The 40,715-nt window shown below is 73.5% G+C and carries 37 protein-coding genes and 1 riboswitch; of the genes, 12 read left to right on the top strand and 25 right to left on the bottom strand.

Going from position 1 to position 40,715, the window contains the following annotated elements:
• Window positions 1-231: 231 nt before the first annotated feature.
• A complete protein-coding gene (locus AB0D66_RS26020) occupies window positions 232-606 on the bottom strand; it encodes a VOC family protein (protein WP_362308147.1) in 375 nt (124 codons plus the stop codon).
• A gap of 90 nt (window positions 607-696) precedes the next feature.
• Here AB0D66_RS26020 and AB0D66_RS26015 point away from each other — a divergent pair, with 90 nt between their 5' ends.
• The 4 genes from AB0D66_RS26015 (at window position 697) to AB0D66_RS26000 (ending at window position 3,202) form a co-directional block, all read left to right on the top strand.
• Window positions 697-1,431: a hotdog fold domain-containing protein gene (locus AB0D66_RS26015; protein ID WP_362308144.1), complete on the top strand. Its 735-nt coding sequence runs from the start codon at window positions 697-699 to the stop codon at window positions 1,429-1,431.
• A 167-nt stretch (window positions 1,432-1,598) separates the two neighbouring features.
• Window positions 1,599-2,003, top strand: a complete 405-nt coding sequence (locus AB0D66_RS26010) for a hypothetical protein (protein ID WP_362308141.1) — start codon at window positions 1,599-1,601, stop codon at window positions 2,001-2,003.
• 3 nt (window positions 2,004-2,006) lie between these two features.
• A complete protein-coding gene (locus AB0D66_RS26005) occupies window positions 2,007-2,435 on the top strand; it encodes a DCC1-like thiol-disulfide oxidoreductase family protein (RefSeq protein WP_362308138.1) in 429 nt (142 codons plus the stop codon).
• Between the two features lie 11 nt (window positions 2,436-2,446).
• Window positions 2,447-3,202, top strand: coding sequence for a TetR family transcriptional regulator (locus tag AB0D66_RS26000; protein WP_362308135.1), 756 nt, complete (start codon window positions 2,447-2,449; stop codon window positions 3,200-3,202).
• 122 nt (window positions 3,203-3,324) lie between these two features.
• Here the strand turns inward: AB0D66_RS26000 and AB0D66_RS25995 are convergent, their stop codons facing one another.
• Together AB0D66_RS25995 and AB0D66_RS25990 are read right to left on the bottom strand one after the other, a co-directional pair.
• Window positions 3,325-4,638: a metallophosphoesterase gene (locus tag AB0D66_RS25995; protein WP_362308132.1), complete on the bottom strand. Its 1,314-nt coding sequence runs from the start codon at window positions 4,636-4,638 to the stop codon at window positions 3,325-3,327.
• Window positions 4,635-4,895, bottom strand: coding sequence for a hypothetical protein (locus tag AB0D66_RS25990; RefSeq protein ID WP_362308129.1), 261 nt, complete (start codon window positions 4,893-4,895; stop codon window positions 4,635-4,637). Before AB0D66_RS25990 ends, AB0D66_RS25995 begins: the two co-directional genes overlap by 4 nt.
• 121 nt (window positions 4,896-5,016) lie before the next feature.
• Here AB0D66_RS25990 and AB0D66_RS25985 point away from each other — a divergent pair, with 121 nt between their 5' ends.
• Window positions 5,017-6,288: a D-alanyl-D-alanine carboxypeptidase gene (locus AB0D66_RS25985; RefSeq protein ID WP_362308126.1), complete on the top strand. Its 1,272-nt coding sequence runs from the start codon at window positions 5,017-5,019 to the stop codon at window positions 6,286-6,288.
• Between the two features lie 66 nt (window positions 6,289-6,354).
• Here the strand turns inward: AB0D66_RS25985 and AB0D66_RS25980 are convergent, their stop codons facing one another.
• From AB0D66_RS25980 to glyA, 5 genes are all read right to left on the bottom strand, one after another.
• Window positions 6,355-6,801, bottom strand: a complete 447-nt coding sequence (locus AB0D66_RS25980; protein WP_362308123.1) for a hypothetical protein — start codon at window positions 6,799-6,801, stop codon at window positions 6,355-6,357.
• Between the two features lie 125 nt (window positions 6,802-6,926).
• Window positions 6,927-7,853 (bottom strand): YihY/virulence factor BrkB family protein, encoded by a 927-nt coding sequence (locus tag AB0D66_RS25975; RefSeq protein WP_362308120.1) that lies wholly within the window; start codon window positions 7,851-7,853, stop codon window positions 6,927-6,929.
• Between the two features lie 166 nt (window positions 7,854-8,019).
• A complete protein-coding gene (locus AB0D66_RS25970) occupies window positions 8,020-8,616 on the bottom strand; it encodes a 2'-5' RNA ligase family protein (RefSeq protein WP_362308117.1) in 597 nt (198 codons plus the stop codon).
• Window positions 8,617-8,711: 95 nt separating this feature from the next.
• Window positions 8,712-9,725, bottom strand: a complete 1,014-nt coding sequence (trpS, locus tag AB0D66_RS25965; protein ID WP_362308114.1) for a tryptophan--tRNA ligase — start codon at window positions 9,723-9,725, stop codon at window positions 8,712-8,714.
• 748 nt (window positions 9,726-10,473) lie between these two features.
• Window positions 10,474-11,742: a serine hydroxymethyltransferase gene (gene glyA / locus AB0D66_RS25960; protein ID WP_362308112.1), complete on the bottom strand. Its 1,269-nt coding sequence runs from the start codon at window positions 11,740-11,742 to the stop codon at window positions 10,474-10,476.
• Window positions 11,743-11,776: 34 nt separating this feature from the next.
• Window positions 11,777-11,867, bottom strand: a riboswitch (ZMP/ZTP riboswitch).
• A 109-nt stretch (window positions 11,868-11,976) separates the two neighbouring features.
• On the opposite strand from glyA, the gene rocD reads away from it, so the two are divergent.
• Window positions 11,977-13,182: an ornithine--oxo-acid transaminase gene (gene rocD / locus AB0D66_RS25955; RefSeq protein ID WP_362308109.1), complete on the top strand. Its 1,206-nt coding sequence runs from the start codon at window positions 11,977-11,979 to the stop codon at window positions 13,180-13,182.
• A gap of 39 nt (window positions 13,183-13,221) precedes the next feature.
• Here rocD and AB0D66_RS25950 read toward each other — a convergent pair whose 3' ends face one another.
• Both AB0D66_RS25950 and AB0D66_RS25945 read right to left on the bottom strand, forming a co-directional pair.
• The gene (locus AB0D66_RS25950) at window positions 13,222-14,412 is read right to left on the bottom strand and encodes a glutathionylspermidine synthase family protein (protein ID WP_362308107.1); all 1,191 of its coding nucleotides are present in this window, start codon (window positions 14,410-14,412) and stop codon (window positions 13,222-13,224) included.
• Window positions 14,413-14,426: 14 nt separating this feature from the next.
• Complete coding sequence (locus tag AB0D66_RS25945; protein ID WP_362308104.1) at window positions 14,427-14,729, bottom strand: hypothetical protein; 303 nt, start codon at window positions 14,727-14,729, stop codon at window positions 14,427-14,429.
• 116 nt (window positions 14,730-14,845) lie between these two features.
• On the opposite strand from AB0D66_RS25945, the gene AB0D66_RS25940 reads away from it, so the two are divergent.
• Window positions 14,846-15,676: a hypothetical protein gene (locus tag AB0D66_RS25940; protein WP_362308101.1), complete on the top strand. Its 831-nt coding sequence runs from the start codon at window positions 14,846-14,848 to the stop codon at window positions 15,674-15,676.
• 97 nt (window positions 15,677-15,773) lie between these two features.
• Here AB0D66_RS25940 and AB0D66_RS25935 read toward each other — a convergent pair whose 3' ends face one another.
• Window positions 15,774-17,168, bottom strand: coding sequence for a PLP-dependent aminotransferase family protein (locus tag AB0D66_RS25935; protein ID WP_362308098.1), 1,395 nt, complete (start codon window positions 17,166-17,168; stop codon window positions 15,774-15,776).
• A gap of 47 nt (window positions 17,169-17,215) precedes the next feature.
• Between AB0D66_RS25935 and AB0D66_RS25930 the strand changes: the two genes are divergently transcribed.
• Entirely contained in the window at window positions 17,216-17,725 is a 510-nt protein-coding gene (locus AB0D66_RS25930; protein ID WP_362308096.1) for a carboxymuconolactone decarboxylase family protein, read from the top strand.
• A gap of 34 nt (window positions 17,726-17,759) precedes the next feature.
• On the opposite strand, the gene AB0D66_RS25925 is transcribed toward AB0D66_RS25930, so the two are convergent.
• The 6 genes from AB0D66_RS25925 to AB0D66_RS25900 form a co-directional block, all read right to left on the bottom strand.
• Window positions 17,760-18,299, bottom strand: a complete 540-nt coding sequence (locus AB0D66_RS25925; RefSeq protein WP_362308093.1) for a hypothetical protein — start codon at window positions 18,297-18,299, stop codon at window positions 17,760-17,762.
• A 614-nt stretch (window positions 18,300-18,913) separates the two neighbouring features.
• A complete protein-coding gene (locus AB0D66_RS25920; RefSeq protein WP_362308090.1) occupies window positions 18,914-19,306 on the bottom strand; it encodes a hypothetical protein in 393 nt (130 codons plus the stop codon).
• Window positions 19,287-21,053 (bottom strand): hypothetical protein, encoded by a 1,767-nt coding sequence (locus AB0D66_RS25915; protein WP_362308088.1) that lies wholly within the window; start codon window positions 21,051-21,053, stop codon window positions 19,287-19,289. The genes AB0D66_RS25920 and AB0D66_RS25915 overlap by 20 nt, the downstream gene beginning before the upstream one ends.
• 123 nt (window positions 21,054-21,176) lie before the next feature.
• Complete coding sequence (locus AB0D66_RS25910; protein WP_362308085.1) at window positions 21,177-22,166, bottom strand: malate dehydrogenase; 990 nt, start codon at window positions 22,164-22,166, stop codon at window positions 21,177-21,179.
• Window positions 22,167-22,336: 170 nt separating this feature from the next.
• On the bottom strand, window positions 22,337-22,771 hold the full coding sequence (locus AB0D66_RS25905) for a DUF3017 domain-containing protein (RefSeq protein WP_362308083.1): 435 nt from the start codon (window positions 22,769-22,771) through the stop codon (window positions 22,337-22,339).
• A complete protein-coding gene (locus AB0D66_RS25900) occupies window positions 22,761-23,621 on the bottom strand; it encodes a bifunctional methylenetetrahydrofolate dehydrogenase/methenyltetrahydrofolate cyclohydrolase (RefSeq protein WP_362308080.1) in 861 nt (286 codons plus the stop codon). The genes AB0D66_RS25905 and AB0D66_RS25900 overlap by 11 nt, the downstream gene beginning before the upstream one ends.
• A gap of 251 nt (window positions 23,622-23,872) precedes the next feature.
• Here AB0D66_RS25900 and AB0D66_RS25895 point away from each other — a divergent pair, with 251 nt between their 5' ends.
• Complete coding sequence (locus AB0D66_RS25895; protein ID WP_362308078.1) at window positions 23,873-24,487, top strand: hypothetical protein; 615 nt, start codon at window positions 23,873-23,875, stop codon at window positions 24,485-24,487.
• 83 nt (window positions 24,488-24,570) lie between these two features.
• Here the strand turns inward: AB0D66_RS25895 and purH are convergent, their stop codons facing one another.
• A complete protein-coding gene (purH, locus tag AB0D66_RS25890; protein WP_362308075.1) occupies window positions 24,571-26,163 on the bottom strand; it encodes a bifunctional phosphoribosylaminoimidazolecarboxamide formyltransferase/IMP cyclohydrolase in 1,593 nt (530 codons plus the stop codon).
• The gene (purN, locus tag AB0D66_RS25885; RefSeq protein WP_362308072.1) at window positions 26,160-26,783 is read right to left on the bottom strand and encodes a phosphoribosylglycinamide formyltransferase; all 624 of its coding nucleotides are present in this window, start codon (window positions 26,781-26,783) and stop codon (window positions 26,160-26,162) included. The genes purH and purN overlap by 4 nt, the downstream gene beginning before the upstream one ends.
• A 254-nt stretch (window positions 26,784-27,037) precedes the next feature.
• On the opposite strand from purN, the gene AB0D66_RS25880 reads away from it, so the two are divergent.
• On the top strand, window positions 27,038-27,658 hold the full coding sequence (locus AB0D66_RS25880; RefSeq protein ID WP_362308069.1) for a hypothetical protein: 621 nt from the start codon (window positions 27,038-27,040) through the stop codon (window positions 27,656-27,658).
• 429 nt (window positions 27,659-28,087) lie between these two features.
• Here AB0D66_RS25880 and AB0D66_RS25875 read toward each other — a convergent pair whose 3' ends face one another.
• Window positions 28,088-29,815, bottom strand: a complete 1,728-nt coding sequence (locus tag AB0D66_RS25875) for a DUF6350 family protein (protein ID WP_362308066.1) — start codon at window positions 29,813-29,815, stop codon at window positions 28,088-28,090.
• Window positions 29,816-29,934: 119 nt separating this feature from the next.
• On the opposite strand from AB0D66_RS25875, the gene AB0D66_RS25870 reads away from it, so the two are divergent.
• Entirely contained in the window at window positions 29,935-31,425 is a 1,491-nt protein-coding gene (locus tag AB0D66_RS25870) for a helix-turn-helix domain-containing protein (RefSeq protein WP_362308064.1), read from the top strand.
• A 90-nt stretch (window positions 31,426-31,515) separates the two neighbouring features.
• Here AB0D66_RS25870 and sucD read toward each other — a convergent pair whose 3' ends face one another.
• From sucD to AB0D66_RS25845, 5 genes are all read right to left on the bottom strand, one after another.
• On the bottom strand, window positions 31,516-32,406 hold the full coding sequence (gene sucD, locus AB0D66_RS25865) for a succinate--CoA ligase subunit alpha (RefSeq protein WP_030710487.1): 891 nt from the start codon (window positions 32,404-32,406) through the stop codon (window positions 31,516-31,518).
• A 21-nt stretch (window positions 32,407-32,427) separates the two neighbouring features.
• Entirely contained in the window at window positions 32,428-33,606 is a 1,179-nt protein-coding gene (gene sucC / locus AB0D66_RS25860) for an ADP-forming succinate--CoA ligase subunit beta (protein ID WP_362308060.1), read from the bottom strand.
• A 279-nt stretch (window positions 33,607-33,885) separates the two neighbouring features.
• Entirely contained in the window at window positions 33,886-35,007 is a 1,122-nt protein-coding gene (locus AB0D66_RS25855) for a VWA domain-containing protein (protein ID WP_362308253.1), read from the bottom strand.
• Window positions 35,008-35,426: 419 nt separating this feature from the next.
• A complete protein-coding gene (locus tag AB0D66_RS25850; protein WP_362308057.1) occupies window positions 35,427-37,694 on the bottom strand; it encodes a DUF5682 family protein in 2,268 nt (755 codons plus the stop codon).
• Window positions 37,691-38,797, bottom strand: coding sequence for an AAA family ATPase (locus AB0D66_RS25845; protein ID WP_362308054.1), 1,107 nt, complete (start codon window positions 38,795-38,797; stop codon window positions 37,691-37,693). The genes AB0D66_RS25850 and AB0D66_RS25845 overlap by 4 nt, the downstream gene beginning before the upstream one ends.
• Before the next feature lie 134 nt (window positions 38,798-38,931).
• Between AB0D66_RS25845 and AB0D66_RS25840 the strand changes: the two genes are divergently transcribed.
• Window positions 38,932-40,275 (top strand): SWIM zinc finger family protein, encoded by a 1,344-nt coding sequence (locus tag AB0D66_RS25840; RefSeq protein WP_362308051.1) that lies wholly within the window; start codon window positions 38,932-38,934, stop codon window positions 40,273-40,275.
• Window positions 40,276-40,715 lie beyond the last annotated feature (440 nt).

The raw sequence follows: 40,715 nt of genomic DNA, 5'->3' as shown, positions 1-40,715 counted from the left end.
CGCACCCCGGCGGCACGACCCGCACCAGCGCCTCCAACCTCAACTTCACCGCAGGGCAGACCATCCCCAACCTGGTCGTCGTCCCCGTCGTGAACGGAAAGGTCAGCTTCTACAACAACGCCGGAACCGTCGACCTCATCGCCGACATCGCCGGCTACTACACGGCGTAGCTTCGGCGAAACGAGCCTGCGCCGGTCGGCTTCCGGCCGGCGCAGGCCCGTTTCGGGCCGGTCACTTCCCCCGCTCGGCCGCGCCGCGTTCCACGCAGAACTCGTTGCCCTCCGGGTCGGCCATCGTCACCCAGCCCGTGCCGTCGGGGTTGCGGTGGTCGCCGACGACGGTGGCGCCCAGGGCGAGGATGCGCTCCACCTCCTCGTCACGCGTGCGGTCCTGCGGCTGGAGGTCCACGTGCACCCGGTTCTTCACGGTCTTGGCATCCGGCACCGTCACGAACAGCAGCGCCGAACCGGGCGCCGTGACCAGCGCCTCCGGGTCGCCGGGGAAGTCCTCGTCGGAGATCTTGCCGTCCAGCACGCCGGCCCAGAACTGCCCCAGGGCGTAGGCGTCGGAGCAGTCGAAGGTGAGGTGTCGTACGAGAGAAGTCATACGGCGGACTATCGGACAGGGCCGCCGGCCCTGTCCACCGAGTTCGGGGGGACCCGGGGCGCGGGAGCGGGCCTGTGATGGAGTGGGGCCATGACCGACTTCGAGACGATCACGGTTCCGGACCACCTCTGCGGGTACCCGGGCGTCGCCTTCGGCGGCTACGTGGCGGGGGTGCTCGCCGGGCGGGCCGCTGCGAAGACCGTACGGGTGGACTTCCGCCGGCCGGTGCCGACCGGGGCTCCGGTCCTGCTGGCCGGGACGGCCGACGGGGGCGCCGAACTCAGCGCCGGTGAGCTGCTGCTGGCGGCCGCGACGCCCGACGACCTGCGTACGGACGTTCCCGAAGCGCCGTCCTGGGCGGCGGCCTCGACCGCGGCCGAGGCCTACCGGGCGGCGCCGCCGGACGGCTCGACGGACTGCTTCGGATGCGGTCTGGACCGTACGCCGGCCACGGGACTGCGCCAGCACTGCGGGCTGGTGCCGGGCGGGGACCCCGGCCTGGTCGCCACCGCGTGGACTCCGTCGCCCGAGCTCGGCGGTCCCGACGGCCTGTTGCCGCCGGAGCTGGTGTGGGGCTCGCTGGACTGTCCGGGGAACGCGGCCGGACGCCTGCTGGGCGGCCGCCCGGCGGGCGCCGTCACGGCCGCGCTGACCGCGCGGCTGCTGCGGCCGGTCCCGGTCGGCGAAGGCCTCGTCACGTACTCCTGGCTGCTCGGCTCCGAGGGCCGCAAGTACACGGTCGGCACGGCCCTGGCCACGGCGGCGGGCGACCTGTGCGCCTTCGCCGAGGCCCTGTGGGTTCAGCCGCGGCAGATGCACGCCTAGGCCGCCTCGGGCGTCTCGGCCGTCTCCGAGGCAGGTACGCGAACGGGCCCCCGGTACTCCCGGGGGCCCGTTCGGCGTTTGGTGGCGACATTCGCTTGAACCTGTTCAAAAAAAGGCCTACAGTCATGCCTGTCAGCAAGTTGAACACGTTCAAGGGGGCTGGGGCAATGGACCTCACCGTGGTCGCGTACGTCATCTACCTGCTCATCAGCATCGGGCTCACCGTCTGGGTCGCCCGTACGCTCAGCCGTAACGGCCGCGTCTTCATCGGCGACGTCCTCCAGGGGAACGAGAAGCTCGCCGACGCCGTCAACCAGCTCCTGGTGGTCGGCTTCTACCTCGTGAACATCGGCTTCGTGACCCTCTACCTCCGCTCGGGCGAGGAGATAGTCCAGGCCCGCGACCTCTTCGAGGCGCTCTCGGTCAAACTCGGCGTCGTCCTGCTGGTCCTCGGGGTCATGCACCTCGGCAACGTCTGGGTCCTGAACAAGATGCGCCGCCGGGGCATCATGGAGCGCCAGCAGACCCCGCCGGTCACCCCGCAGGGGTGGACCGCACCGGCCGGGGCCTGACCGGTGGCCGCGCCCGGGTCGGCGGTGCGCCACCTGACGGTGCTCTACGACGCGAACTGCCCGCTCTGCGTGCACATCAGGCACTGGCTGCTCGCACAGCGCTGGCTCGTACCGCTGCGGCTCGTCCCCGCCGCATCCTTCGAGGCGCGGCGCCGGTTCCCGCAGCTCGACCACGAGTCGACGCTCAAGGAGATCACCGTGATCGGGGACTGCGGGCAGGTGTGGACCGGGACCGACGCCTTCATCGTGTGCCTGTGGGCGCTGGCCGAGCACCGGCCGAAGGCCAACTGGCTCGCCACGCCCGCCGGGCGGCCCTTCGCCCGGGCCGCCATGCACACCGCGTCGAAGTGGCGGGCGGCGGTGCGGACCGAGGGGCACCCGCAGGGGGCGCAGGACCCGGCCTGTGACGACCAGTGCTCCGCCCCCCGATAGGCTCGTGCACCGTGACTGATCAGAAGGCTCCCAAGAGCGAGCAGACCCGCACGCTCATCCTCGAAACCGCGCTCCGTCTCTTCCAGGAGCGCGGCTTCGACAAGACGACGATGCGGGGTATCGCGAAGGAGGCCGGTGTCTCGGTCGGCAACGCCTATTACTACTTCGAGTCGAAGGAACACCTGGTCCAGGGGTTCTACGACCGGATCGGCGCCGCGCACCAGGCGGCGGTCCGGCCCATCCTGGACAGCGAGACCGATCTGCAGAAGCGGCTCGCGGGCGTGCTGACGAGCTGGATGGACATCGCGGCCCCGTACCACGAGTTCGCCTCGCAGTTCTTCAAGAACGCGGCGGACCCGGAAAGCCCGCTCAGCCCGTTCTCGCCGGAGTCCGAGGACGCGCGGCAGGCGGCGATCGACATCCACCGCGAGGTGCTCGCGGGGGCGAAGACCAAGGTGCCGGCCGAGCTGGCCGACGTCCTGCCGGAGCTGATGTGGCTCTCGCAGATGGGCCTGGTCCTCTACTGGGTCTTCGACCGGTCGCCGAACAGCGAGAAGACGCGCCGGCTCGCCGAGCGCGGCGCGCAGCTGACGACGCGGGGCATCGTGCTGGCCCGGTTCCGGGTGCTGCGGCCGCTGGTGCGCGAAGTGCACGAACTGTTCGCGGACTTCCTGCCCGGCATGGCGCAGACGGCCACGGCGGGGGCCCGCAAGCGGGCCTCGGACCCGGACCCGGAGCCGGGCCCCGCGGACCCGAAGGCCCCGTAGCAGACCTCGCCCGCCGGCTTGGAGCGGTCGAGCACGGCGGCCGGCCACGGCCTGGCGGACGGCGAGGGGGCAGTGGCCTCCGGAAGGCTGGTTCGCAGCGGTGCACCACCGGTTCGAGGCGGTCAGGCCTGATATGAGGCGAGTTCGACGACCGTGATGTCGGACGGCGCGCCCACCCGGACCGGCGGCCCCCAGGCACCGGCTCCGCGCGACACCCACAGCTGCGTGTCGCCGTACCGCTCCAGGCCCTCGACGGTCGGGTTGGCGAGCTCGGCGAGGTAGTTGCCGGGCCAGAGCTGGCCGCCGTGGGTGTGGCCGGAGAGCTGGAGGTCGACGCCGTGCCGGACGGCGTCGTGGATCACGACGGGCTGGTGGGCGAGGAGCACGGCGGTACGGGTGCGGTCGCGGTCGCCGAGCGCCGCCCCGAAGTCGGGGCCCTGGCCCTCGCTCTCGCCCGCGATGTCGTTCACCCCGGCGAGGTCGAAGTACGGGAGGGCGCGGCGGGCGTTCTCCAGCGGGTTCAGGCCGAGCTCGCGGACGTGGTCCACCCACTGCCGGGCGCCGGAGAAGTACTCGTGGTTCCCGGTCACGAAGTACGCGCCGTGGCGGGCGGCGAGCCCGCGCAGCGGCTCGGCGGCCGGCCCGAGGTCCTGGACGTCGCCGTCGACGAGGTCGCCGACGATGGCGATGAGGTCGGGCTGGGTCCGGTTGACGGTGTCCACGATGCGCTGGGTGTGGGCCCGGCCGAGGATCGGGCCGAGGTGGACGTCGCTGACGACCGCGATGCGGAAGCCGTGCGCGGCCCGCGGCAGCTTGGCCAGGGGGACCTGCACCCGGCGGACACCGGGCCCGCGCAGGACGCCGTGCGTGCCGTACATCCCGTTCGCCACGGTTCCGAGGGCCACGGCGGCGGCCGCGCCGCCGAGGGTGCGCGCGACGAACCGACGGCGGGTCGGCTCGTCCGCGGAGGACGCGGAGGACCCGGAGGACCCGGCGGGCTCGACGGGAGCGACGGGTACGACGGGCGGGGCGACGGCAGTGGCCGTGGCGGCCGTGCCGGCGCCGTCCTGGCGGGCCTCGCCGGGGGCCGCGTCCGCCACCCGGGAGGGGATCCGGTGGGCCACTCGGCGGAGCAACAGCGCGCGGATCGGCTCCGCGACCAGCATCGTCAGGGTCAGGTACAGGAGTACCGCGAGCCAGAGGAACCCGGGCCAGGACACGGCCTGCTGGAGCGGGAAGGGAACGCCCGCGCGGCCCGCGGTCAGCGCGGCCACGGAGAGGAGGGGCAGGGCGATGGCCAAGGCGGTGCCGATGCGGCGGGGCAGGCCGCGGGGGGCCGTGGTGTCGCGGACCAGGCGGATCCACAGCCAGCGGTGGACCACCACCAGGAGGGCGATGACCGCGAGCGCGACCAGCGCGAAGAGGGCGGTTCTCATGCGTCCTGCTCCTTACGTGATGCACGCCGCAGCGCCCGGACCCCGCGCAACCCGATCACCCCGACGGCCGTCCCCAGGAGAAAGGACGACACCGCGAGCGTCAGGTGCACCCAGAAGTAGGCCGTGGGGTCGCCCGCCGCATCAAATGCCTGGCCGCTGCCGTTCTTCCACAGGTTCCGGACGAAAGACACCCAGATGAACCAGCTCCACACGCCGAAGGCGAGCAGGAACCAGGAGGCGGTACGGCTGAGTTTCATGGCCCCAGTATCGGATCGGTCCCCGGGACGGACGCGCCGGGGTGGGCTGTCCCGGCAGTGGTTGTACCGAATGGGCCGGTCAGCGCCGCCGTGCAGTCGATCGGGAGGTACTTTCACCTGCGTGTCTGTAAAGAAGACCGCGCTGACGGTCCTTTCCGCCGCGCTGCTGGTGCCCGCGATGCTCGCGGCCCCCGCGCATGCCGCGCCGACCCCGCCGACCGCACCGGCCGACGGGAAGGGGCGGCCTCCGAAGGTCGCGAACGGCCCGAAGGCGGCGAAGGCCGCGCCCGCGCCCCCGGTGTCGATGTCCACGGTCGGAGGGGCCCTGCTCGGCCAGCCGGGGACCCAGGTCAACCTGCTGCCCGGCGCGCCCGCCCTGCCCTCGAACCTGACGGGGCGCTCCTGGATCGTGGCGGACGCCGAGTCCGGCGAGGTGCTGGCCGCGCACAACGCGCACTGGCGGCTCCCCCCGGCCTCCACCATGAAGATGCTCTTCGCGGACACCGTGCTGCCCGGCCTCCCCAAGGACCAGGTCCACAAGGTCACCGACCAGGACATGGAGGGCGTGGGCCCGGGCAGCAGCCTGGTCGGGGTCAAGGAGGACCACGAGTACAGCGTCCACGACCTGTGGCTCGGGGTGTTCCTGCGGTCGGGGAACGACGCCGTGCACGTGCTGTCGGCCATGAACGGCGGCATCGAGAAGACCGTCAAGGACATGCAGGCGCACGCGGAGGAGCTCCAGGCGCTGGACACCCACGTGGTGTCGCCCGACGGCTACGACGCCCCCGAGCAGGTGTCGAGCGCGTACGACCTCACGCTGATCGCCCGCTCCGGACTGCAGAAGCAGGACTTCCGGGAGTACTGCGGCACGGTCGAGGCCAAGTTCCCCGGACTTCAGGAGCCCGGGAAGCCGCGGGACTCCTTCGAGATCCAGAACACCAACCGGCTGATGACGGGCGTGGGCGGCATCTCCCCGTACAAGGGGATCGCCGGGGTGAAGAACGGCAACACGACGATGGCCGGCTCCACCTTCACCGGCGCGGCGCAGCACGGCGAGCGCAAGCTGCTGGTCACGGTGATGAACCCGGGCGCGGGCGGGGCGAACTCGGTGTACGAGGAGACCGCCGCGCTCTTCGACTGGGGGTTCGCGGCGGCCGGGAAGGTCAAGCCGGTGGGCGAGCTGGTGCCGCCGAAGAGCGAGGACACCTCCTCGCACGGCTCCCCGGCCCAGTCCCACGAGAACAACCCCTCGGCGGGCGGTGTGGGCTCGGGCGGGATCGGTACCGCGCTCGGTGTCGCGGGCGGTGCGCTGGCCGTGCTGGCGGGCGGCGCGTTCGTGGTCAACCGGCGCTGGCCGCGCGGCCGCCGGGGCCGGGGCGAGGACCTGGTCTGAGGAGCGGTCGGGCGAGGAAGGGCCCCCGCGGCGTACCGCGGGGGCCCTTCCTCCGTTCCGCCCGGGTCAGAACGTCCGATCGGTGCGCCAGGTCGCCTGGCTGGACGGGTTGTTCAGGTCGAAGGTGGTGCCGGAGAGCCGGCGGTCCGGGCCGCGCTCGCCGGTGTAGCGGCCGCGGGGGCCGTGGTTCCAGCGGACGGTGAAGTAGATCTTCTCCCCGTCCACGTAGCCGCCGTTCTCGAGGGTCCCGACGGTGTTGCCGGACGAGACGCTTCCGAAGAGGTTGCCGCTGCCGTCCTGGGTCAGGTCCACCTTCACGGTCGCGTTGGACTGGTAGAGGTACCAGACCCCGCCGGCGTTGAAGGCGGGCGCGGCCCGTACGGGCCGCACCACACCGGCGTCGGACGCGGCGGCGGCGCCCGCGGGTGCGGCGAGGCCGGCCCCGGCGACGCACAGGAGCAGGGCGGCGGCGGTCGTGGTGAGGAGTTCGCGGGTGCGGCGTGAAGCGGACATGAGCCCTCCAGGGCGGCCAGGACGATCGTTCCCATCGATCCCGTTGCATCGTGCACGGAATCTCGCGACAGCCCTACCCAGGGCCCATGCGGACGATCTCCGGATTCACCCGAAGGAGTAGAGGGCTAGGCGCGGGGCCCTGCCGGCGCCTGCTCCCCGCGGGCTTCACCAGGGGCTTCGTCCTGGACTTCGCCGGGTGCCCCGTCGTCGCGGGTCGCGGTCCAGGACGCCACGAACAGCAGCAGCTTCGCCGTGAAGTTGATCCACAGCAACAGGGCGATCGGCACGCCGAAGGCCCCGTACATGCTCTTCGTCGCGACCCCGCTGATGTAGCCGCTCAGCAGGAGCTTCAGCAGCTCGAAGCCCGCCGCGCCGATGAGCGCGCCCTGGATCAGGCGGCCGCGCGGGGGGTCGACGCCGGGCAGCAGGGTCAGGACGTACAGCAGCAGGAGGAACGCGGCCAGCACGCCGACGAGGAAGCCGCCCGAGCGCAGCAGCACGCCGCCCGCGCCCTCGCGGGGGATGCCGAGCCACTCGGCGGACTTGCCGACCGCGCTGGCGCCGAAGATCGAGGCGGCGGCCGAGGCGAGGACGACACCGCCGAGGCCGAGCAGCACCAGTCCGTCCTTGCCCTTGCGGGCGACCGGGTTCCCCTCGTCCTCGTCGTCCTTCTCCCACACGGCGCGCAGGCAGTCCCGCATGGAGCCCACCCAGCCGATGCCGGTGAAGAGCAGGAGGGCGCCGGCGACGAGGCCCACGGTGCCGGCGTTGGCGACGAGCGCGTTGAGGTCGAGCTGCTCGGAGATGCCGGGGACCTGTTCGGCGAGGTTCTTCTGGAGCCGGTCCAGCTGGTCCTGGCTGAGGAGGACCGCGCCGACCGCGGCGGCCACGGTGATCAGGGGGAAGAGCGCGAGGAAGCTGATGAAGGTGATCGCGGCGGCGAGCCGGGTCCAGTGCACGCGGTCGAGGCGCTCGTACGAACGCCACGCGTGGGTGCGCATCAGACGGGCCGCCAGCGGGCCGATCACCGGGAGTTTGGTCAGCCAGTCCATGAAGTCACCGTAATTGCGCTGTCGGAAATAGCCGGTATTGCCGGATTCTGGGACTACGGTCGTCGACTGTGACTTTTCGCGAAGTACCCCGGACGGACCGTCCGTTCCACGCCCTGGTCCTGCGCAGGCTCAGGTTCCGTACGCATCAGGCCCTGCGGCCGCTCCGTCAGGAAGGGCGCGCCGTCGTCCCGGCCGCGTCGTCGGCGGGTGACCCCTGCTGCGCCGGGACGCCCGTCGGACCGGTGCCGAACGGATACTCGCGCAGCTTGCGCCAGACCCCGTCCGAACCCTGCTCGTAGAGCGCGAAGCCCGCGCAGACCCACTCGGCCGCGTACTCGGCGAGGGTCGTGAACGCCAGGTCCATCGCCTCCTCGGAGATCCCGTGGGCGACCGTGACGTGCGGGTGGTACGGGAAGGCCAGCTCGCGGACGAGCGGGCCCTCGGGGTCGCGGACCTCGCCCTGGAGGCGGGTGCAGCCCTCGGCGCCCTCGACGACCTTGACGAAGACGACCGGCGAGAGGGGGCGGAAGGTTCCCGTCCCCTCCAGCCGCATCCGGAAGGCCCGGAAGGCGGCGGCGACCGCCGACAGGTGGGCGCGGATCTCCGGGAGCCGGTCCGCCTCCACCTCGGTCGGCGGGACGAGGGTGACGTGCGTGGGGATGCCGTGCGCGGCGGCGTCCCCGAAGCCGGCGCGCAGCTGCTGGAGCTGGCTGCCGTACGGCTCCGGGACCGCGATCGAAACGCCGAGCGTTACGGTCCCCACGTATCTCTCCTCCGTGTGTCTGGATGGACTGCTGCCGCCAGTGTGGGGGCAGTACCCCCGGTCTCGCCAGGGCCCTCTTTCCCCCGGCGCCCGCCTCAGTGCTTGGCGGGCAGGAATCCGAGGCGGTCGTACGCCTGGGCGAGGGTTTCGGCGGCGACCGCGCGGGCCTTCTCCGCGCCCTTGGCCAGGATGGAATCCAGCGTCTCCGGGTCGTCCAGGTATTCCTGGGTGCGCTGCTTGAAGGGTGTGACGAAGTCGACCATCGCTCCGGCCAGGTCCGTCTTGAGCGCGCCGTAGCCCTTGCCCTCGTACCGCGCCTCCAGGGCGGGGACCGTCTCGCCGGTGAGGGTGGAGAAGATCGTGAGCAGGTTGCTGACGCCGGGCTTGTTCTCGGTGTCGAAGCGGATCTCGGCCTCGGTGTCGGTGACCGCGCTCTTGATCTTCTTCTCGGTGACCTTGGGCTCGTCGAGGAGGTTGATCAGGCCCTTGGGGGACGACGCGGACTTCGACATCTTGATCGTCGGGTCCTGGAGGTCGTAGATCTTCGCGACCTCCTTGACGATGTGCGCGGCGGGGAGGGTGAAGGTCTGGCCGAAGCGCTGGTTGAAGCGCTCGGCCAGGTCGCGGGTCAGCTCGATGTGCTGGCGCTGGTCCTCACCGACGGGGACGGCGTTCGCCTGGTAGAGCAGGATGTCGGCGACCTGGAGGATCGGGTACGTGAACAGGCCGACGGTGGCGTTGTTCGCCCCCTGCTTGGCGGACTTGTCCTTGAACTGGGTCATCCGGCTGGCCTCGCCGAAGCCGGTGATGCAGTTCATGACCCAGCCGAGCTGGGCGTGCTCGGGCACGTGGCTCTGGATGAAGAGCGTGCAGCGCTCCGGGTCCAGGCCGGCGGCGAGCAGCTGCGCGGCGGAGAGGCGGGTGTTCGCGCGGAGGTCCTTCGGATCCTGCGGCATGGTGATCGCGTGCAGGTCGACGACCATGTAGAACGCGTCGTGCGTCTCCTGGAGGGCGACGTACTGCCGGATGGCTCCGAGGTAGTTCCCGAGGTGGAACGAACCGGAGGTGGGCTGGATGCCGGAGAGCGCGCGAGGACGATCAGAAGCCATGGCCTCATTCTCTCAGGTGCGGGGGCGGGCTCGGGCCCGCCGCTGGCCGGATCCTTCCGGGTCGCGGCGGGCCGTTCCGTGCCGGGCCGCGGTACCGGGCGGTAGCCCGCCGTCCGGATCCCACCCCGGCCAAGCGACCGCTTTCCCCCACAACCCTCGCCGCTGCGCGGGGCCCCACGGCTCCGACCCCGCCCTCGCCGCTGCGCGGGGCTTCGCGGGGCGCTGCCCCCACCCGCGCCACAAACGCCGGCGGGGCTGACTGGTGCGGCCCCGGCTTCGCCCCGGACAGCGCTGCCGCTGCGCGGGGCTTCGCGGGGCGCTGCCCCCACCCGCGCCTCAAACGCCGGCGGGGCTGAGTGGGGCGGCCCAGGCTTCGTCCCGGACCGCGCTGCCGCTGCGCGAAGCCGTGGGCTCCACCCGGCCGACACCGCTACGCGGGGCTTCACGGGGGCGCTGCCCCCACCCGCGCCTCAAACGCCGGCGGGGCTGGGTGGTGCGGCCCGGCTTCGTCCCGGACCGCGGTGCCGCTGCGCGAAGCGGCTCCGCCCGGCCGACACCGCTACGCGGGGCTTCACGGGGGCGCTGCCCCCACCCGCGCCTCAAACACCGGCGGGCAACCCGGCCGCATGCGGTGGACGGCGTCGGGCATATCCAGCCCCGCCGGCGATTGAGGCGCGGGGTCCGGGGCGGAGCCCCGGTTTTGGAGCCGCGCCGGCGAGGGCGGGCGCGGGGCTCGGCTCCGCAGGGGTCAGGTCAGGGGGAGGCCCGGGGCCGGATAGGCCGACATCAGGGCCCCGACCTCGCCCCGGATCGCCAGGAGCGCGGCCTCGTCCGACTTGGCCGCCGCCTCCACCGCCCGCGCGATCCACTCCGCGACCTGCCCCATGTGCCCCGCACCCAGACCCCGCGACGTCAGCGACGGCGTGCCGATCCGGATCCCCGACGGGTCGAACGGCTTGCGCGGGTCGAACGGGACCGTGTTGTAGTTCACCACGATCCCCGCGCGGTCCAGCGCCTTGGCCGCCACCTTGCCCGGCACGTCCCGCGAGGTGAGGTCCATCAGGATCAGGTGGTTGTCCGTACCGCCCGACACCAGGTCGAAGCCCCGCGCCAGCAGCGCCTCGGCCAGGGCCTTGGCATTGGCCACCACGGCGTGCGCGTACGCGGTGAACGCAGGCTGCGCCGCCTCGTGCAGCGCCACCGCGATACCGGCCGTCGTCTGGTTGTGCGGCCCGCCCTGCAGCCCCGGGAACACCGCCTTGTCGATGGCCTTCGCGTGCTCCTCGCGGCACATCAGCATCGCCCCGCGCGGCCCCCGCAGCGTCTTGTGCGTGGTCGTCGAGATCACGTCCACGTGCCCCGCCGGGGACGGGTGCGCCCCGCCCGCGATCAGGCCCGCGATGTGGGCCACGTCCGCGACCAGGACCGCGCCCGCCTCCTCGGCGATCGACGCGAACGCCGCGAAGTCGATCGTGCGCGGCAGGGCCGTACCCCCGCAGAAGATGATCTTCGGGCGCTCCGCCAGCGCGAGCTCCCGCACCGCGTCGTAGTCGATCAGCCCGGTGTCCGGCCGGACCCCGTACTGCACGCCCCGGAACCACGAGCCCGTCGCCGAGACGCCCCAGCCGTGCGTGAGGTGCCCGCCCATCGGCAGCGCCATCCCCATCACCGTGTCGCCCGGCTCGGCGAAGGCCAGGTAGACGGCCAGGTTCGCGGGCGAGCCGGAGTACGGCTGGACGTTGGCGTGGTCCACCCCGAACAGGCCCTTCGCCCGCTCGACGGCCAGCGCCTCGACCCGGTCGATGTTCTGCTGGCCCTCGTAGTAGCGGCGGCCCGGGTAGCCCTCGCTGTACTTGTTCTGCAGCACCGTGCCGGAGGCCTCGAGGACTGCGGCGGACACGTAGTTCTCACTGGGGATCAGGCGCAGGGTCTCGGCCTGCAGGGTTTCCTCCGCCGCGACGAACGACGCCAGCTCGGGGTCGGTCGCGAAAAGGGCGGGATGGCGGCTCGCGGACATGGCGGGCTCCTCCGGGGTCGATGTGATCGGTACCCCGCGAGGCCCAGGCGAGCGGCCCTGTCTGCGGTCGAGCGCGCACGACTCCCCCGGAGTTCGTTCTCCGTACGCCAGTCGCCGTGCGTACCGCCCACCTTAGCGGGCGCGCCACGGGAAAGGTTTCTCCAGCCCTTCGGCGAGCGAGGATGGAGGGTGACGCCACCCTCGTCACAGGCCTGACGGACGATCGGAGACCCCGTGTCGACAACTGCTGATGCCATCCGCTCCGCCGACGCGCACAGCGCGCACAACTACCACCCGCTGCCCGTCGTCGTCGCGTCCGCGGACGGCGCGTGGATGACCGACGTGGAGGGCCGCCGGTACCTGGACATGCTCGCCGGCTACTCGGCGCTGAACTTCGGGCACGGCAACCGCCGCCTGCTCGACGCCGCCCGCGCCCAGCTGGACCGGGTCACGCTCACCTCGCGCGCCTTCTTCCACGACCGCTTCGCCGACTTCTGTACCGAACTCGCCTCGCTGTGCGGCAAGGAGATGGTCCTGCCCATGAACACGGGCGCGGAGGCGGTGGAAACGGCCGTGAAGACCGCCCGCAAGTGGGGGTACGAGGTCAAGGGCGTGCCGGACGGCCACGCGAAGATCGTGGTCGCCGCCGACAACTTCCACGGCCGGACGACGACGATCGTCTCCTTCTCCACGGACCACGAGGCGCGCGACCACTTCGGCCCCTACACGCCGGGCTTCGAGATCGTCCCGTACGGCGACCTCACCGCGCTGGCCCACGCCATCACCGAGAACACGGTCGCCGTGCTGCTGGAGCCGGTCCAGGGCGAGGCGGGGGTGCTCGTGCCGCCCGCCGGGTACCTGCCCGGCGTACGGCAGCTCACGCGCGAGCGGAACGTCCTGTTCATGGCGGACGAGATCCAGTCGGGGCTGGGCCGCACCGGTCGGACCTTCGCGTGCGACCACGAGGAGGTCGTCCCCGACGTGTACATCCTCGGCAAGGCGCTCGGCGGCGGGGTGGTGCCCGTCTCGGCCGTGGTCGCGGACCGGGACGTGCTCGGCGTGTTCCGGCCGGGCGAGCACGGGTCCACCTTCGGCGGGAACCCGCTGGCCTGCGCCGTCGGCCTGGAGGTCGTCGCGATGCTGAAGACCGGCGAGTACCAGCAGCGCGCCACCGAGCTCGGCGACCACCTGCACCGGGAGCTGAACCTGCTGGTCGGCGGGGGCGCGGTGACCGCCGTACGGGGGCGGGGGCTGTGGGCGGGCGTGGACATCGAGCCGTCGCACGGGACCGGACGGCAGATCTCCGAGAAGCTGATGGAGCGGGGCGTCCTGGTGAAGGACACCCACGGGTCGACCATCCGCATCGCCCCGCCGCTGGTGATCAGCAAGGAGGACCTGGACTGGGGGCTCGAACAGCTCCGGTCGGTGCTGTCGGCCTAGCGGACCCTGCCACGCGCCCCGCGCCCGAGCGCCGAGCGCCTAGAGGATGACGTGGGGCAGGAAGCGGGCGTACTCGTCCGTGACCGGCCCCGCCGATTCCCGGATGCCGAGCCCCGCCGCCTCGTCCTCGACGACCCACGCGCCGAGCACCACCCGGTTGCCGTCGAAGTCGGGCAGCGGGGCCAGGCCCTGGAAGCAGTACCGCTCGTCCTCGCGCGCCTCGAACGGCGCGCCGCCGGCTTCGTGGAGGGTGACTCCGGCGCCCTCGCGGCCGAGCAGCGGCTTGGCGACGTAGCCGCCCTCCCCGGCGAGCTCGCGCGGGCCGTCGAGGTAGGCGGGCAGCAGGTTCGGGTGCTCCGGGAAGAGCTCCCACAGGATCGCCAGCAGCGCCTTGTTGGACAGCAGCATCTTCCACAGCGGCTCGATCCAGCAGGTGGTGCCGGAGCCGCCGCCGTGGTCGTAGGTGCCGAGGACCTGGGGGCCGAACTGGTCCGTGGCCAGCCACTCCCAGGGGTAGAGCTTGAAGCAGCTGCGGATGAAGCGGAGCTTCTCGTCCACGAACCGGCCGGACAGGCTGTCCCAGCCGATCTGCTCGACGGACAGCGCCTGGGTGTCCAGGCCCGCCTGCTCGGCGGTCTCCTGGAGGTAGGCGACCGTCATCAGGTCCTCGCCGAGCTCGTCGGTCTCGGAGTGCGCGAAGTGCAGCGGGCCGGGCGGCAGCAGCTCGGCCTGGCGGCGCCAGGCGTCGACCAGGCGCTCGTGGAGGGAGTTCCACTGATCGGCGCCGGGGAAGCGCTCCTCCATCCAGAACCACTGCGGACTGGCCGCCTCCACCAGGGAGGTCGGGGTGTCGGCGTTGTACTCCAGCATCTTGGCGGGGCTGCCGGAGCCGTCGTAGCGCAGGTCGAAACGGCCGTAGAGCGACGGCTGTTCGGCGCGGCGGCGCCAGGACTCGGCGATCAGCGCGGCCAGCTTGGGGTCGGTGATGCCGAGGTCCGCGAAGCGGTCGTGCTCGACGATGTGCGCGGCGGCGGCCAGGCACATGGCGTGCAGCTCCTCGACCACGTTCTCCAGCGCCTCGACCTCGGGGAGCGTGAAGGAGTAGTACGCGCTCTCGTCCCAGTAGGGGCGCAGGGAGTCGTCGGGGTAGCGGGTGAGGGGATAGATCAGCCCCTGTTCCTCGACGGTCTTCTGCCAGTCGGGGCGGGGCTCGATGGTGTGCCGCTGCATGGGTTCCGGTTTCCTCAGCCGCCGCTGGAGCCGGAGCTGGAGTGGCCCCCGATGCCGCCGCGGGTGACGGCGGACTTGTCGAAGCTGCCGCCGGTGACCTTGCCGTTCTTGACGCTGCCCCCGTAGTAGTACGAGCCGGTCCCGCCGCTCTTGCAGTCCTTGTTGTTCAGGTGGTCCAGCGAGGAGCGGGACGCACAGCGCTTGTCCGGCTCGTTGCTGCTGCCGCAGGCCACGAGCGTGGCGGCGAGCAGGCCCATTCCGCCGAGCGCGACGGCGCCCGAGCGCATACGGCGCTTGTTGGTGCTGCTGGTGTCCATACCTGCTGCTCCCCCTATGTCCTGGCGTGCTCCCGACAGACTAGAGCGGAGCCCCCGGCCGATGGAATCCGGCCGTCCTCAGATCCGTGACCTAGAGTCAGTTCGTGCTCATTGGGATGATTTGCGCACTCGGTGCGGCGGTCTGTTTCGGTACGGCGTCGGTTCTCCAGGCGGTCGCGGCGCGGGCGGCGGAGCCGGGGACGGGGTCCGGAGTGGACCCGGCGCTGCTGCTGCGCGCGGTCCGGCAGTGGCGGTATATCGCCGGTCTGGGCCTGGACGCGGTGGGCTTCGTCCTCCAGATCATCGCGCTGCGCCACATCCCCATCTACGCGGTCGGCGCCGCTCTGGCCGCGAGCCTCGCGGTGACGGCGGTGGTCGCGGCCCGGCTGCTGAAGGTCCGCCTGTCGCGGACGGAGTGGGGCGCGGTGGCGGTGGTGTGCGCGGGGCTGCTGATGCTGGGCCTGGCTTCCGGGGCCGAGGGCACGGGGACCGGCTCGCTCGCCCTGAAGCTGGGGCTGCTGGTGGTGGCGGGGCTGATCCTGCTGGTCGGCGTGGTGGCGGGCCGGCTCCCCGACGGGCCGCGGGCCCTGGTCCTCGGCCTGGCGTCGGGCACGGGCTTCGGCGTCGTCGAGGTGGCCGTCCGCCTCATCGACTCGGTCCGGGACCTGGGCAACCCCGCCCTGTACGCCCTCCTGCTGGGCGGCGGCGCGGGCTTCCTCCTGCTCACCTCGGCGCTGGCCCGCGGCTCGGTGACCGCGGCGACGGCCGGCCTGGTCCTGGGCGAGACGATCGGCCCGGCGGTGATCGGCGTCGTGTGGCTCGGCGACCGCACCCGCGAAGGCCTGACCTGGCTGGCCGTCCTCGGCTTCACGGTGGCCGTGGCCGGAGCCCTGGCCCTGGCCCGCTTCGGGGAGCCCCCGGAGCCGGCGGCCGCCCCCGTACGGTGATCCCCGGCGACCCCGGCCCGACCGGCACGGGCACCGGCAGGGGGCTGGCAGGCGCGGCGAGCCCGGCCCGACCGGCAAGGGCACCGGCAGGGCGCTCCTACGGCAGCGCCGCCGACAGGGCCGCCAGGGTCGGGGTCCAGGCGCTGTCCGGTGGGGTGCCGTAGCCGACGACCAGGGCCTCGCGGGGCGGCAGGGACGCCTCGGGGTGGCGGAAGGCGGACAGTCCCTCCAGGGAGAGGTCCTGCCAGGCCGCCGACTGGAGGACCGAGCGCTCCGTCCCCGCCGGGAGGTCCAGCACCGCGTGCAGGCCCGCCGCGATCCCCGAGACGCCGGCCCGGTCGCCGACGGCCAGGACGAGCTCGTCGCGGCGGCGGCGGTAGCGCAGGCGCATGCCGCGTACGTGGCGGTCGTAGGCCCCCGACGTGATGAACTCCGCCAGCGTGAGCTGGTCCAGGGCGCTGGAGGCCCGGTCGCCCATCCCCTGGGCGGCCATGACCTCGTCCAGCAGCCCCGGGGGGACCACCATCCAGCCCATCCGCAGCCCCGGCGCCAGCGATTTGCTGGCCGTGCCGAGGTACACCACCCGGTCCGGGTCCAGTCCTTGCAGGGCGCCCACCGGCTGGCGGTCGTAGCGGAACTCCCCGTCGTAGTCGTCCTCCAGGATCAGCCCGCCGGTGGTCCGGGCCCAGTCCACCGCCGCCGCCCGGCGGGCCGGGGTCAGGGCCGCCCCCGTCGGGAACTGGTGCGCCGGGGTCAGCAGGACGGCGCCGGCCCCGGCGGTCAGCTCCTGCGTGCGCGCCCCGTCCCCGTCCACCCCCAGCGGCCGGGTCCGCAGGCCCGCTCGCGTGAGCAGGTTCCGGTGGATGTCGAGGCCGTACCCCTCCACCGCCATCTCCCGCACCCGCCGCGCCCGCAGCACCCGGGCCAGCAGGGTCAGCCCCTGCGCGAAGCCGGCGCAGAGCACGATCCGCTCCGGGTCCGTGTACACCCCGCGCGCCCGCGCCAGGTACCCGGTCAGCGCCTCCCGCAGCTCGGGGCGGCCGCGGCCGTCGAGCCCGTAGCCGAAGGCCTCGTTCGGCGCACCGGCCAGCGCCCGCCGCGCCGCCGCCAGCCAGGCCGACCGCGGGAAGCCGCCCAGGTCCGGGGAGCCGGGCAGCAGGCTGTACGTGAGCCCGCGGCGCGCGGCACGGCGTACGGGGACGGGAGCGGCGGGCCGGCGCGGCCTCGCCCGCTCCGCGACCCGGGTGCCGGAGCCCTGGCGGGCCGTCAGCCAGCCCTCGGCGACGAGCTCGGCATAGGCCTCCGCGACCGTGTTCCGGGCGATCCCCAGATCGGCGGCGAGCGAGCGGGAGGACGGCAGCCGGGTCCCGGCCGCCAGCCGCCCGCTGCGGGCGGCCTCGCGCAGCGCCTCGGTGAGCCCGGCCCGCAGGCCGCGGCCGGCGGAGAGGTCGAGGTGCAGGTCGGCACCGAAAGTGGCCCACGATTCCGTCATGGATATGGACCATAGCGGCGGGCCGCCTGGCTCCTAGGGTGGATCGCATGACGAACGCAGAGAACGCACCGAGCACGCAGACCGCACCCGAGCACACCCCCCGCATGCACATGGCGAAGCTCGCCCCCGAGGTCTACAAGGCGGTGCTGGGCCTGGAGATCGCCTCCAAGAAGGGCCTGGACCCGGCTCTCGTCGAGCTCGTCAAGATCAGGGCCTCGCAGCTCAACCACTGTGCGTTCTGCCTGGACATGCACACCAAGGACGCCGTCGCGGCCGGTGAGAGCGTGGAGCGGATCGTGCAGCTCGGCGCCTGGGAGGAGTCGCGGCACTTCTACACCGAGAAGGAGCTCGCCGCGATCGAGCTCACCGAGGCGGTGACGGTCCTGACCGACGGGTTCGTGCCGGACGAGGTGTACGAGAAGGCCGCGAAGCACTTCGAGGAGCGCGAGCTGGCCCAGCTGATCGCCGTCATCGCGACGATCAACGTCTGGAACCGGATCGGCGTCACGACGCGGATGGTGCCGGGGCACTACACCCCGGGCATGTACAAGAGCTGACCGGCTGACCGGCTGACCGGCTGACCGGCCCCGGTCAGTCCACCCGGAAGGACTCGACGACCGCCGTGAGATGTGCGCGCACGAGCGGGACGTCCGTGTTGGGGCCGTAGACCAGGAGCACCCACCGGGTGTCGTCGGCGGCGACGACGAGCCGCACGACGGCGTGGGCGGGGGGCTCGGCCGAGGCGGGATCGTCGAGTTCGTAGACCTGCTCGCAGCCGTCGCCGCCCACGGGCTCCCTGGAGACCTCCCGGTAGCCCGGGTACTTGCTCAGCTCCCCGGTGGACTCGCGCAGGACCTCGCAGGCCGACAAGGCGTCCTGGGTGGCCCGGACGATCTGCAGCCCGGCGCTCTGGTCGCCCCCGGCGGGCCGGTAGACGGTCCCGTATCCGCTCTCGCCGGGGCTGACCTGCCAGCCCGCCGGAATGCCCACCGAGAAGCCGGCCACGGTGTCGCGCACCCGCGTGGACTCGGCCCGCGGCGCGGGGCCCGAGGAGTCCGGCCCGCCCCGGTGGCCCAGGTACAGCCACCCGGCCACGGCGGCGGCGCCGAGGACGGCCACACCGAGCGTCACGCCGAGCAGCGCCGGGGCCCGCCGACGCCGGGTGCCCTGCGGGCTCGCGTACGGGTGCGGGGCACCCGGCGGGTAGGCGTACGGATTCCGGGGCGGGACCGCCGCCGAACCCCGTGCCGCGGCCCCGCCCCCGGCCGGAGCCGACTCCGGGGCCGCGGGCCCACCCGGCCCCCCAGCCGGCCCGGCACCCGGAGCCGAAGGCCCACCCGTCGTCGTGCCCGAGGCCGAAGCCCCACCCGGTTCGGCGCCCGGAGCCGGAGCCCCACCCGGTTCCGCGCCGCGCCCCGGGGGCGCCGTCGCGGTCTCCGCCGGAGCCTGGCCCGCGGCCGACGGCACACCCGAAGCCGAAGCCCCGCCCGGGCCCGCACCCGAAGCCGAAACCCCGCCCACATCCGCACCTGGAGCCGAAGCCCCGCCGGGGCCCGCATGCGGAGCCCCGCCCTGATCCGCACCTGGAACCGCAGCCCCACCCGGGCCCGCACCCGAAACCCCGCCCGGGCCCGCACCCGAAGCCCCGCCCTGGGCCGGAGGCCCGCCCGGGATTTGTTCCCAGCGTTGCGACCGCGGGTTCCAGCGGACCCCGCCCCCGCCCCCACCCTCCCCCGTCGGCACCGTCAGCCGCCCAGTGAGGTCAGCAGGGCGGCCAGGGCAGTGGCCGCGCTCACGGAGTCCACCAGCGGGGCCCACCGCTCCAGCGCCCCGCGCAGCCGGGCCGGCAGGCCCGCACGCACCTCACCGGCCGCCTCCAACTCACCGGCGACCTCGTCCAGTTCACCGTCCAGCGCCGCCCGGTCGGGGCTGCGGGGCAGCCGGACGAGGGCCGCGCGGAGCTCCCGTACGGCCTCCAGCAGTTCCTCGGCACCGGGCTGCGCGCCCTCCCCCGTACCACCACCGCCGTGATGGACGGTGTTGGTGTGGTGGGAGCCGCCGATGCTGAAACTGCTGCCGTGGATCTCGCCGATCCGTACCGCGGACTGCTCCGCGCCGCTACCACCGCTCGTCGCCACCGGTTCTCCCCTTCTTCTCCCTGCCCGCCGCGCCCCTGCCCCGGCCCGTATCCGGGTCCCGCGGGCCGGTGACGCTGTTGTGGCTCACTCCGCCGACGCCGAAGGCGCTGTTGGTCACTGATTGGATGAAGACCGCCCCCTCCGCCACGTTGACGGCCCGCTCCGCGAACTCCCTGGTGTGCCAGCCCGCCTCGTGCAGGGCCATGGCCACCCCGCCGACGATCCGCTCCTGCACCGTCTTCAGGTACCGGTCCAGGTCCATCAGCTGGAACAGCGAGGCATCGGGCTGCGAGGCGAGCTCGCGCACGGAGACGGCCGGTCCGGCCGGAATCGCCACGCCGTGCCCCGCGGTGGCCATCCGCCACGGGATGCGGACCGCGCGCAGCAGGGCGAGCAGCGCCGGGCCGAGGGCGCCCGCGCCGTTCACGACCGCCCAGACCACCTTGGCGAAGGCGGTGTTGCGCTGCTGGCGCTGGACGGTGTCGTCCGCCCGCCGGAAGTCGGGCCGGACGGGCAGCAGCACGTGCGGCGCCACTTCCAGCATCAGCATGCCGCCCTGCGTGTGCACGCGGATGAAGACGGTGACGACGAGGTTCTCGTCCCAGCCGCCGATCCGCACGCGCAGGAAGTGCCGGCGGCGCTCGCCGCCCTCCTCGATGGCGGACGCGCGGTGCTCGGCGAACGCCTCCTCCGACAGGTCGAGGGAGTCGACGTCGGGCAGTCCCTCGGCGGGCAGGAACACGCACTCGTCGATGACGAGTTCGCGCAGCCGGTCCAGTACGGAGGCCTCCGCCTCCGGCGACCCGTGCGGCGACGGGACGCGCAGGGCCTCCAGCCGTGGCCGGATCCGGTCCACGATCTGCGCGTTGTCCAGCTCCTCCGCCTGGCCGTCGCCGCGCGGGCGCAGTTCGACGGACAGCTGCCACGGCCGGTGCGCCCGGCCCGCGCCGCAGAACGGGTTGCCCACGTCGTACAGGACCAGCGGCCCGTGCTGGATCCGCTGGATCCGCGCGCGGGCCCGCCCGAAGCGCCGGCCCGTCACCACCAGGTCGCCCGCCCCGGCGGCGTAGCCCTCGCGGTCCAGCGAGCGGTGCAGGAGCCGGGCCAGGTGGCCCCGCTGGAGCCCGGCGACGGTCGTGAGCAGGAGGAAGACGAGCACGGCGACCCACGAGTAGGCCTCCCCGTAGAACCGCCCCATCCGCGGCCACTCCAGGAAGATGCCGAACGGGTTCTTCGCGATCACCTCGCCGACGAACGAGAAGAACCAGTCCGTGTCCCCGAAGCGCAGCGGCTGCACGCGGTCGTCGGCGAATCCGGCGGCCACCCCCCACAGGACGTTGCCGAGCATCCAGACGGCGTAGCCGCGCAGGACGTACTCGACGATCCGGCTGCCGCGGCCGGTCCGGTCGCGGCGGCGCCTGATCAGGCCCGCGGCGCCGAGCAGGAGCGCCGGGACGATCAGGAAGACGATGAAGGTCTGGAGCAGCAGCAGTCCGAGGGCCCAGACCGCCGCCACCGCCGCCGCCCAGGCGATCTCGACGTGCCGGGCGCGCAGGGCGTGGGCGAGCACGCGGGCCGCGTCGAACCCGTAGGAGGGCGCGACGAAGCGCTCCTCGTGGACGTACAGCTCGTCGATCACCCGGTCGCGGTACGCGGTGTCGAGGTAGACGCCCGCACACAGGAGCCGTCCGGCTTCCGTCTGCGACGGGTGGACGGGCGCTCTGCCGTCCGGATTGCTGCCACTCACCGAGTCCCCCCTCAGGTGTGGGAGGAAACCGTACGGGTCCGGGCGGCTTCGGTACAGGGCGGATCACGCCAAAAGGCCCCGGCGCGCTGGGCGCCGGGGCCTTTCGAAGGGGTGGAGCAGCGATCAGATGAGGCCGAGCTCGCGGACCGCGTCGCGCTCCTCGACGAGCTCCTGCACGGAGGCGTCGATGCGGGCGCGGGAGAACTCGTTGATGTCCAGGCCCTGGACGATCTCGTACTTGCCGTCCTTGGTGGTGACGGGGAAGGAGGAGATGATGCCCTCCGGGACGCCGTAGGAGCCGTCCGACGGGATGCCCATGGAGGTCCAGTCGCCCGCCGCGGTGCCGGTGACCCAGGTGTGCACGTGGTCGATGGCGGCGTTGGCGGCCGAGGCGGCCGAGGACGCGCCACGGGCCTCGATGATCGCGGCGCCGCGCTTGGCGACGGTCGGGATGAAGGTGTCGGCGAGCCACGCCTCGTCGCTGACGACCTCGGCGGCGTTCTTGCCGGCGATCTCCGCGTGGAAGATGTCCGGGTACTGGGTCGCCGAGTGGTTGCCCCAGATGGTGAGGCGCTTGATGTCGGAGACGGCGGCGCCGGTCTTGGCGGCCAGCTGCGAGATCGCGCGGTTGTGGTCCAGGCGGGTCATCGCGGTGAAGCGCTCGGCCGGTACGTCCGGGGCGGCGGCCTGCGCGATGAGCGCGTTGGTGTTGGCCGGGTTGCCCACGACCAGGACCTTGATGTCGTCCGCGGCGTGGTCGTTGATGGCCTTGCCCTGCGGCTTGAAGATGCCGCCGTTGGCGGAGAGCAGGTCGCCGCGCTCCATGCCCTTGGTGCGCGGGCGGGCGCCGACGAGCAGCGCGACGTTGGCACCCTCGAAGCCCTGGTTCGGGTCGTCGAAGATGTCGATGCCCTGGAGCAGCGGGAAGGCGCAGTCGTCGAGCTCCATGGCGGTGCCCTCAGCGGCCTTCATGCCCTGGGGGATCTCCAGAAGGCGGAGCTTGACCGGCACGTCCGCGCCGAGCAGGTGGCCGGAGGCGATGCGGAAGAGCAGCGCGTAGCCGATCTGGCCGGCGGCGCCGGTGACGGTGACATTCACGGGAGTGCGGGTCATGGCCTTCTCCGTTAGACAGCTGGCGGTGGGGCGTCCCCGCCCCATGTGCTGGAGGACGCCGCTTCCCAGTAAATCTTGACGTGAAGAGACATCCGCGGTCAGGCTATCGGACCCTGGCGCCGCCGGAGGCCCGGGGGCCCATTCGGCTCCGGCAGCGCCGTGCGGCGCGGTCAGCGGACGGTGAAGCGGACCGCCGTCTCCAGGAACGGGATGTTCAGCAGCGGCTTGGGCTCGATCACCAGCGCGAGCAGGGTGATCGCCACGCCCAGCAGCCCGTACGTGACCATGTCCGTGAAGCGGGAGCGCACCGCGAGCATGCCCACCGAGGGCAGGACCCGCCGCAGCACCGAGGCCGCGATGAGGGCCACGCCGATCACCAGGCAGCCGATTCGCGGATGCCCCATCGCGGTGGCGAGCAGCCCGGCCGCGGTGGCGGTGAGCACGCTGAGCATCGGCCACTGGCGGGCGGGCGTGGACACGGCCCCGGGCACGGCGCGGCCGCTGCCCTCGGGACGGGCGGTGTCCCGGGTGACGGAGGGGAAGCGCCGGGACCGGGCGGCGTCGGCGGCGGGCGCCGGGCGCTCCTCTCCCCGCTCAGCCCGCACTGGTGCTCCGTTCCGCGGCCTCGACGACATTGACCAGCAGCTGTGCCCGGGTCATCGGGCCGACGCCGCCCGGGTTCGGGGAGATCCAGCCCGCCACGGCCGCGACTCCGGGGTGGACGTCGCCGACGATCTTCCCGTTCTCGTCGCGGCTGACGCCCACGTCGAGCACGGCCGCGCCCGGCTTCACGTCCTCCGGCTTGACCAGGTGCGGGACACCGGCCGCGGCGACGATGATGTCCGCCTGGCGCAGCAGCCCGGAGAGGTCGCGCGTACCGGTGTGGCAGAGCGTCACGGTGGCGTTCTCGGACTTGCGGGTCAGCAGGAGGCCGATCGAGCGGCCGACGGTGATGCCCCGGCCGAGGACGACGACGTGCGCGCCGTTGATGTCGACGCCGTGGTGGCGCAGGAGTTCGACGATGCCGTACGGGGTGCAGGGCAGCGGGCCGGGCTCGTTCAGCACCAGCCGGCCGAGCGACATGGGGTGCAGGCCGTCGGCGTCCTTCAGCGGGTCCATCAGCTCCAGGACCCGGTTGGTGTCGATGCCCTTGGGAAGGGGGAGCTGGACGATGTAACCGGTGCATTCCGGATTGGCGTTGAGCTCCCGTACGACCGCCTCGATGTCCTCCTGGGAGGCCGTCGCGGGAAGTTCGCGCTGGAGGGAGGCGATGCCCACCTCCGCGCAGTCCTTGTGCTTGCCGTTGACGTACCAGCGGCTGCCCGGGTCGTCACCGACCAGCAGGGTGCCGAGGCCGGGGGTGGTGCCCCGTGCCTTCAGGGCCGCCACACGGGCGGTCAGTTCGGACTTGATCGCGGCTGCGGTGGCCTTGCCATCGAGAATCTGGGCGGTCATGCGTCCATCCTCCCGGATGGAGTGCCCCCGGTTCCAGTCAAGGCGCTCGCGGGCCCGCGGGGTTCGCCGGGTTCATTGCACTTGCACAACAAGTCACCGGCCCCGGAGCGCCCGGCTGGACAAGTCCGGCCCGGTCGGACGACGATGACCGGAAAAGAGTGCCGCGGGCAGTGCCGGGGGGCGGACCGTAGAACACAGCTTTCCTCCGCGCGTGCCGTGCGTCCCCGCACTTCCACGGAGGAACACCCCAGATGAGCTTCGGCGACCCGAACAACCCGTACGGCCAGCAGCCCCAGGCCCCGCAGGGCCAGCCCGGCTACGGCTACCCGCAGCAGGCGCCCCAGGGCGTCCCGCCGCAGGGCGGCTACGCCTACCCGCAGCAGCAGGCCCCCCAGGGCTACCCGGCCTACCCCGGTGGCCCGGGCGGCGGCTACCCGGGTGCGCCCGCGCAGATGCCGGGTCTGGTGAAGACCGCGCGCGTCCTGCTCTTCGTCGTGGGCGGCCTGCAGCTCATCGTCGGCCTCGTCGCGCTGCTCGGCGGCGCCGCGCTGTCCACCACGGACAGCGGCGCGGCCGGTGACGTGGTCGGCGGCGTCGTGATCGCCCTCGGTCTCTTCGTCCTCGCCCTCGGCGTGCTGGCGATCGTCCTCGGCGCCAAGTTCGCCAAGGGCGGCAACGGCGTGCGCATCACGACGATCGTCTACGCCGCGCTGTCCATCCTGGGCGGCCTCGCCAACTTCACCAACACCGCCTCCGAGGGCGGCGGCCCGGCGGCCGGCGTCATCAGCCTGGCCATCGGCGGCCTGATCCTCGCCGCGATGGTCACCGCGCCCGGTGCCGCCTGGTTCAAGCGCCCGCGCTTCTGATCCTCGTACGCCGCAGTACGGCGAAGGCCGCGACCCGCGCAGTGCGGGTCGCGGCCTTCGCCGTTCTCACGGGTCCGTGCGGATCAGTGGAAGAAGTGCCGGGTGCCGGTGAAGTACATCGTCACGCCGGCCTTCTTCGCGGCCTCGACGACCAGCTCGTCGCGGACCGAACCGCCCGGCTGGACCACGGCCTTGATGCCGGCGGCCGTGAGGATCTCCAGCCCGTCCGGGAAGGGGAAGAAGGCGTCGGAGGCGGCGTACGAGCCCTGCGCGCGCTCGGCGCCGGCCCGCTCGACGGCGAGCTTCGCCGAGTCGACCCGGTTGACCTGGCCCATGCCGACACCGACCGAGGCGCCGTCCTTGGCCAGCAGGATGGCGTTGGACTTGACGGCCCGGCAGGCCTTCCACGCGAAGGCGAGCTCGGCGAGCTCCGCGGCGGAGAGGGCGTCGCCGGTGGCGAGGGTCCAGTTCGCCGGGTCGTCGCCCTCCGCCTGGAAGAGGTCCGACTGCTGGAGCAGTGCGCCGCCGGAGATCGGCTTGAGGTCGCCCGGCTGGTGCGGGGTGCCCGCCACCTTCAGGACCCGGATGTTCTTCTTCTTGGCGAGGATCTCGACGGCGCCGTCCTCGTAGCCGGGGGCCGCGATGACCTCGGTGAAGATCTCGGCGACCTGCTCGGCGAGGGCGACGGTCACCGGGCGGTTCACGGCGATGACACCGCCGAACGCCGACAGCGGGTCGCAGGCGTGCGCCTTGCGGTGGGCCGCGGCGACGTCCGTGTCCACGGCGATGCCGCACGGGTTGGCGTGCTTGATGATCGCGACGCAGGGCTCTTCGTGGTCGTAGGCGGCCCGGCGGGCGGCCTCGGTGTCCACGTAGTTGTTGAAGGACATCTCCTTGCCGTGCAGCTGCTCGGCGTTGGCGAGCCCGCCCGGCTGGCCGTCCGTGTAGAGCGCGGCGGCCTGGTGCGGGTTCTCGCCGTAGCGCAGGGTCGACTTGCGCTCCCAGGCGCCGGCCAGGAACTCGGGCAGCACGGCCTCCGGCTCCGGCGCGTACGCGTTCGTGAACCAGGACGCCACGGCCACGTCGTAGGCGGCGGTGTGCTGGAAGGCCTCGGCGGCCAGCCGCTTGCGGGCGGTGAGGTCGAAGCCGCCGCCCTGGGCGGCGGCGATCACGTCGGCGTAGCGGGCCGGGCTGGTGACGACGGCGACCGACGGGTGGTTCTTGGCGGCGGCGCGGACCATCGACGGGCCGCCGATGTCGATCTGCTCGACGCACTCGTCCGGGGTGGCACCCGACTGGACGGTGGCCAGGAAGGGGTAGAGGTTGACGATCACCAGGTCGAAGGGCTCCACGCCCAGCTCGGCGAGCTGGTTGCGGTGGTCCTCCAGGCGCAGGTCGGCGAGGATGCCGGCGTGCACGCGCGGGTGCAGCGTCTTGACGCGGCCGTCGAGGCACTCGGGGAAGCCGGTGAGCTCCTCGACCTTGGTGACGGGCACCCCGGCCGCGGCGATCTTCGAGGCGGTGGAGCCGGTGGAGACGAGCGCGACGCCCGCCTCGTGCAGTCCGCGGGCCAGCTCCTCCAGTCCCGTCTTGTCGTAGACACTGACGAGCGCACGCCGGATCGGCCGCTGGGTGGTGGTCGGGTCGTTGCTCTCTGCGGTCTCTACGGCGGTCACTGGATTGTTACCTTTCGTCCCTCAATGCGGTAGCCGTGCCGGGCCAGGCGCCCCACGACGTCGACGAGCAGCTGGCGCTCGACTTCCTTGATGCGCTCATGGAGAGCGGCTTCGTCGTCCTCGTCCCGGATCTCGACGACACCCTGGGCGATGATCGGACCGGTGTCCACGCCGGAGTCCACGAAGTGGACCGTGCAGCCGGTGACCTTCGCGCCGTAGGCGAGCGCGTCCCGTACGCCGTGGGCGCCGGGGAAGGCGGGGAGGAGGGCGGGGTGGGTGTTGATGAACCGGCCGCCGAAGCGGTCGATGAACGCCTTGCCCACGATCTTCATGAAACCGGCGGACACGACGAGGTCCGGGGCGTGGGCCCCGGTCGCCTCCGTGAGGGCGGTGTCCCACTCCTCGCGGCTGCCGTACGCCTTGACCGGGCAGACGAAGGTGGGGATCCCGGCCTTCTCGGCCCGCTCCAGACCGGCGATGTTCTCGCGGTCGGCCCCCACGGCGACGACTTCGGCGCCGAAGCCCGCGGGTCCGCCGGGATGGGCGTCGATGGCGTCGAGCAGGGCCTGGAGGTTGGTGCCGGAACCGGAGACCAGCACGACCAGGCGGGAGGCGGCCATGGGAGGCCCTTTCTCACGGGAATGCGGTGTTCGTCTTTGTGTGGTCATACGAAACTTCGGGGTACCGATATACGGGGAACCATACGAAGCCACCGACCGCCTGCAACGATACCGGCACACCGGGCGGCCCCCGAGGGACGGGGTGACGGCCGGGCGGTAGCGTCTGGCATACAAGCCGCAAACAGGCCTCACCCACCTGGCCTCCGCCGCGACGTCGCCCTGACGTCCATGACACAGGGGAAGAAACACACCCGATGCCGGACCGCCGCCAGCCCGACTCCCCCACCGACGACAACCCCTTCGCGGCTCCCCCGGAAGGCCGGCCCGACCAGCCGTGGCAGCCGCGCCGCGGTGGCGGCGACGGCCCCGGCAACGGCGGCGACGGCCGGCAGGACCCGGAGGGCGGCGGCCGGGGCGGACCGACGCGCTGGGACCCGACGGACCCGATCCAGCGCCGCGCCCGTTACGCGCTGCTGGCCGGCATGTGGGGCTTCTTCTTCGGGATCTTCGGGATCCCGTCGGTAGGGCTGCTGCTGGGGGCGCTCGCCCTGTACTGGGGCATCAGCGCGCTCCGCGGCCGGCCGGCGAAGCCGGAATCCACGGGGGCCGGCGCCGCACAGAGCCCGTCGTCCCCGCGGGGCGGCGGCCTGGCGGCCCTGGGCGAGGCGGCCCGCCCCCAGCGCACGGCGGCGGTGAGCGGCCTGGTCACGGCCTCGCTGGCGATCCTGCTGGCCCTCAGCTCGTACGCCGTGCAGCTGGCGTACAAGGACTTCTACGTCTGCCGCGACGACGCCCTGACCAACACGGCGGAACTCCAGTGCAACTCCCTCCTCCCGGACAACGTCCTGGGCGACGTCCTGAAGGTCCGCCAGTAACATCACCCCGGGCACCCACCCCGCCGCCGCCCTCGCGGGACCGGGGTCCCACCGGCAGACCATCCCAGCCCCGCCGGCGTTGAGGCGGGGGGGGGTCCGGGGGCGGAGCCCCTGGCACCGCAGCCGCCTCCACCCTTAGCCCCGCCGACGTTTGAGGCGCGGGGGCCCGGGGGCGGAGCCCCAGGCACCACAGCCGCCTCCACCCTTAGCCCCGCCGACGTTTGAGGCGCGGGGGCCCGGGGGCGGAGCCCCAGGCACCGCAGCCGCCGGGGGCGTTCCCGCACCGCCCAACCCCACCCCGCCCCACCTGCACACCCGGCCCCGCCACCCCCAGCCCCGCCGGCGTTTGAGGCGCGGGGGTCCGGGGGCGGAGCCCCAGGCACCGCAGCCGCCGGGGGCGTTTCTGCTGCGCCGGGGGGAGGCGCGGGACTAGGCCGGGGGCTTGCGGCGGGGGAAGACCCGGGTGCCGGCCACCTCCAGCGGCGGCACGGCCGGCTTCGGCGAGAGCAGGTCCAGGCGGATGCCCGGCATGACGGCCACCTTCCGGGGCGGCCGCGCCGGGTTCGAAGCCGCGGCCTGAACCGGAGTCCGCGCCGGAGCCGGGGGCTGGGGCTGGGCCGCCGTGGGGGCCGGGAACGGGCCGGGGGACGAAGCCCGGGCCGGAGTCCGGGCCGCGGCCCCGGCTTCGGGTGGGGCCGACCCGGCGACCGAGGACGGGGCCGGCGCTCGGGCCGGGGCCTTGGGCTCGCCCGGGGCCGGCGCTCGGGCCGGGGCCTTGGGATGGAGCTGGGCTTCGGCCGAGGTGTGGGAGTCGAGGTCCGGGACCAGGCGGCCCGCCGCATCGCGGAGCGCCGCCCAGCGGAGCTCCCGTACGCCGCTGTCGTGCCAGCCGTCATCCACCGCGAAGGCCGGCCGGTTCCGCCACGCGTGCACCCCCACGGCCACCGGCACGGCCAGCGCCAGCGTCCACGCGAACGCGGCCGCCCCCGTGGCCCACCACACCGGCCCGAACTCGGCCAGCGCCCGCGACCCCATCGGCCCCGCCGAGGCCGCCGCCAGCCCGGCCATGAGCAGCCCGCACACCAGCGCGCCCAGCGCCGCCGTCAGCGCGGTCTCCCCGTACGAGACCTCCCGCGCCCGCCGCACCGCGAACCAGCCCACCGCCAGCCCGGCCACCACCGGCACCCCCGCGACCGCCCAGGTCAGCGGAGTCCCCGGCCCCTCGGGCGGCAGCGCCGCCAGCAGCGGGAACCGGGGCAGCGCGGGCGAGCCCGTGAATCCGAGCGGGGTGGCGCTCACCGCGGTGCCGAGCGAGAACCCGGGCCCGAGGGCGTAGGCCGCCCCCCAGACCATGGCGTTCGGGACCAGCGCGACCGCGAGCAGCAGCACCGCGAAGCGCCCCGACCACACGCCGGTCAGCGACAGGAAGGACCCCTGGACCTCCGCACCGTGCCAGGCGAGCGAGCCGCCGACGAGCAGCGCGCCACCGCCCAGGAGGACGAGCGCCCCACCCGCCCCGGCCCGCAGCGCGAGCGCGTAACGAGGGCGCGCGACCGCCCTCCGCACGCCCCCCGGCAGCCAGTCCGGCATCGGCCCGAGCGGCCGCCCCCGTACCGCCCACACGCCGCCCGCGGCGGCCAGCACGGCGACCAGCGGAACGTGCCAGGCCGCGCTGATCGGATCGGCCGGCATGGGCCCGCCCGCCGCGTACACGGTGGCCAGAGCCCCGACGGCCAGATAGCCGCAGAGCACCGCCGAGAAGACCGCGCCGGCCGGCAGCACCTCCTCGCCCTCCTCCTCGGAGGCGCTGCCCAGCCGGGCGGCCCTCCGCATGAGCAGCACGGGAAGCGCGACGAGAAGCAGGGGCGTCACGCCGACGGGCGCCGGCACGCCGGACAGGGTCTCGTACCGCACCAGCTCCGTCCCGTGGGCGAGCAGCCACAGTCCGGCGGCGAGGTGCAGGGCCCCGCCGGGGCCGCTGTCGGGATAGGGGGAACTGATCCACAGCACGATGACGAGCACGGCGAGGAAGCCGAGCCCGAGTCCGGCCGCCACGGCGCCGCCCACCACGCACGCGGCGGCCGCCGGGGAGCGGCGCCGTCCGACGGCTCGCGGGGCCACGGACAACGGGGTCCCGCGTTCGGTCACTTGGGTCACCCCGCCATGGTGCCAACGACACGCGCTATGAGCGGGTAACAGGCGAATGCCCGTGGTGTCGCTCAATATACGCTTATGTACTTTTTCGCCCAGGGCTGCCGGGTCGCGGGGAGTGTGGCATGACACAACGCGTCGAGGGCCTGCCCGCACCGAAAGAGCGCCGAAGACTGCGCGCAGCCGCGGAGCTGACGCCCGACCAGGTCGCGAAGGCCGTGGGCGTCACCCCGAGCACGGTCCGCTCCTGGGAATCGGGCCGTACCCACCCCCGCGGCCGAAAGCGCGAGCTGTACGCGGATTTCCTGGCCCGCCTCGCGACGCCGCCGGACGCCCCGCAAGCCCCGGCAACCCCGGCAACCCCGGAAGCCGCCGCCGAGCCGTCGACCCCGGTCACGGCCGGAACAACGGCCGGAAGGGCAGCCGGAACGACGGGCGCGACGCCGGGCGCCACATCGGACGCGCCGCCGAACGCGACGCCGGACGGGACGCCGGACGCGACGCCGACCGCCGACGCCGGGCCGCCCGAGCCCACCCCACGGGCCATCCCGACGGCATCCGGGGAGAGCCCTGCTGTCGCCGCGTCAGGAACGGCGGCACCGGCCGAGCCGACCGGCCCGCCCACCCCGACCGAGCCGACGGGGACGCCCGCCCCGGCCGAGCCGACGGCGACGCCCGCCCCCGACGGCTCCACCGCGGCGGCCGAGCCCGGAGAATCCACCGGAACGGCCGAACCCGAAGCCGAACCCCAAGCCGAAACCGAAGCCGAACCCGAAGCCGAACCCCCTGCCGTGGCACCGCCCCGGCGACCGGCCGAGGCCTTCGACGCCCTGTACGCCCACGCCGCCCCCGACCTCGCCCGCCAGACCTACCTGCTCACCAGCCGCCGCCGCCTCGCCCTGGAGTCGGTGGAGCGGGCGTTCCGCCAGGCCTGGGCCCAGTGGCCGGAGGTGGCCACCGACCCGGACCCGGTGGGCTGGGTGCGCGCGGCCGCGTACGAGTACGCCCTCTCGCCCTGGCACCGCTTCCGGCGGGCCCACCGCCACCCGGACAAGCCCCCCGCCGAGCCCGTCGACCGGATCCTGCTCGACGCGATGCTCGCCCTGCCGACCGTCCACCGCCGTACGGTGCTGCTCTACGACGGCGTCGGCCTGGACCTCCCCGACACCGCCGCCGAGACCGAGGCCAGCACCCCCGCGACCGGCAACCGCCTCCTCAACGCGCACGCCGACCTCGCCGACCGGATCCCGGAACTGGCCGGCGTACCGCCCGAGAAGCAGTCCGCGCTGCTGCGCGACCTGTTCGACGCGCTGCGGCCGGCCGTGGAGCTCGAGCCGCGCCCGGCGCCGGCCGTACGCGGCCACGGCGAGCGCCGGACCCGGCAGTGGACCCGCGCGACGCTCAGCCTCACCGCCGTGATCGCCGCCGCGACCGCCTACACGGCCGCGACCGCGCCCACGCGGTACGAGCCCCCGCGGGCGCCCGGCGAGAGCGTCTCCGGCGTGCCCCCGCTCAGCGGCCCCCCGCAGCTCACCGAGCAGAGCAGGCTGCTCCACGACAAGCTGCGCGCCGACCCGGCGGCCGGGCCGGCCCGGATCGCGCCGCGGATCGACTGAGCGGCGGACGGACGGCGCACGGGACGGCAAAGGGCGTGGCCCGCACCCCGAGGGGTGCGGGCCACGCCCTTTGCGCGCACGTGTGTGTGCCTACTGAGCGGCGTTCAGGATCTCGCGCGCCAGCTTGGCGGTCTCGGTCGGCGTCTTGCCGACCTTCACGCCGGCGGCCTCGAGGGCCTCCTTCTTGGCCTGCGCGGTGCCGGAGGAGCCGGAGACGATGGCGCCGGCGTGGCCCATGGTCTTGCCCTCGGGGGCGGTGAAGCCCGCGACGTAGCCGACGACCGGCTTGGTGACGTTCTTCGCGATGAAGTCCGCCGCACGCTCCTCGGCGTCGCCGCCGATCTCGCCGATCATGACGATGAGCTCGGTCTCCGGGTCGGCCTCGAAGGCCTCCAGGGCGTCGATGTGCGTGGTGCCGATGACCGGGTCGCCACCGATGCCGACGGCGGAGGTGAAGCCGATGTCACGGAGCTCGTACATCATCTGGTAGGTCAGCGTGCCGGACTTGGACACGAGACCGATCTTGCCGGGCTTGGTGATGTCGCCCGGGATGATGCCGGCGTTGGACTGGCCGGGGGTGATCAGACCCGGGCAGTTCGGGCCGATGATCCGCGTCTTGTTGCCCTTGGCGGTCGCGTACGCCCAGAAGGCGGCGGAGTCGTGCACCGCGATGCCCTCGGTGATGACGACGGCCAGCGGGATCTCGGCGTCGATGGCCTCGACGACGGCGGCCTTGGCGAAGGCCGGCGGGACGAAGAGGACGGAGACGTTGGCGCCCGTCTTCTCCATCGCCTCGGCGACGGAGCCGAAGACCGGGACCTCGGTGCCGTCGAAGTCGACGGTGGTGCCGGCCTTGCGCGGGTTCACGCCGCCGACGATGTTGGTGCCGTCAGCCAGCATCAGCTTGGTGTGCTTCATGCCCGTGGCACCGGTCATGCCCTGGACGATGACCTTGCTGTCCTTGTTGAGGAAGATAGCCATGTGAGTCTGTGACCTCTGCCCTTACTTCGCAGCCGCGAGCTCGGCGGCCTTGTCGGCCGCGCCGTCCATGGTGTCCACGCGCTGGACCAGCGGGTGGTTGGCGTCCGAGAGGATCTTGCGACCCAGCTCGGCGTTGTTGCCGTCGAGACGGACGACCAGCGGCTTGGTGACCGCCTCGCCCTTGTCCTCGAGCAGCTTCAGCGCCTGGACGATGCCGTTGGCGACCTCGTCGCAGGCGGTGATGCCACCGAAGACGTTGACGAAGACGGACTTGACGTCCGGGTCACCGAGGATGATCTCGAGACCGTTGGCCATGACGGCGGCGGAGGCGCCACCGCCGATGTCCAGGAAGTTGGCGGGCTTGACGCCGCCGTGGTTCTCGCCGGCGTAGGCGACGACGTCGAGGGTGCTCATGACGAGACCCGCGCCGTTGCCGATGATGCCGACCTCACCGTCGAGCTTCACGTAGTTGAGGTTCTTCGCCTTGGCGGCGGCCTCGAGCGGGTTCGCGGCCGCGTGGTCCACGAACTCCTCGTGACCCGGCTGGCGGAACTCGGCGTTCTCGTCGAGCGAGACCTTGCCGTCGAGCGCGATGACGTCGCCGGAGGCGACCTTCGCGAGCGGGTTGACCTCGACGAGGAGCGCGTCCTCGGCGATGAAGGTGTCCCACAGGGTCACGAGGACCTCGGCGACCTTCTCGGCGACCTCGGCCGGGAACTGCGCCAGGGCGACGATCTCGCGGGCCTTCTCGATGGTCACGCCCTCGTTGGCGTTCACCGGGACCTTGGCGAGCTTCTCCGGGGTCTCCTCGGCGACCTGCTCGATGTCCATGCCGCCCGCGACCGACGCCATGGCGAGGAAGGTGCGGTTGGTCCGGTCGAGGAGGTACGAGACGTAGTACTCCTCGAGGATCTCGGGAGCAGTCTCGGCGATCATCACCTTGTGGACCGTGTGGCCCTTGATGTCCATGCCGAGGATGTCCGTCGCCCGGGCGACGGCCTCGTCCGGGGTGGCGGCCAGCTTCACGCCGCCGGCCTTGCCGCGGCCGCCGACCTTCACCTGCGCCTTGACGACCGACTTGCCGCCCAGCCGCTCGGTGGCCTCGCGAGCCGCCTCAGGCGTGTCGATGACTTCACCGGCCAGCACCGGTACACCGTGCTTGGCGAAGAGGTCCCTCGCCTGGTACTCGAACAGGTCCACGCGCGTCCGTCCCTTGTCTTTTTTAAAGATTCGCAGTGATTCGCGGTTGTCTGCTATCTGCGTGGGCGTGCCGCGGAGGGCAACGTGACGGCGCTGTCACAAGGAAGGCGCACACGGTGACCGTGGACGCGGCATGTCCGTCCCGCAGGTTATCCCCGTGGGCCGTAGGTCCCTAAATCACAGATCACACCTGAGCGGTGATACCTGTCACAGATCGCCTCACGGTTGAGCTGGAACTTCGTGCGATCGGCCCATTCCCCGCTGGGCTCCCGCGCCCCCTCAGGGCGCGGGCAGGGGCCGCTTCTCCAGGGCCGCGGCCATCACCTCCGGGAACAGGTCGGGAGTGCAGGCGAAGGCGGGCGCGCCGAGGGCGGCCAGGGCGGCGGCGTGCTCCCGGTCGTAGGCCGGGGCGCCCTCGTCGGAGAGGGCGAGCAGGGTCACGAACTCCACGCCGGAGGCCTTCATCGCGGCGACCCGCCGCAGCATCTCGTTGCGTATGCCGCCCTCGTAGAGGTCGCTGATCAGGACCACGACGGTGTCGGCGGGCCGGGTGATCTTGGACTGGCAGTAGGCGAGCGCGCGGTTGATGTCGGTGCCGCCGCCGAGCTGGGTGCCGAAGAGCACGTCCACCGGATCGTCGAGCTGGTCGGTCAGGTCGACCACGGCGGTGTCGAAGACGACGAGGCGGGTGGCGATCGAGCGCATGGAGGCGAGGACGGCGCCGAAGACCGAGGCGTAGACGACGGAGGCCGCCATCGAACCCGACTGGTCGATGCAGAGGACCACCTCCTTCTTCACCGATTGCGCCGCCCGGCCGTAGCCGATCAGCCGTTCGGGGACGACCGTGCGGTGCTCGGGCAGGTAGTTCTTCAGATTGGCCCGGATCGTGCGGTTCCAGTCGATGTCGTGGTGGCGGGGCCGGCTGATGCGGGCCGAGCGGTCGAGCGCGCCGGTGAGCGTGGCCCGGGTGCGCGCCCCGAGCTTCTTCTCCAGCTGCTCGACCACCTTGCGGACCACGGCCCGCGCCGTCTCCCTCGTGGTGTCGGGCATCGCCTTGTTCAGGGAGAGCAGGGTGCCGACCAGGTGCACGTCCGGCTCGACGGCCTCCAGCATCTCCGGCTCCAGCAGCAGCGCGGACAGTCCGAGCCGCTCGATGGCGTCGCGCTGCATCACCTGGACCACCGAGCTGGGGAAGTACGTACGGATGTCCCCGAGCCAGCGCGCCACGTTCGGCGCGGACCCGCCGAGCCCGGCGGACCGTGCCCCGGCCCCCTTCCGCGGCCCGCCCGGGCCGCCCGGGCCGCCCCCGCCGTACAGCGCGCCGAGCGCGGCGTCCATCGCGGCGTCCCGCCCGCCCAGCACACAGCCCGTACCGTCCCCCTCTCCCCCACCGAGCACCATCCGCCACCGCCGCAACCGCTCACTCCCGGCCCGGTCCACAGCCCCCTGCACCACATCCACACCGCTCACCACCCAGACCCCCTCCACAACTCAAACCCCAAACCCACCAACACCGGCAACCCACCCGCCCCCTCCAGCCCCACGCATCCCCTCCCGACCCCTCTAACACCACCCGGCACATCCAGCCCCGCCGGCATTTGAGGCGCGGGGCCCGGGGCGGAGCCCCAATCCCTGAGCCGCACCGGCACCCCCAGCCCCGCCACACCCCAGCCCCACCCGGCACATCCAGCCCCGCCGGCGTTTGAGGCGCGGGGCCCGGGGCGGAGCCCCGATCCCTGAGCCGCACCGGCACCCCCAGCCCCGCCACTCCCGGGCCCGGGGACCGCGGAGCCGCAACCCGGCCGGCCGGTGGCGCGCCCTCACGCCACCCCCACCCCGCCCGCAGGCGAGAGCAGCATCCGGACCAGCCCCACCACCGCATCCGCCCGGACCTCGTCCAGCTCCCGGCCGAACCCCTCGGCCCCCGCCCCCGCCCCCGCCCGAGCCCGAGCCGGCCCGCCGGGCCCCCGGCGGACCAGCTCGCCCAGGGTCCGCTTCACGCCCGGCTCGTACGCCCCGAACGTGCGCCGCAGCAACGGCAGTACGTCGGTGAACGCCCGCTCCGGCACCCCCGTCAGCCAGCTGTCGATCAGGCCCAGCAGCCGCGCGTCGTGGACCAGCAGGGTCCCGCCGCCCGAACTGCCGCCCGCGAAGCCCTCGATCCAGCCCGCCGCGTCGGCCGGGTCGCCCGCCGGTGACAGGGCGAGCCCCATCAGCCGGGCCGTCTCCTCGTCCGGCAGCCGCCCGTCGTCGAGCAGCAGCCGGACCGCGCGGCCGCGGATCAGCCCCGGCACGCTCTCCCGGACCGCCAACGAGCCCAGCACGGCCGACCAGCGCTCGCGCAGTCCCTCGTCCGCGTCCGCCAGCAGCCCGACCGCCCCGTGCACCCCGTCCACGTGGCCGCGCAGCTCCGCCGCCGCGTCGGCGTCGAGCCCGGCGGCGCAGGCGGGCGGCAGCGCCACGCATATCCGCTCGGCGAGCCCGGCCGCCACCGTGCCGAGGGCCGCCGCGTCGGTGCCGCGGACGTCCCCGTACCGCAGCGAACGGGCCAGCGCGGGCAGGGCCTTGGCGAGCCGCGCCACGTCGGTGTCCAGCGCGGCCCGGTCCGCGAGCGCCCGCAGGACGGCGGGCAGCGCCTCCGACAGCCCGGCGAGCAGGCACCGCTCGGCCAGCGCGGTGACCTCGCCCAGCTCCCCGGCGCCGGCCGCGTCCGCCTCCGCCTTGGCGGTGGCCGCCGCGAGGACGGTGGTGCCCCAGATCCCGGCCTCCGCGACCCGCACCGACAGCTCCGGCTCCCAACGCAGCCGCCAGGTCTCCCGGAAGGTCCCGGTGCTGCCCCGGGAGGCGGCCGGTATGCCCCAGTCGATGCCGAGCAGCCGCAACCGGTGCAGCAGCAGCGACTTCGCCGCGTCCGCCTCCTTGCGCAGGTCGAGCTCCAGCTCGCGGTCCTGGGCCTCGGGTTTGAGCCGCAGCGAGCGCTGCCGGCGGGTGAGGTCGCGCTGGAGCGGTACGACGGGCGCCGTGTCCGGGACCTCCCCGAGCACGTCCCCGACGACGAGCCGGTCCTCGATCAGCGCGAGCGGCACCTCGGATCCGTCGCACATCACCGCCCGGACCGCTTCCAGCGTCTCCGTCAGCCCGGCCAGGGGTCTCCCGCGCATCGCGGCCAGCGTCCCGGCCAGCCGGACCGCCTCGATGACGTGTGCCGAGGAGACCTGACGGTCCTCCTCCCGGAGCAGCCCGGCGACCTTGGTCAGCCACCGCTCCACGGGCCGGTCCCGGGCCTCGAAGAGGTGGGCGTACCAGCCGGGCGAGGTGATCCCGGCGCCGTACCCCCCGGCCCGGGCCAGCCTGCGGTGGGTCCAGGGCACCCAGGTGGTCTCCACCTTGACCTTCGGCAGGCCGGTGAGCAGCGCCTTGTCGGCGGCCGCGGTGGCCTTGGCCCGCAGTGCGGGGACGTGCCAGGCCCCGCACACCACGGCGTACGCGTCGCCGAACTCCCTGCGCGCGGCCCGCATCCGCTGGCGCATGTGGGCCTCGCGCACGAGGTCGCGGGCGTGGCCTCCGTCGCCGTACGCCTCGCGCAGGGCGCCCATGGCCTCCCCGAGCGCCTCGAACGCGGCCAGCGGGTCCGGCACGGCCCCGGTGCCCCGGTGTTCGACCACGTCCTCCCACCAGCGCTCCGGGTCGTCGTACCCGGCGGTCTCGGCCAGCACCGCGAGGGGGTCCACCCGTACGGATGCGGGCTCCTCGCCGTCCCCGTCCTCCCGGCGGGCCAGCGTGTGGGCGGCCGGGAGGTCCATGAACCGCACCGGTACGCCCGCCTCCTGCGCCCAGCGGATCGCGATCCACTCCGGGGAGAAGCCGGCCAGCGGCCAGAACGCGGCGCGGCCGGGATCGTCCGCGGCGTGTGCGAGCAGCGCCACGGGCGGCCGCATCGCGGGATCGGCGGCCAGGCCGAGCAGTGCGTCCCCCTCGGGCGGCCCCTCGATGAGCACGGCCGCCGGTTTCGCCGCGTCGAGCGCGGCGCGCACGGCGCGGGCCGAGCCGGGCCCGTGGTGCCGTACGCCCAGCAGCAGCGGGCTCATGCCGTCACCTCCCGGCAGGCCCGGTAGAAGTCCTTCCAGCCGTCCCGCTCGCGGACCACGGCCTCCAGGTACTCCTGCCAGACCACCTTGTCGGCGGCGGGGTCGCGGACGACGGCTCCGAGGATCCCGGCGGCCACGTCGGAGGGGCGCAGGACGCCGTCCCCGAAGTGGGCGGCGAGGGCCAGGCCGCCCGTGACGACGGAGATGGCCTCGGCGGTGGACAGGGTGCCGCTGGGCGATTTCACCTTCGTCCGGCCGTCGCCGGTGACCCCGTCGCGCAGCTCGCGGAAGACGGTGACGACGCGGCGGATCTCCTCAAGGCCCTCGGGCACGGCCGGCAGGTCGAGGGCGCGGCCCATCTGGTCGACGCGGCGGGCGACGATGTCGACCTCGGCGTCGGCGGTGGCGGGCAGCGGCAGGACGACGGTGTTGAAGCGCCGGCGCAGCGCACTGGAGAGCTCGTTGACCCCGCGGTCGCGGTCGTTGGCGGTGGCGATCAGGTTGAACCCGCCGACGGCCTGCACCTCTTCGCCGAGCTCCGGTATCGGGAGGGTCTTCTCGGACAGGACGGTGATGAGCGTGTCCTGGACGTCGGCGGGGATGCGGGTGAGCTCCTCGACGCGGGCGGTCATGCCGTCGGCCATGGCCCGCATGACGGGGCTGGGGACGAGAGCCCCGCGGCTGGGGCCGTGGGCGAGCAGCCGGGCGTAGTTCCAGCCGTAGCGGATGGCCTCCTCGGGGGTGCCGGCGGTGCCCTGGACGAGGAGGGTGGAGTCTCCGCTGACGGCGGCGGCGAGGTGTTCGGAGACCCAGGTCTTCGCGGTGCCGGGGACGCCGAGGAGGAGCAGGGCCCGGTCGGTGGCGAGAGTGGTGACGGCGACTTCGACGATGCGGCGCGGCCCGATGTACTTGGGCGTGATGACCGTTCCGTCGTCGAGGGTGCCGCCGAGGAGGTAGGTGGCCACGGCCCACGGGGAGAGCTTCCAGCGGGCCGGGCGGGGCCGGTCGTCCGCGGCCGCCAGGGCTTTCAGTTCGTCTGCGAAGGCGTCTTCGGCGTGCGGTCGAAGCACCTGGGTCCGGCGGTCGTTCTCGGGCGTGGTCATGGTCCCCCTCCAATGCTCGGCAGCCGCTCCCGACTGCTGTTCCAACGGTGCACCACGCCACTGACAACGCCCTCTGTTCGAACCGTTGTTGCTGGTCAGGGCGATTGTCAGTGGCGGTCCGTACGGTGGTTCACATGACTGAGCAGGGGGTCCGCTGGACGGCGGAACAGGTACTGGCTCTGGCTCCTGACGATGCCTCGCGCAAGGCGGGGGGCAGACTCGGCGGGGCGGGGCCGTGGTCACAGATCGGAGGTTCCGCTTCCGGTTCTGTATGGGGGTTGTGCAAGGGCAGCGGCAGCAAGCCGTACCGCACGGTCGTGGACCTGGCGGGGCCGGCGTACAAGTGCTCCTGCCCGAGCCGGAAGTTCCCCTGCAAACACGCGCTGGGCCTGCTGCTGCTCTGGTCCGCGGAGGGGGTGGGCGAGCCGGGCGAGGCGCCGGAGTGGGCCGCGCAGTGGCTGGCGGAGCGCGCGGCGAAGACCGAGCGGCCGGCAGCCCCCGCGGGCAGGCCGGCGGACGAGGAGGGGGCGCGGCGGCGGGCCGAGCGGCGGGCGGCGCGGATCGGTGCGGGGGTCACCGAGCTGGAGCAGCGGCTGGCCGATCTGCTGCGCGGCGGCCTCGCCGGTCAGGAGCAGGCGGGTTACGCGGGCTGGGAGGAGACCGCCGCCCGGATGGTCGACGCACAGGCGCCCGGACTGGCCGGTCGGGTAAGGGAGTTGGGGACGATACCCAGTTGCGGCCCCGGCTGGCCCGCCAGGATGCTGGAGGAGGCGGCGCTGCTGCACCTGCTGGACCGGGCCTGGCTGGGTGTGTCGGCACTGCCCGCAGAGCTGGCCGCGACCGTGCGCAGCCGCGTGGGACTGCCGGCCTCCGGGGAGGGGGAGGCCGTACGGGACCGCTGGCTGGTGCTCGCGCAGTACGACTCGGTGTCGCCGGACGGCCGGCTCACCACCCGCCGGATATGGCTGCGCGGGCTGGGGAGCGGGCGGCCGGCCCTGGTCCTGGACTTCGGCCCGCCCGGGCGGGCTCCGGGGCTGGCCCTGCCGGTGGGGCTGGTGCTGGAGGCGGAAGTCCGCTTCCGGCCCAGGTCGGCGGGGCTGCGGGGGGATCTGGGGGACAGGTCCGCGGCAGCCGTGCCGTGCCCGGAGGCTCCGGCCGGGGTGGGCACGGGGGCCGCCCTGGAGGCGTACGGGGCCGCGCTGCGGGAGGACCCGTGGCTGGAGTCCTGGCCGGTGGTGCTCGGTCCGGTGATCCCGATACCGGGAGAGCTGGGCTGGCAGCTGGCGGACGCGGCGGGCGACTGCGCCCTGCCGGTGCCCGTCACGGGGGCGGGCAGCCGCTCGCGCGGCGGTCTGTGGCAGCTGGCGGCGTTGTCGGGCGGGAGCCCGGTGACGGTGTTCGGGGAGTGCGGCCATCGCGGCTTCACCCCTCTGACCGCCTGGCAGCCGGGCTCCTCCGAGGCGGTACCGCTGGCCTGACCGCGGGCCCGGCGCAGCAGGAAATCACAGGGGAAGAGCTAGGGGCCTGGGGACACCTGTGCCGTCACGCAGGGGCGGCGGAGGCGAGGAAGGACGCGGTGGCGCGGGGGCGCCGTCGTGTGGTGACGAGAGCCGGGGGGCTTGCATGAACGACAACCACGCCAGTTGAGCGCAGTAGGACGGGGCATCGACTGCTCCGGTCCCGCGGAGGGGGCGGGACCGGAGCGGGGGGCAGTGACGAGCGACGAGTGTCGAGGGAGGGGTCCGATGGGCAAGGGCGGCGAGGAGTACGGGGAGTACGGGGACTGGGAGGAGCTGGTCGGTGCGGCGCTGCTGGGCACCGGTACCACCGCGCGGCGCCCGTTGGGCGTGGCCGCGGGGGCGGCGATCACCTCGCCCCCGGAGGCCGCGCAGTGCGCGACCGCCGCGTCGAGGTCGGC

Source organism: Streptomyces sp. NPDC048270 (assembly GCF_040652335.1).
Taxonomy (GTDB): domain Bacteria; phylum Actinomycetota; class Actinomycetes; order Streptomycetales; family Streptomycetaceae; genus Streptomyces.
The sequence above is the reverse complement of the archived record's forward strand: the minus strand, read 5'-3'. Positions and strand labels throughout refer to the sequence as shown.

Bases quoted from the DNA above. Each gene is read 5' to 3' on its own strand.
- AB0D66_RS26020 (WP_362308147.1), bottom strand. From the start codon at position 606: ATGACTTCTCTCGTACGACACCTCACCTTCGACTGCTCCGACGCCTAC.
- AB0D66_RS26015 (WP_362308144.1), top strand. From the start codon at position 697: ATGACCGACTTCGAGACGATCACGGTTCCGGACCACCTCTGCGGGTAC.
- AB0D66_RS26010 (WP_362308141.1), top strand. From the start codon at position 1,599: ATGGACCTCACCGTGGTCGCGTACGTCATCTACCTGCTCATCAGCATC.
- AB0D66_RS25995 (WP_362308132.1), bottom strand. From the start codon at position 4,638: ATGAGAACCGCCCTCTTCGCGCTGGTCGCGCTCGCGGTCATCGCCCTC.
- AB0D66_RS25990 (WP_362308129.1), bottom strand. From the start codon at position 4,895: ATGAAACTCAGCCGTACCGCCTCCTGGTTCCTGCTCGCCTTCGGCGTG.
- AB0D66_RS25980 (WP_362308123.1), bottom strand. From the start codon at position 6,801: ATGTCCGCTTCACGCCGCACCCGCGAACTCCTCACCACGACCGCCGCC.
- AB0D66_RS25975 (WP_362308120.1), bottom strand. From the start codon at position 7,853: ATGGACTGGCTGACCAAACTCCCGGTGATCGGCCCGCTGGCGGCCCGT.
- trpS (WP_362308114.1), bottom strand. From the start codon at position 9,725: ATGGCTTCTGATCGTCCTCGCGCGCTCTCCGGCATCCAGCCCACCTCC.
- glyA (WP_362308112.1), bottom strand. From the start codon at position 11,742: ATGTCCGCGAGCCGCCATCCCGCCCTTTTCGCGACCGACCCCGAGCTG.
- AB0D66_RS25950 (WP_362308107.1), bottom strand. From the start codon at position 14,412: ATGCAGCGGCACACCATCGAGCCCCGCCCCGACTGGCAGAAGACCGTC.
- AB0D66_RS25945 (WP_362308104.1), bottom strand. From the start codon at position 14,729: ATGGACACCAGCAGCACCAACAAGCGCCGTATGCGCTCGGGCGCCGTC.
- AB0D66_RS25940 (WP_362308101.1), top strand. From the start codon at position 14,846: ATGATTTGCGCACTCGGTGCGGCGGTCTGTTTCGGTACGGCGTCGGTT.
- AB0D66_RS25935 (WP_362308098.1), bottom strand. From the start codon at position 17,168: ATGACGGAATCGTGGGCCACTTTCGGTGCCGACCTGCACCTCGACCTC.
- AB0D66_RS25930 (WP_362308096.1), top strand. From the start codon at position 17,216: ATGACGAACGCAGAGAACGCACCGAGCACGCAGACCGCACCCGAGCAC.
- AB0D66_RS25910 (WP_362308085.1), bottom strand. From the start codon at position 22,166: ATGACCCGCACTCCCGTGAATGTCACCGTCACCGGCGCCGCCGGCCAG.
- AB0D66_RS25900 (WP_362308080.1), bottom strand. From the start codon at position 23,621: ATGACCGCCCAGATTCTCGATGGCAAGGCCACCGCAGCCGCGATCAAG.
- AB0D66_RS25895 (WP_362308078.1), top strand. From the start codon at position 23,873: ATGAGCTTCGGCGACCCGAACAACCCGTACGGCCAGCAGCCCCAGGCC.
- purN (WP_362308072.1), bottom strand. From the start codon at position 26,783: ATGGCCGCCTCCCGCCTGGTCGTGCTGGTCTCCGGTTCCGGCACCAAC.
- AB0D66_RS25880 (WP_362308069.1), top strand. From the start codon at position 27,038: ATGCCGGACCGCCGCCAGCCCGACTCCCCCACCGACGACAACCCCTTC.
- AB0D66_RS25870 (WP_362308064.1), top strand. From the start codon at position 29,935: ATGACACAACGCGTCGAGGGCCTGCCCGCACCGAAAGAGCGCCGAAGA.
- sucD (WP_030710487.1), bottom strand. From the start codon at position 32,406: ATGGCTATCTTCCTCAACAAGGACAGCAAGGTCATCGTCCAGGGCATG.
- AB0D66_RS25855 (WP_362308253.1), bottom strand. From the start codon at position 35,007: ATGGTGCTCGGTGGGGGAGAGGGGGACGGTACGGGCTGTGTGCTGGGC.
- AB0D66_RS25850 (WP_362308057.1), bottom strand. From the start codon at position 37,694: ATGAGCCCGCTGCTGCTGGGCGTACGGCACCACGGGCCCGGCTCGGCC.
- AB0D66_RS25845 (WP_362308054.1), bottom strand. From the start codon at position 38,797: ATGACCACGCCCGAGAACGACCGCCGGACCCAGGTGCTTCGACCGCAC.
- AB0D66_RS25840 (WP_362308051.1), top strand. From the start codon at position 38,932: ATGACTGAGCAGGGGGTCCGCTGGACGGCGGAACAGGTACTGGCTCTG.